This window comes from Kitasatospora sp. NPDC094015 (genome assembly GCF_040304075.1).
Taxonomy (GTDB): Bacteria; Actinomycetota; Actinomycetes; order Streptomycetales; family Streptomycetaceae; genus Kitasatospora.
Genome location: NZ_JBEOUL010000004.1, coordinates 326,087 through 381,443 on the forward strand (window position 1 = coordinate 326,087; position 55,357 = coordinate 381,443).

Annotated in this window: 56 protein-coding genes, 4 tRNA genes, 1 pseudogene and 1 riboswitch (1 of these 62 only partly in view); of the genes and pseudogenes, 29 read left to right on the plus strand and 32 right to left on the minus strand. The window is 75.0% G+C overall.

The genetic code is table 11. The features are described 5' to 3' along the window. Nucleotides 1-328: pseudogene (locus ABT014_RS07685) on the plus strand (DEAD/DEAH box helicase); the annotation flags it as partial. Nucleotides 329-485: 157 nt separating this feature from the next. Further along, nucleotides 486-1,313, plus strand: coding sequence for a TIGR02452 family protein (locus ABT014_RS07690; RefSeq protein ID WP_350637731.1), 828 nt, complete (start codon nt 486-488; stop codon nt 1,311-1,313). 31 nt (nt 1,314-1,344) lie between these two features. On the opposite strand, the gene ABT014_RS07695 is transcribed toward ABT014_RS07690, so the two are convergent. Continuing rightward, nucleotides 1,345-1,641 (minus strand): hypothetical protein, encoded by a 297-nt coding sequence (locus ABT014_RS07695; protein ID WP_350637732.1) that lies wholly within the window; start codon nt 1,639-1,641, stop codon nt 1,345-1,347. A 126-nt stretch (nt 1,642-1,767) separates the two neighbouring features. On the opposite strand from ABT014_RS07695, the gene ABT014_RS07700 reads away from it, so the two are divergent. Beyond that, nucleotides 1,768-2,883: a low temperature requirement protein A gene (locus ABT014_RS07700; RefSeq protein WP_350637733.1), complete on the plus strand. Its 1,116-nt coding sequence runs from the start codon at nt 1,768-1,770 to the stop codon at nt 2,881-2,883. Here ABT014_RS07700 and ABT014_RS07705 read toward each other — a convergent pair. The 3 genes from ABT014_RS07705 to ABT014_RS07715 all read right to left on the minus strand — a co-directional run bounded on the left by ABT014_RS07705 (nt 2,880) and on the right by ABT014_RS07715 (nt 5,482). Further along, a complete protein-coding gene (locus ABT014_RS07705) occupies nt 2,880-3,812 on the minus strand; it encodes an SRA domain-containing endonuclease (protein WP_350637734.1) in 933 nt (310 codons plus the stop codon). The genes ABT014_RS07700 and ABT014_RS07705 overlap by 4 nt on opposite strands. A gap of 98 nt (nt 3,813-3,910) precedes the next feature. Next, complete coding sequence (locus tag ABT014_RS07710; RefSeq protein ID WP_350637735.1) at nt 3,911-4,615, minus strand: tyrosine-protein phosphatase; 705 nt, start codon at nt 4,613-4,615, stop codon at nt 3,911-3,913. 120 nt (nt 4,616-4,735) lie between these two features. Further along, entirely contained in the window at nt 4,736-5,482 is a 747-nt protein-coding gene (locus ABT014_RS07715) for an SDR family oxidoreductase (protein WP_350637736.1), read from the minus strand. 90 nt (nt 5,483-5,572) lie between these two features. On the opposite strand from ABT014_RS07715, the gene ABT014_RS07720 reads away from it, so the two are divergent. Beyond that, complete coding sequence (locus ABT014_RS07720) at nt 5,573-6,163, plus strand: transglutaminase-like domain-containing protein (RefSeq protein WP_350637737.1); 591 nt, start codon at nt 5,573-5,575, stop codon at nt 6,161-6,163. A 43-nt stretch (nt 6,164-6,206) separates the two neighbouring features. Here ABT014_RS07720 and ABT014_RS07725 read toward each other — a convergent pair whose 3' ends face one another. Beyond that, entirely contained in the window at nt 6,207-7,430 is a 1,224-nt protein-coding gene (locus ABT014_RS07725) for a DNA glycosylase AlkZ-like family protein (protein ID WP_350637738.1), read from the minus strand. A gap of 141 nt (nt 7,431-7,571) precedes the next feature. Between ABT014_RS07725 and ABT014_RS07730 the strand changes: the two genes are divergently transcribed. Together ABT014_RS07730 and ABT014_RS07735 are read left to right on the plus strand one after the other, a co-directional pair. Next, the gene (locus ABT014_RS07730; protein WP_350637739.1) at nt 7,572-8,264 is read left to right on the plus strand and encodes a nucleotidyltransferase domain-containing protein; all 693 of its coding nucleotides are present in this window, start codon (nt 7,572-7,574) and stop codon (nt 8,262-8,264) included. 89 nt (nt 8,265-8,353) lie between these two features. Further along, a tRNA-Lys gene (locus ABT014_RS07735) sits at nt 8,354-8,426 on the plus strand. 312 nt (nt 8,427-8,738) lie between these two features. Here the strand turns inward: ABT014_RS07735 and ABT014_RS07740 are convergent. Both ABT014_RS07740 and ABT014_RS07745 read right to left on the minus strand, forming a co-directional pair. Then, nucleotides 8,739-8,924, minus strand: a complete 186-nt coding sequence (locus ABT014_RS07740) for a hypothetical protein (RefSeq protein ID WP_350637740.1) — start codon at nt 8,922-8,924, stop codon at nt 8,739-8,741. Further along, nucleotides 8,921-9,103, minus strand: coding sequence for a hypothetical protein (locus ABT014_RS07745; RefSeq protein ID WP_350637741.1), 183 nt, complete (start codon nt 9,101-9,103; stop codon nt 8,921-8,923). The genes ABT014_RS07740 and ABT014_RS07745 overlap by 4 nt, the downstream gene beginning before the upstream one ends. Nucleotides 9,104-9,190: 87 nt before the next feature. Between ABT014_RS07745 and ABT014_RS07750 the strand changes: the two genes are divergently transcribed. The 13 genes from ABT014_RS07750 (at nt 9,191) to ABT014_RS07810 (ending at nt 21,399) form a co-directional block, all read left to right on the plus strand. Beyond that, nucleotides 9,191-10,039 carry a helix-turn-helix domain-containing protein gene (locus tag ABT014_RS07750; RefSeq protein WP_350637742.1) on the plus strand — a complete coding sequence of 283 codons (849 nt, stop codon included), beginning with the start codon at nt 9,191-9,193 and terminating at the stop codon, nt 10,037-10,039. Nucleotides 10,040-10,049: 10 nt separating this feature from the next. Further along, nucleotides 10,050-10,610 carry a class IV adenylate cyclase gene (gene cyaB / locus ABT014_RS07755; RefSeq protein ID WP_350637743.1) on the plus strand — a complete coding sequence of 187 codons (561 nt, stop codon included), beginning with the start codon at nt 10,050-10,052 and terminating at the stop codon, nt 10,608-10,610. A gap of 213 nt (nt 10,611-10,823) precedes the next feature. Then, nucleotides 10,824-11,441: a DUF433 domain-containing protein gene (locus tag ABT014_RS07760; RefSeq protein WP_350637744.1), complete on the plus strand. Its 618-nt coding sequence runs from the start codon at nt 10,824-10,826 to the stop codon at nt 11,439-11,441. After that, on the plus strand, nt 11,438-11,857 hold the full coding sequence (locus tag ABT014_RS07765; protein WP_350637745.1) for a PIN-like domain-containing protein: 420 nt from the start codon (nt 11,438-11,440) through the stop codon (nt 11,855-11,857). The genes ABT014_RS07760 and ABT014_RS07765 overlap by 4 nt, the downstream gene beginning before the upstream one ends. Nucleotides 11,858-12,277: 420 nt before the next feature. Further along, complete coding sequence (locus tag ABT014_RS07770) at nt 12,278-12,601, plus strand: hypothetical protein (protein WP_350637746.1); 324 nt, start codon at nt 12,278-12,280, stop codon at nt 12,599-12,601. Nucleotides 12,602-12,730: 129 nt separating this feature from the next. Next, nucleotides 12,731-12,795, plus strand: a tRNA-Ser gene (locus ABT014_RS07775). Between the two features lie 272 nt (nt 12,796-13,067). Continuing rightward, nucleotides 13,068-13,850: a VOC family protein gene (locus tag ABT014_RS07780; protein WP_350637747.1), complete on the plus strand. Its 783-nt coding sequence runs from the start codon at nt 13,068-13,070 to the stop codon at nt 13,848-13,850. Nucleotides 13,851-13,941: 91 nt separating this feature from the next. After that, the gene (locus ABT014_RS07785) at nt 13,942-14,691 is read left to right on the plus strand and encodes an HAD family hydrolase (RefSeq protein ID WP_350637748.1); all 750 of its coding nucleotides are present in this window, start codon (nt 13,942-13,944) and stop codon (nt 14,689-14,691) included. Further along, nucleotides 14,688-17,093 carry a glycoside hydrolase family 65 protein gene (locus ABT014_RS07790; protein ID WP_350637749.1) on the plus strand — a complete coding sequence of 802 codons (2,406 nt, stop codon included), beginning with the start codon at nt 14,688-14,690 and terminating at the stop codon, nt 17,091-17,093. Before ABT014_RS07785 ends, ABT014_RS07790 begins: the two co-directional genes overlap by 4 nt. A 276-nt stretch (nt 17,094-17,369) precedes the next feature. Then, entirely contained in the window at nt 17,370-18,617 is a 1,248-nt protein-coding gene (locus tag ABT014_RS07795) for a S53 family peptidase (protein WP_350637750.1), read from the plus strand. A 164-nt stretch (nt 18,618-18,781) separates the two neighbouring features. Then, nucleotides 18,782-20,515 carry a pyruvate dehydrogenase gene (locus tag ABT014_RS07800; protein ID WP_350637751.1) on the plus strand — a complete coding sequence of 578 codons (1,734 nt, stop codon included), beginning with the start codon at nt 18,782-18,784 and terminating at the stop codon, nt 20,513-20,515. A gap of 112 nt (nt 20,516-20,627) precedes the next feature. Beyond that, entirely contained in the window at nt 20,628-21,218 is a 591-nt protein-coding gene (locus ABT014_RS07805; RefSeq protein WP_350637752.1) for a helix-turn-helix domain-containing protein, read from the plus strand. A 31-nt stretch (nt 21,219-21,249) separates the two neighbouring features. Next, on the plus strand, nt 21,250-21,399 hold the full coding sequence (locus ABT014_RS07810) for a DUF6126 family protein (RefSeq protein WP_350637753.1): 150 nt from the start codon (nt 21,250-21,252) through the stop codon (nt 21,397-21,399). Nucleotides 21,400-21,464: 65 nt separating this feature from the next. Here ABT014_RS07810 and ABT014_RS07815 read toward each other — a convergent pair whose 3' ends face one another. Together ABT014_RS07815 and pdxR are read right to left on the minus strand one after the other, a co-directional pair. Next, complete coding sequence (locus tag ABT014_RS07815) at nt 21,465-22,082, minus strand: NADPH-dependent F420 reductase (protein ID WP_350637806.1); 618 nt, start codon at nt 22,080-22,082, stop codon at nt 21,465-21,467. 121 nt (nt 22,083-22,203) lie between these two features. Further along, complete coding sequence (gene pdxR, locus ABT014_RS07820; RefSeq protein WP_350637754.1) at nt 22,204-23,625, minus strand: MocR-like pyridoxine biosynthesis transcription factor PdxR; 1,422 nt, start codon at nt 23,623-23,625, stop codon at nt 22,204-22,206. A 49-nt stretch (nt 23,626-23,674) separates the two neighbouring features. Here pdxR and ABT014_RS07825 point away from each other — a divergent pair, with 49 nt between their 5' ends. Beyond that, a complete protein-coding gene (locus ABT014_RS07825) occupies nt 23,675-24,184 on the plus strand; it encodes a carboxymuconolactone decarboxylase family protein (protein ID WP_350637755.1) in 510 nt (169 codons plus the stop codon). Between the two features lie 136 nt (nt 24,185-24,320). Beyond that, a complete protein-coding gene (locus tag ABT014_RS07830) occupies nt 24,321-25,148 on the plus strand; it encodes an isocitrate lyase/PEP mutase family protein (protein ID WP_350637756.1) in 828 nt (275 codons plus the stop codon). 41 nt (nt 25,149-25,189) lie between these two features. Here the strand turns inward: ABT014_RS07830 and ABT014_RS07835 are convergent, their stop codons facing one another. From ABT014_RS07835 to ABT014_RS07890, 12 genes are all read right to left on the minus strand, one after another. Further along, nucleotides 25,190-25,420: a hypothetical protein gene (locus ABT014_RS07835; RefSeq protein WP_350637757.1), complete on the minus strand. Its 231-nt coding sequence runs from the start codon at nt 25,418-25,420 to the stop codon at nt 25,190-25,192. A gap of 54 nt (nt 25,421-25,474) precedes the next feature. Continuing rightward, complete coding sequence (locus tag ABT014_RS07840; protein WP_350637758.1) at nt 25,475-26,587, minus strand: cytochrome P450 family protein; 1,113 nt, start codon at nt 26,585-26,587, stop codon at nt 25,475-25,477. After that, complete coding sequence (locus tag ABT014_RS07845; protein ID WP_350637759.1) at nt 26,551-27,975, minus strand: cytochrome P450; 1,425 nt, start codon at nt 27,973-27,975, stop codon at nt 26,551-26,553. The genes ABT014_RS07840 and ABT014_RS07845 overlap by 37 nt, the downstream gene beginning before the upstream one ends. Next, the gene (locus ABT014_RS07850; RefSeq protein WP_350637760.1) at nt 27,972-28,595 is read right to left on the minus strand and encodes a GTP-binding protein; all 624 of its coding nucleotides are present in this window, start codon (nt 28,593-28,595) and stop codon (nt 27,972-27,974) included. Before ABT014_RS07850 ends, ABT014_RS07845 begins: the two co-directional genes overlap by 4 nt. After that, on the minus strand, nt 28,573-28,929 hold the full coding sequence (locus tag ABT014_RS07855; RefSeq protein ID WP_350637761.1) for a DUF742 domain-containing protein: 357 nt from the start codon (nt 28,927-28,929) through the stop codon (nt 28,573-28,575). Before ABT014_RS07855 ends, ABT014_RS07850 begins: the two co-directional genes overlap by 23 nt. Further along, a complete protein-coding gene (locus tag ABT014_RS07860; RefSeq protein ID WP_350637762.1) occupies nt 28,926-29,339 on the minus strand; it encodes a roadblock/LC7 domain-containing protein in 414 nt (137 codons plus the stop codon). Before ABT014_RS07860 ends, ABT014_RS07855 begins: the two co-directional genes overlap by 4 nt. Beyond that, entirely contained in the window at nt 29,323-30,822 is a 1,500-nt protein-coding gene (locus ABT014_RS07865; RefSeq protein ID WP_350637807.1) for an ATP-binding protein, read from the minus strand. Before ABT014_RS07865 ends, ABT014_RS07860 begins: the two co-directional genes overlap by 17 nt. 193 nt (nt 30,823-31,015) lie before the next feature. Further along, nucleotides 31,016-33,277, minus strand: a complete 2,262-nt coding sequence (locus ABT014_RS07870) for a SpoIIE family protein phosphatase (protein ID WP_350637763.1) — start codon at nt 33,275-33,277, stop codon at nt 31,016-31,018. 148 nt (nt 33,278-33,425) lie between these two features. Further along, nucleotides 33,426-33,629, minus strand: coding sequence for a hypothetical protein (locus ABT014_RS07875; RefSeq protein ID WP_350637764.1), 204 nt, complete (start codon nt 33,627-33,629; stop codon nt 33,426-33,428). A gap of 338 nt (nt 33,630-33,967) precedes the next feature. Continuing rightward, nucleotides 33,968-34,186 carry a hypothetical protein gene (locus tag ABT014_RS07880; protein ID WP_350637765.1) on the minus strand — a complete coding sequence of 73 codons (219 nt, stop codon included), beginning with the start codon at nt 34,184-34,186 and terminating at the stop codon, nt 33,968-33,970. Between the two features lie 44 nt (nt 34,187-34,230). Further along, a complete protein-coding gene (locus tag ABT014_RS07885) occupies nt 34,231-34,806 on the minus strand; it encodes a TetR/AcrR family transcriptional regulator (protein ID WP_350637766.1) in 576 nt (191 codons plus the stop codon). Then, the gene (locus ABT014_RS07890; protein ID WP_350637767.1) at nt 34,806-35,639 is read right to left on the minus strand and encodes an alpha/beta fold hydrolase; all 834 of its coding nucleotides are present in this window, start codon (nt 35,637-35,639) and stop codon (nt 34,806-34,808) included. The genes ABT014_RS07885 and ABT014_RS07890 overlap by 1 nt, the downstream gene beginning before the upstream one ends. 165 nt (nt 35,640-35,804) lie before the next feature. On the opposite strand from ABT014_RS07890, the gene ABT014_RS07895 reads away from it, so the two are divergent. Next, entirely contained in the window at nt 35,805-36,017 is a 213-nt protein-coding gene (locus tag ABT014_RS07895; RefSeq protein WP_350637768.1) for a tautomerase family protein, read from the plus strand. Between the two features lie 29 nt (nt 36,018-36,046). Here the strand turns inward: ABT014_RS07895 and ABT014_RS07900 are convergent, their stop codons facing one another. Continuing rightward, entirely contained in the window at nt 36,047-36,337 is a 291-nt protein-coding gene (locus ABT014_RS07900; protein WP_350637769.1) for a YiaA/YiaB family inner membrane protein, read from the minus strand. A 234-nt stretch (nt 36,338-36,571) separates the two neighbouring features. Continuing rightward, nucleotides 36,572-36,716, plus strand: a riboswitch (cyclic di-AMP (ydaO/yuaA leader). Between the two features lie 12 nt (nt 36,717-36,728). Between ABT014_RS07900 and ABT014_RS07905 the strand changes: the two genes are divergently transcribed. Then, on the plus strand, nt 36,729-37,577 hold the full coding sequence (locus tag ABT014_RS07905; protein WP_350637770.1) for a M23 family metallopeptidase: 849 nt from the start codon (nt 36,729-36,731) through the stop codon (nt 37,575-37,577). Between the two features lie 3 nt (nt 37,578-37,580). On the opposite strand, the gene ABT014_RS07910 is transcribed toward ABT014_RS07905, so the two are convergent. Further along, nucleotides 37,581-38,540 carry a hypothetical protein gene (locus tag ABT014_RS07910; RefSeq protein WP_350637771.1) on the minus strand — a complete coding sequence of 320 codons (960 nt, stop codon included), beginning with the start codon at nt 38,538-38,540 and terminating at the stop codon, nt 37,581-37,583. A gap of 135 nt (nt 38,541-38,675) precedes the next feature. Here ABT014_RS07910 and ABT014_RS07915 point away from each other — a divergent pair, with 135 nt between their 5' ends. After that, nucleotides 38,676-39,395, plus strand: a complete 720-nt coding sequence (locus ABT014_RS07915; RefSeq protein WP_350637772.1) for a sensor domain-containing protein — start codon at nt 38,676-38,678, stop codon at nt 39,393-39,395. A gap of 139 nt (nt 39,396-39,534) precedes the next feature. Next, complete coding sequence (locus ABT014_RS07920) at nt 39,535-40,317, plus strand: hypothetical protein (protein ID WP_350637773.1); 783 nt, start codon at nt 39,535-39,537, stop codon at nt 40,315-40,317. Here ABT014_RS07920 and ABT014_RS07925 read toward each other — a convergent pair. The 7 genes from ABT014_RS07925 to ABT014_RS07955 form a co-directional block, all read right to left on the minus strand. Further along, the gene (locus tag ABT014_RS07925; RefSeq protein ID WP_350637774.1) at nt 40,247-41,281 is read right to left on the minus strand and encodes a hypothetical protein; all 1,035 of its coding nucleotides are present in this window, start codon (nt 41,279-41,281) and stop codon (nt 40,247-40,249) included. The two genes, ABT014_RS07920 and ABT014_RS07925, sit on opposite strands and share 71 nt — an antisense overlap. Before the next feature lie 416 nt (nt 41,282-41,697). Beyond that, nucleotides 41,698-41,771 (minus strand) — tRNA-Met (locus tag ABT014_RS07930). Between the two features lie 151 nt (nt 41,772-41,922). After that, nucleotides 41,923-41,996: transfer RNA gene (locus ABT014_RS07935), tRNA-Met, on the minus strand. 26 nt (nt 41,997-42,022) lie between these two features. Next, nucleotides 42,023-43,309, minus strand: coding sequence for a PrsW family intramembrane metalloprotease (locus tag ABT014_RS07940; RefSeq protein ID WP_350637775.1), 1,287 nt, complete (start codon nt 43,307-43,309; stop codon nt 42,023-42,025). 121 nt (nt 43,310-43,430) lie between these two features. Then, nucleotides 43,431-44,321: a tRNA (guanosine(46)-N7)-methyltransferase TrmB gene (gene trmB, locus ABT014_RS07945; RefSeq protein WP_350637776.1), complete on the minus strand. Its 891-nt coding sequence runs from the start codon at nt 44,319-44,321 to the stop codon at nt 43,431-43,433. 90 nt (nt 44,322-44,411) lie between these two features. Continuing rightward, the gene (gene lhgD, locus ABT014_RS07950; RefSeq protein ID WP_350637777.1) at nt 44,412-45,647 is read right to left on the minus strand and encodes an L-2-hydroxyglutarate dehydrogenase; all 1,236 of its coding nucleotides are present in this window, start codon (nt 45,645-45,647) and stop codon (nt 44,412-44,414) included. Between the two features lie 137 nt (nt 45,648-45,784). Further along, the gene (locus ABT014_RS07955) at nt 45,785-47,206 is read right to left on the minus strand and encodes an NsdA family TPR-like regulatory protein (protein WP_350637778.1); all 1,422 of its coding nucleotides are present in this window, start codon (nt 47,204-47,206) and stop codon (nt 45,785-45,787) included. A 707-nt stretch (nt 47,207-47,913) separates the two neighbouring features. Between ABT014_RS07955 and ABT014_RS07960 the strand changes: the two genes are divergently transcribed. The 3 genes from ABT014_RS07960 to ABT014_RS07970 all read left to right on the plus strand — a co-directional run bounded on the left by ABT014_RS07960 (nt 47,914) and on the right by ABT014_RS07970 (nt 51,514). Continuing rightward, nucleotides 47,914-50,046 carry an asparagine synthase-related protein gene (locus ABT014_RS07960; protein ID WP_350637779.1) on the plus strand — a complete coding sequence of 711 codons (2,133 nt, stop codon included), beginning with the start codon at nt 47,914-47,916 and terminating at the stop codon, nt 50,044-50,046. Between the two features lie 131 nt (nt 50,047-50,177). Beyond that, complete coding sequence (locus ABT014_RS07965) at nt 50,178-50,672, plus strand: universal stress protein (RefSeq protein WP_350637780.1); 495 nt, start codon at nt 50,178-50,180, stop codon at nt 50,670-50,672. Nucleotides 50,673-50,812: 140 nt separating this feature from the next. Continuing rightward, nucleotides 50,813-51,514, plus strand: coding sequence for a DsbA family oxidoreductase (locus tag ABT014_RS07970; RefSeq protein WP_350637781.1), 702 nt, complete (start codon nt 50,813-50,815; stop codon nt 51,512-51,514). Nucleotides 51,515-51,594: 80 nt separating this feature from the next. Here the strand turns inward: ABT014_RS07970 and ABT014_RS07975 are convergent, their stop codons facing one another. Next, nucleotides 51,595-53,664 (minus strand): sigma-70 family RNA polymerase sigma factor, encoded by a 2,070-nt coding sequence (locus tag ABT014_RS07975; protein WP_350637782.1) that lies wholly within the window; start codon nt 53,662-53,664, stop codon nt 51,595-51,597. A gap of 242 nt (nt 53,665-53,906) precedes the next feature. Next, nucleotides 53,907-54,785 (minus strand): TetR/AcrR family transcriptional regulator, encoded by an 879-nt coding sequence (locus ABT014_RS07980; RefSeq protein WP_350637783.1) that lies wholly within the window; start codon nt 54,783-54,785, stop codon nt 53,907-53,909. A gap of 383 nt (nt 54,786-55,168) precedes the next feature. Here ABT014_RS07980 and ABT014_RS07985 point away from each other — a divergent pair, with 383 nt between their 5' ends. Continuing rightward, nucleotides 55,169-55,357, plus strand: the 5' end (the start) of a protein-coding gene (locus tag ABT014_RS07985) for an NAD(P)/FAD-dependent oxidoreductase (RefSeq protein ID WP_502894892.1). Its footprint extends 1,143 nt past the window's final position; 189 of the gene's 1,332 nt are visible here — the first part of the coding sequence; the start codon lies at nt 55,169-55,171; the stop codon falls past the right edge of the window.

The window sequence follows — 55,357 nt, forward strand, 5'->3', positions numbered from 1 at the left end:
CGAGCGTTCGGGTGGCTTCAACCGCGACCGTGACAACCGTTCGGGTGGCACGGGCGGCGGCTTCAACCGTGACCGTGACGACCGCGGCACCCGCTCCTACGGCGACCGTCCGGCCCGTTCCTTCTCGGACCGCCCGTCCTTCGGCGACCGTGACCGCAGCGCCGGCAGCAGCCGTCCGTTCGCCCGCCGCGACGACCACCGTGCCGGTGGCCGCCCGCAGGGCTTCAACCGGGACGACCGTTCGGGTGGCCGCTCCTTCGGTGGCGACCGCGACAACCGTTCGGGTGGCTTCAACGGTGGCGACCGCAAGCCCCGTTGGAAGAGCTGACCGCTGACGGCGCACCGACGCCGTAGCGACTGAAGGCCTGGGGCCGAACCACTCCGGTGGTTCGGCCCCAGGCCTTTCTGCATCGCGGGCCCTTGATGTTCTCGCAATGAGAACAACTCGGTGGCGGCGCCGGATCCCCTCGCGTACGGTCACCGGTATGAGCAGCAGAATGCATCAGGTGGCCGTCGAGAACGAGGAGATCGCCGCCCGGGGTGCCTACCGCACGCCCGCCGGACACCCGGCCGAGATCGGCGAGTGGCTGGCGCGGGCCTGCGCCGGGACGGTCTCCTACGGCCCGGACGAGCTGCCGCCCGGCGGCGGGCGCGGCCCCCTCGCCGGCCCGGTGGAGGTCACCTCCGAAGGCAGCATGCAGGCGGCCCGGCGGCTCACCGAGGCGGGCGGCCGCCACGTCGCGGTGCTCAACTTCGCCTCCGCCCGCAACCCCGGCGGCGGCTACCTGCGCGGCGCCAAGGCGCAGGAGGAGGACCTCTGCCGCTCCGCCCTGCTCTACCGCTGCCTGCTGGAGGCGCCCGACTACTACGAGGCGCACCGCGCCTCCACCGATCTTCGCTACAGCCACCGGGTGATCTGGTCGCCGCAGGTGCCGGTGGTCCGGGACGCGAGCGGGCAGCTGCTCGCGCAGCCGTACCAGGTGTCCTTCCTGACCTCGCCGGCGCCCAACGCCGGTCAGCTGGCGCTGCGTTCGCCGCAGCAGCCGGTGGACGTCCGCGGCGTGCTGGCCGAGCGGGCCGCCCGGGTGCTGGCGGTCGCGGCCCGGCACGGCGTCCGCGAGCTGGTGCTCGGGGCGTGGGGCTGCGGCGTCTTCCGCAACGATCCGGCGGACGTGGCGGAGGCCTTCGAGACCGCGCTGGCCGAGCACGGGGCGCCCTTCGACCGGGTGGTGTTCGCGGTCTGGGACCGGACCCCGGTGTCCGCGAACCGGGCCGCGTTCGAGCAGCGCTTCGCGGCCGGCCGGGCGCTCTGAGCGCGGCGCCGGGCGGCCTGTTGGCTCGGGGTCAGTCCCCGGTGGTGACGGCCGACGCGGCGGCGACCACACCGGTCACCGCGAACACGGCCGGCCAGGCGCCGATCCGCTTCGCCAGCGGGTGCGAGCCGCCGAACGCCGCCAGGTACAGGCCGGTCAGCGCGGCCGCCGTCGGCGTGCCGGCCGCCCGCTGCCAGCGCACCGCCGCCGTGGCGCCGGCCGCCGCCAGCACCGCGCCGCCGAGCTCGCGCCGGCCGGTCCAGCGGGCCGCGCCGTAGCCGCCGACCAGGCCGGCCGCGGCCACCGCCGCGGTGGGGATCCTCGCCATCGTGCACTCCTCCTCGGGTCCCGGGTACTCGTCCGACCGTAACCCACGGCGCGGCGGCCCCCGGAGGCTCCCGGGCGTGCGGAAAAGCCGTCACCCGCGGGGCCCGGCTGCGCCATACTCGCCGCTGTGATCGCCGACACCGAGCAGCAGGCCGAGGCCGACCTCCGGGTGAGCCCGCTGGAGCTGTTCTTCGACCTCGTCTTCGTCTTCACCGTCACCCAGCTCACGGCCAGCCTCGCCGAGCACCTCACGGCCGGCGGCCTGGCGCGGGTCCTGGTGATGCTGGCGGTGATCTGGTGGATGTACGACGCGTTCATCTGGCTCGCCAACGCGATGCCGCCGACCACCCACCCGCGGCGCGGGCTGCTGCTGGTCGCGATGGCGGGCTTCCTGGTCGTCGCGCTGAGCGTCCCGCACGCCTTCGAGGGCAGCGGGACGGCGTTCGGACTGGCGTACCTGCTGGTCATCGCGGTGCACACGGGCATGTTCGCGGGCGCCGGGGTCCCGGCCCGGTCGGTGGCGCGGATGGGGGCGCTCAACCTGCTCAACGCCGCGCTGGTCGTCACCGGCGGCTACCTCGAAGGGACGACCCAACTGCTGCTGTGGGCGGCCTCGGTGGGGCTGCAGTTCGTGACCCCGTACCTGGTGGACCTGCCGCAGTTCCAGCTGCGGTCCGCGCACTTCGTCGAGCGGCACGGGCTGGTGGTGATCGTCGCGTTCGGCGAGTCGGTGATCGCCATCGGGGTGGGGGCCGGGCACGCGGCTCTGTCGGTGCCGGTGGTGGGGGCGGCGCTGCTCGCGCTCGCGGTGTGCGTCGGGCTCTGGTGGGCGTACTTCGGCCGCGACGACGACGAACGGGCGGGCCACTACCTGGCCGGCCTCCCGGGCGCCCGCCGCAACCAACTGGCCATCCGGGTCTACAACATCGGCCACTACCTGCTGCTGCTCGGCATCCTGCTGCTGGCCACCGGCGCCAAGTCCGCCGTCGCCGACCCCGGCTCCCCGCTCGACCCCGCCCCGGCCACCGCCCTCGCCGCCGGAACCTGCCTCTTCCTGCTCGCCGATACCGCGATCCGCCGCACCCTCACCCTGACCCCCAACACCCCCCGCCTGCTCGCCGCCGCCCTCCTCCCCACCACCATCCCCCTGGGCACCCACCACTCGGCCCTCACCCAGACCGCGGCAACGGCCGCCCTCCTCGCAGCCACCTTCACCTACGAGGAACGCCGCGCCCCGCGCTAGCCGCCGGCGGCAGCGCTGTCCGGAGCGTCCGTGCTCCGGTAGCCGTCCTCGTGCCGCCAGATGACCGTGACCTCGGCACTGGCGCAGAGGTGGAGCAGATCAGGGCGCGGTTGCTGGGGCACCAGCAGGGCCATCGACGGTGTGGGGTCGATGAACCGGCGGTAGTCCAACAGCTGGCCGATGGCCATCCGGACGGCCTCGCGGGTGATGGTGGCCTTGGCCTCGACCAGTTGGCTGTCGGTGCTGTTGAAGAGGTCGGTGTAGTGGGAGTGGCGCTCGCCGGGCGGAGTGATCTTCTTCCGGGTCACCCGCTTGCCGGCTTGTTCGAGGAACGCGCGGTAGTGCTGGACGAGCGGTGCCTCCCGGCGGACCACCTCCTGCTCGCGCTCGGGGTGGAGCACCGTGGTCCGCTCGGTGAGGTGGGCCTCGACCGTCACGTCCTCGACCCGCGGTTCGTGGGACGGGGTGTGGTCGATGAGCGGGAAGGTGGCCCTGAACTCGCCGATCGGGGCCAGCCGGAAGAAGATGACGCTCCGCAGCGGGCCGGCATTGGCGCTGGGGGATTCGGCCAAGTAGTACGGCTCGTCCTCAGCCAACCTGAATTCGCCGAAGTACTCGCGCGGCTCCCCCTTGTTGCCGAGGAACAGGTGCAGCGTCCTGCGCTGGGCCTGGTGGTTCAGGATCGCCGCGTTCCGGAGGTTGGTCAGCGACTGGTCGCCGGTGGTTCCCTCGCCGCAGTAGTGGTAGTGCCCGTCCGTCCCCCAGCCGTCCGGGTAGCCGTGCTCCGCCGCCGCAGCTGGCTTGCTGAACAGCATGATCACGGATCCGTCGGACCCGTAGGAGATGCCGGTCTGACGGTTGCCTCCGTAGGCGTCGTGGAGATCTCTGCGCCAGTAGGACGTGCCGATGACCAGGGGGAGTTCGGGCATGGAGGCTCCAAAACGGGCTACGGGCCAGGGTTTTCCGGATCATCGCACGAAAACCTGTCCGTGTCCGGAGCTTTCGTCCCCGCCCCTGGCGTGCCGCGTCAGGCGGTGAGCAGGTGGCGGACGGTGGTGAGGTCGGATTCGGTGGCGCCGTGGGTGAGGAGGTAGGCGGTGATCGAACCGTGGAGTTCGCGGATGCGGTCGAGGGCGGTGTGCAGGCGGTCGGCCTCGGCGGGGTGGGAGACGTGCTGCTCGCCGAACTCGTCGGTGTACGGGACGGGGCCGCGGTCGAGGCCGAGGCCGGGGTTGGAGCGGAGGTAGTCGGCGGTGATGTCGGCGTCCGGCAGGCCGGCCAGGTGCTGGATCACGGCGATGGTGAGGCCGGTGCGGTCCTTGCCGACGGCGCAGTGGACCAGGATCGGCCCGCCGCCCGAGGCGAGCCGGCGGACGGTGGCCGCGACCGCGCCGCCGCCGACCTCGGCCATCAGCCGGTAGGTGGCGAACTGGTCGCTGGGCCACGGGTGTTCGCGGTCGAAGCGCTCCGGCAGCAGCGGCTGGTGCAGGTACGTGTGGTCCAGGCCGTGGTGCTGGTCGGGGGCGGCGGCGAGTTCGGCGTGGGTGCGCAGGTCGATGACGGTGCGGATGCCCAGCGGCTTGAGCCGGCGGGCGCCTTCGGGGGTGAGGGCGGCGAGGGTGGCGGAGCGGTAGAGCAGGCCGGGGCGGAGCACGCCGCAGGCGGCGTCGCGGAAGTTCCGTACGTCGGGGATGTCCAGGAAGGCGGCGGCGTCGAACTCACGGGCGGTCATGGCGGTCACGGTAGCGCGGGCGGCGGGCGCCCCACAGGGCCCGCCGCAGGTCGTTGCCCAGCTGTGCCCGGCCCGGCCCGCCCTGCCCCGGCCCGCCCTGCCCCGGCCCGGCCCCCCGCGTCAGCGCCCGCCCGCGAGGTCGAGGAAGGTCCCGGTCGCGTACGAGGCCGCCGGTGACAGCAGGAAGAGGATGCCCTCGGCGATCTCCTCGGGCCGCCCGCCCCGTCCCATCGGCAGCTGCGGCCCCACCCGGTCGACCCGTCCCGGCTCGCCGCCCAGGGCGTGGATCCCGGTGTGGATCAGACCCGGCCGCACCGCGTTGACCCGGATCCCCTCGCCGGCGACCTCCAGGGCCAGGCCCCGCGTCATGCTGTCCAGCGCCCCCTTGGACGCGGCGTAGTCGACGTACTCGTTGGGCGAGCCGAGCCGGGAGGCGGCGGAGGAGACGTTGACGATCGCCCCGCCCCGGCCGCCGTGCCGGGTGGACATCCGGCGGACGGCCGCGCCCGCGCACAGGAACGGCCCGGTGATGTTGGCGGCCCAGATCCGGGCCAGCCGGTCCTCGTCCAGTTCCTCCAGCCGGGCCTGCCGCTCCAGCGTGCCGGCGTTGTTCACCAGGGCGGTGAGCGTGCCCAGGCGCTCGTCCACGGTGCGGAACAGCCGCTCCACCTCGGCGCCGCGGCTGACGTCGGCGCGGACCGCGATCGCCGTGCCGCCCCCGTCCCGGATGTCCGCGACCACCGCGGCCGCGGCGGCCTCGTCACTGCGGTAGTTGACGCACACCCGGTAGCCGCGCCGCGCCGCGAGCCGGGCGGTGGCGGCGCCGATGCCCCGGCCGCCGCCGGTGATCAGGACGGTCTCGGCCATGGTCGTCCCCCTCCACGGGCCCGGCCCGCCGGCCGGCCCGCATGCCGGAATCCTCGGCGGACGGCCCGCGGCCGGGCCGATGATGCCGCCATGAGCACCGTACCGATCCTCCTGCGGCCCGCCTCACCGGACCTGGCCGACTACCTGGCGGCCGACGACGTGATCGACCACCACCACCCGCAGGTCCGCGCCCTGGCGCTGCGCCTGCGCGGTGACAGCGTGGAGAGCGGCGCCCGGGCCGCGTTCGAGTACGTCCGGGACGAGGTGGCGCACTCCGCCGACGCCGGCCGGTGGAGCGGCGCCCACCGGGCCTCCGACGTGCTGGCGGCGGGCGACGCGATCTGCCACGGCAAGGCCCACCTGCTGGCCGCCGTGCTGCGGGCGCAGGGCGTCCCGACCGGGCTGTGCTACCAGCGGCTGGAGGTGCTGCACGGGCTGGTGGCCGTGCACTGGCCCGGCGGGGGGTGGGTGCGGCTGGACCCGCGCGGCAACCGGCCCGGGGTGGACGCCCGGTTCGCCACCGATCCGGCGCGGGAGCGGCTGGCCTGGCCGGTCGACCCGGCCAAGGGCGAGTACGACCACACCACGGTCCACCCGGCGACCCCGCCCGTCCTGCTCGCGGCGCTCGCCACCGCCCGCCCGGGCCGCACCGGCTACGGTCACCTGCCGCTCGACCTGTGAACCACGGGGCCGGCGGCCCGCACCGCTCCCCGGCAGCCGTGCCTCACCGCTCCCCGGTGGCCGCCCGCATCGCGGCGATCTTCGGCGCTCGGCTCTTCGGCGAGTCCAGGCTGAAGCCGCGGGCATCGCCCAGCTCGTCCCGGACGAACGCCTCGGTACGCCCGAGCGCCTCCCGCAGCGCGGCGTCCGGCGGGACGAACAGCTGGTGCACGATCTCCCGCCGCTCGGTGTCGTACTCCCAGAAGCCGACGATCCGGCCGCGGTCGACCACCACGTGGGTCTGCGGATCGGCCTCGCCGCCGAACACCCGGCTGCCCCTGGCCGCGGGGACCGGCCGCCCGGCGTCGCCGGGATCGATCAGCCGGGGCAGGTCGCGGTGCAGCAGGTGGATCCCGTCGATGCCCGCCAGCAGCGCGTACCGGGGCTCGGCCGGAGCGGTGAACTCCTCGAACTCACCGGCCAGTTCGACCGGCAGCAGCAGATCGGTGCCGGGCAGCCCGGTCAGCTCCAGCGGGGCGAGCGCGGCCTTGGCGGTGGCCGCGGTGAACCCGGAGAACCAGCGGAAGTGCCGGACGGAGGCCGGCGCGGCCCAGGAGAAGTAGCGCTGCGCCAGCTCGGCGGCCGAACCCTTGACCGGCTGGTCCCAGCCGACGTAGCCGTAACGCTGCTGGTCCAGGCGGCCGTTGACCGGCACCCGGCGGATCTGCCCGCGGGCCTGGAGCAGGCCCAGGGCGAGCGGCAGCGTGGTGGAGGTGCCGCGCTTCCGGCCGGCCTCGCCGAGGCCGCGCACGGCGCCGCCGACCGCCTCCCGGATCGCCGGCGGGTCCAGCGGCCGGTCCGGGGCGAGCGCGTCGGTGATGGCCAGGCAGAGCTTCTCCACCTCGTCCCGGGTGACGCCGAGGTGCTTGGTCGCCGAGGCGATGTCGGCCTCGGGCACGCCCGCGCCGGCCGCCAGCCCGAGCGCGAAGTCGGCGGCGGGCAGCACGTAGGTGCAGCCGCGGGCGGAGGGCAGCTCGTGCACCTCCTGGGCGGCCACGGCCGCGTCCACCGCGCCGCGACCGAGCCCGGCCCGGGCGAACAGGCCGAGGTACGGGGCGGCGCCGCCCACCGACCGCGCCCAGCCGGTCGCGGCCAGCACCTCGCCGGCGGACGCGCCCTCGTGCCCGCCGTCCAGCCACTGCCGGTGCGCCCACCAGGCCCGGAGCTTGGCCGCCAGGGCCGGGTCGGCTGCCGGGCCGGTGGCGCCCGGGGTCCCACTGTTTGCCATGCGCCCAGTATCGGCGGGCGGCCCGGCGAGGGCACGTACCCGCGGGTGGACAATTCGTTCGACCTCGTCCGGCGCGGCGGGCAGACTACCCGGTGTCCGCGGCCTGTCGCGGACGGTCCGCGACCGCCGGGGAGGCGACCCGTGCACGTCCTGCTGCAAGGCATCGTCGGCTCCACCGCGTACGGGCTGGCGCACGCCGGCTCCGACCTCGACCGGCTCGGGCTGTTCGCCGCGCCCACCGGGGACCTGCACGGCCTGCACCGCCCCGCCGAGTCGCACGTCACCACCGCCCCCGACCGCACCCTGCACGAGGCCGCCAAGTGGTGCCGCCTCGCCCTCGGCGGCAACCCGACGGCCTCCGAACTGGTGTGGCTGCCCGAGGAGTTGTACGAGGTGCGGACCGCCCTCGGCGAGGAGCTGATCGGCCTGCGGCGCTCCTTCCTCAGCGAAGGGGCCGTGCGGCGCTCCTATCTCGGTTACGCCGGGCAGCAGTTCAGGAAACTCGCCAACCGGGACCGCACCGACACCGCGGGCCTGGCCCGGGCCGCCAAGCACGCCCGGCACCTGGTGCGGCTGGTGGAGCAGGGGCTCGCCCTGCACGAGACGGGCGAGGTGGTGATCCGGCTCGCCGATCCCGAGCGGGTGCGCGAGCTGGGCGAGCGGTTCGCGGCCGAGCCGGAGCAGGCCGCCGACCTGCTCGCCGAGGCGGAGCGCCGCTTCGACCGGCCCGGCTCGCTTCCCGCGGAGCCCGACGAGGCACCGGTCGAGGCCTGGTTGCGCCGGGTCCGCGCGGCCCACTACGCCCCCGCCGGGGTACCCACCCGAACCGGTTGACGCGGCCGGGGAATCCATTGGCCAACCCGGCGCGATCACCGGGTAGGATCGGCGCGCGGTGCCGCACCCCCGGGTGCGCGCCCACCGACGGGCCGCTAGCTCAATTGGCAGAGCTGCGGACTTTTAATCCGTAGGTTCAGGGTTCGAGCCCCTGGCGGCCCACCGATAGCCAATCGGCCCCCATCCGGCAGGAAGCCTGCTGGTGGGGGTCGATTCGTCTCTGGCGGGCAGCCCGGATGACCTCCTGCTTACTCCTTGCTCGCTTGAATAATCTGGATCATGGTCGCCGGGCAATCCGCCCGGGCCCGAGAGGGCAGGATCGGCTGTCCGACGGATCTCCCCCCGCGAGCAGTCGGCCCCGGACACCGCTGGTGCTCGCGGATCGCAACCGAGTGGCTGTTCAGCACGGCTGCGAAGACCCCCCGGCCGAAGCCGCCACAGGCGCTGCAGTACCCGGAGTCCTCCGCTTGTGACTCAGACACGGCCGATCCGCCGATTCTCCCAGGCGAGGGTGAACGAGTCCCACGACAGGCGCCTGCCGAGGAGGTCGAGCGCTGGCCGGCCGTCCGGCTCCAGCACGTACCAGCGCAGGCTGGCCGGGTCCCACCGAACCCCGAACGCGACAACCGTCGCGGATTTCCTGGGCATCGCTCGGTTCATCGGCCCAGCTCCAGGTGAGTGGTGCAGACGACCGTGTCACGGACCAGATGGCCGACACGCTCCAGAGCTCCGGGATGCAGCGGCACCTGGGTGCTGCCGCAGACGGAACACTGTGGCGCGATGTCCGACAGCGGGATCAGATGGGGTGCGGCGGCGGGTTCGTGCTCGATCATCTCCATGCAGTCAGGTTCGGCTTACTGACGGTCAGGATCGATACCCAGGCGGTAATCTCACGGTGAGATGCTTTCGTGGGAGGGGCCGCGCAGGTGAGCACCGCACTGATGCCGATTGTCCTGCCGGACCTCACGTGGCAGAACGGCGAGGTCCGCCGATACCTCAAGGCACGGGACATGGGCGCGCTCCTGCGGGCTGTCCAGCACCACAGCGGAGCCAGCCAGGCCAGAATCGGCGTCGCCGTCGGCATGACCCAGGGCCGCGTGAACGAGCTGATCAACGGCCGCCGCGAGGTGTCCCGCCTCGACGTCTTCGAGCGGATCGCCGAGGGCCTCGACATGCCGGACGACGCTCGGCGCCTGCTCGGCCTTGCACCTCGCCGTGAGAACAGGACCGGCGGCGCGGCCTTCGACCTCGCGGCGTTCCCTGAGATCGTCCGCGTGTACTCCGACCAGGCCGGCGCTGCCGCCGAGATCCAGCGCGGCACCCGCTCCGCCCATCAGATCGACGTCCTCGCCGTCCGCGGGCTCGGCCTCCTCGCACTGTCCGACTCCCTGCTGCGCCCGCACCTCGACCGCGACGGGGACGTGGCGCCCCGCCTGCGTGTCCTGATGCTCGACCCCGACTCACCGGCCCTGGCTCGCCGGGCCGCCGAGATCGGCGAGTCCACCGAGTCCCTGGCCGGTGGTGTGCGGCTCGCCGAGGCTTGCCTGCGGGAGCTCGCGGAGGTCGGCGAGGTCGAGGTGTACCGGTACCGCACGCTGCCCGTATGGCGGGTCATCAGGCTCGATACGACGCTGTACGTCAGCGTGTTCGACGCGGGATGGGAAGGGCACCAGTCGGCCACGTACAAGATTCTGGCGACCCCGATCGGCCCCTTGTACCGGGCGCACCGCAGGCAGTTTGATGCCATGGTCGAGGACGGTCAGCGCGTCATCTGAGGAGGAGAACATGGCGATCGAGGCCGAGCTCAAGGCGGTCGTGCGGGATCCCGAGGCGGTGATGTCCGGCTTGGAGGAGCGGCACGGGCCGGGGCGGCCGGAGGTGTACCGCGACACCTACTACGACACCCCGGACGGGGCGCTCGACAACGGGGACCGGGAGCTGCGAATCCGCACAGTGCACTCGGCTGACGACACCCGCACGGTCCTCACCTACAAGGGTGCGCGGGTCGACGAGGCATCCGGGTCGAAGCCCGAAGCCGAGACCAAGGTCGAGGACGCCGACGCGGCGCACGACATCGTCCGCGGGCTCGGCTACATGCCTGTCATCGCCTTCGAGAAGCGGTGCCGCAACTACGCCTTCCAGTACGACGGCCGCGAGATGCTGGCCACCCTGGTCCGGGTGCCGGAGATCGACGGGACCTTCCTTGAGGTGGAGACGATCGCGAAGTCGGGCGACGACCTCGGGCCGGCCCTCGCCACCGTCCGGGCCGTCCTCGCTGGCCTCGGCATCGGCGAGGACGACCTCACCACGGAGCTGTACACGGACGCGGTCGCCGCAGCCCGCTGAGCCCGGGCACGGCGAAGCTCCCCGCTCTCCCAGAGGAGAGCGGGGAGTCTCGTTTCGGTGACTTTGGGTGCACGCCGTGCGGATGACATTGGCATCCCGGTACCGTGCGACCAGCGGAGGCGGTGTCCGAGGCGAGGATGGCGATGTGCCAATCTGGGGACAAGACAGTAGAGCACGGCAACTGCCAGGGGCTTGCGAAGGGAGGTGTTGACCATGAGTTTCCCTGTTGAGCTAACTGCCGCGCTCAGCGGCGCATCCGTCTCCCAGCTCTACAACTGGCGCCGGACGGACCTTCTCCGCCCAGAGCTGCAGGACAATCCGGTGCTCTACTCATTTCGCGACGTCGTCGCGCTGCGCCTCTTCGTAAAGCTGCGCAGCGAGGTGCCGCTTCAGCGAATCCGCAAGGCAATGACCCAGCTCCGAGAATGGGATCTCACGGAGCACCCCTCCACCTATACGCTCCTGACTGACAAGGATTCGATCTTCCTTGACGAGGGTAACGACCGTGCCGTTGACCTCGTTCGTAGGCCCGGTCAGCGTATGTTGCTGACTCTTGAAGACGCCTTCGCGCCCTTTACTAATCTTCAGGGCCGCGATGTGGTCGACTTCCGCCGGCCACGGCCGCAGCTGGAGGTCAGAGAGCTTCGCCTTGGCGGCTGGCCAACAGTGGCAGAGACTCGAGTCGCCTACGACACCGTGGCCAAGCTCATCGCTGGCGGTGTCGCGGCTGAGGATGTGGCGCGTTTCTACCCAGGAGTGACTGCGAAGGCGGCTCTCGACGCGGCCGACTTCCATCAGGAAGTGGTGCAGATCAGGGGGCGCGCTGCGTGAGGTTTTTCCTCGACGAAAATGAGAGTCCCGCAGTCCTCCAACCGCTCCGTGCGGTCTACTTCCAGCACGACTTTCGCTCAGCCGACGAGGAGTCCCTACGGGGCACTTTGGATGTAGAGCTCATCCATGAGGTAGCCCGACGCGGCTTCCATGCCATCCTCACTCAGGATCGAAACCAGCTCTCCAATCGTGACGAACGGCAGGCCTACATAGACACCGGCATACATTGGATCGGTCACGCCGAGCCCGACGCCGGTGGCCTGTTGCTGATCGCCACTACGGCCGCCGCCTACCTGGCAGCTATGCCGCACATCATCGATGAGATTGAGCGAGCCAGCGACGCCCACTCGTTTCACGTGAGGAACGTTCCTTTGCTTGCCGGGCAGCGAATGAAGGTCAACCGCCTCAAGACATGACGAACCTCCCCTGCCCGGCTCGAAGGCCGAACGGGGGGCGTCACTTGCCAGGGACTGAGGTCGAGACCAGGTGGAGGCTCGGGCGGTGGGCCGGGGTGTGCGGGCCGAGCTCTCGGGCTCAGTGGCACATGGCGAGGTAGGCGTCGAGCAGCAGCCGGTACGTGGCTTTCTCGACCTGGATAAGCGCGAGTTGACCGTCGCCGAGGAGATCGTGCGGGACGGCTGGGAGCCGTACGAGTCGGAGCCGATGATCGACGGCAGCGCCGCGACGATCGCCCTGTACTCGGCCACGGTGCAGGTGATGCGCGAGTACCGGGCGCGGCAGCTCGCCGCGCGGGACCGGCAGTTGGCCGCGGGCCGAGTTCCTGGCGTCCAGCGGGCCCCGTCGAGAAGGCGCCGTTGTGGGCGGACAGGGGCAAGGTGTTCGTGCAGCAGGATGGCACGTGGCTGCACCCGATGATCCGGCCCGCCGCCGATCAACCCGCGGGATCTGCGACACCCCAGGCCGCCACGGTGATCCACACGGGCGGCGGCGACCTCCATGTCATCAAGGAGACGCTGCGGCACTCCATGATCAAGCTGGCCGTGGACACATACTCCTCGCTGCTGCCCGAGGTGGACTGTGAGGTGGCGGAGCGTGCGGCGAGGATGATTCCCCGGTCTCGGCGCAGGCCGGACGAGGACAGGATCATCGACGGTGCGAGGGGCTTGGGACAGGTGGGAGCGATGTCCGAAATCCGCTGATGATCAAGGATTCTGCTCGCTCGAACGCTGCATAGCAAGGCATCACGAATACGCTCCGTAGGAAGCGGGCCATCAGGCCACCAGGGCTCTGGCTAGTGCCGGAAGGCATCAGGTGGCACAGAGCGTCACGGGATGGCCCAAGTGATCGCGGACTTTTAATCCGTAGGTTCAGGGTTCGAACCCCTGGCGGCCCACCGACGACGGGACCGGCCCCCGCCGTGCGAGTGCATCGCACGGCGGGGGCCGGTCCTGGTTGTGGCCCGCGGCGGCGCCCGCAGCCGTGCCGCGCCACCGGCGCACGTCAACCCGCCCCGGACGCCCGACCGTTGCCGGCCGGCTCGGGCGGGTGGTCGGGACCTCGCCCGGCGCCGTACGGCGGCTGCCACCGGCCCGGCCCCGTTCGGGTGGCGGGATCGGCCCCCGGCGGCGAGGGTGGGCGGCGGGGGACCACCACCTGGGAGGCGCTATGCCCGAAGTCACCGCCCCGTACCAGCCCGGCACCCCGTGCTGGGTCGACCTGATGGCCAAGGACCAGCAGGCGGCGCTCGACTTCTACCGTGACCTGTTCGGCTGGCAGGGCGAGGTCGGACCGGCCGAGTTCGGCGGCTACGCGATCTGCACGCTGAACGGCAAGCCGGTGGCCGGCATCGGTCCGGCGATGGCCCCCGAGGGCATGCCGGAGCCGCCGGTCGCCTGGACCACCTACCTGGCCTCGAACGACGCGGACGCCACCCTGGCGGCCGTCACCGCCGCCGGCGGCACCCCGCTGGTCCCGGTGATGGACGTCGGCACGGTCGGCCGGATGCTGGTGGTGGCGGACCCGACGGGCGCCGTGTTCGGCGTCTGGCAGCCGGTCGACTTCGCCGGCGCCCAGGTGGTGAACGAGCCCGGCGCCCTGGTCTGGAACGAGCTGAACACCGCCGACCCGGAGGCCGCCAAGGCCTTCTACCCGGCCGCCTTCGGCGTGCAGCTGCCGCTGATGGAGGGGGCCACCCACTACTGGGCGCTGGAGGTGGACGGCAAGGCCGTCGGCGGCGTCCAGAAGCTCGGCGGCAGCCTGCCGCCCGGCACCCCCTCGCACTGGCTGACCTACTTCGCCGTCGACGACACCGACAGCACGGTGGACGCGCTGATCCGGGCCGGCGGCACGGTGATGATGCCGCCCACCGACTCCCCCTGGGGCCGCAACGCGATCGTCCAGGACCCGCAGGGCGCGGTCTTCGCGGTTATCCGGGTCCCGGCCGGGTAGTCGGGCCGGGGATCGGGGCCGCCCGTTCGCGACGCGCCAGCCGCGACGCCAATGGGCGGCCGCTCCGTGCGTGCGAGCGAGGATGACAGACATGCTGGGACTCCCCGACCACATCCGGGCCTACCTCTTCGACCTGGACGGCGTGCTGACCAGGACCGCCGAGGTCCACGCGGCCGCCTGGAAGGACATGTTCGACACCTTCCTGCGGGCCGAGGCCGACCGCTCCGGCACCGCCTTCGTGCCGTTCGACCCGGTGGTCGACTACGACCGCTACGTCGACGGCCGGCCGCGCCTGGACGGCACCCGGGGCTTCCTGGAGTCCCGGGGGATCCGGCTGCCCGAGGGCACCGAGCAGGACCGGCCGGGCGAGCGCAGCATCCAGGGCCTGAGCCGGGCCAAGAACGACACCGTGCTGCGCATGATCAAGGAGCAGGGCGTGCGGGCCTACCCCGGCTCGGTCGACTACCTGCACCGACTGCGGGACGCCGGCCTGCCCCGCGCGGTGGTCTCCTCCAGCGCCAACTGCCGGGACGTGCTGCGCGCGGCCGGGATCGAGGACCTGTTCGAGGTGGTGGTGGACGGCGTGGTCGCCACCGAGCGGCACCTGGCCGGCAAACCGGCCCCGGACACCTACCTGGCCGCCGCCCGGGAGCTGGGCGTGCCGCCCGAGCACGCCGCCGTGTTCGAGGACGCGCTCGCCGGGGTCGCCTCCGGCCGGGCCGGCGGGTTCGGCGCCGTGGTCGGCCTGGACCGAACCGGCCAGGCCGGGGAGCTGCGCGAGCACGGCGCCTCGCTGGTGGTGGCCGACCTGGCCGAGCTGATCGAGGAGGATCCCGCGTGAGTGGGACGGACACCTTCACCGTCGACCCCTGGGGCGTCGCCGAACACGGCCTCGACCTGGACGCCCAGGCCCGCGCCGAATCGGTGTTCGCGCTCTCCAACGGGCACATCGGCCTGCGCGGCAACCTCGACGAGGGCGAACCGCACGGCCTGCCGGGGACGTACCTGAACGGCGTGTTCGAGCTGCGCCCGCTGCCGTACGCGGAGAGCGGCTACGGCTACCCGGAGTCCGGCCAGAGCGTCATCAACGTCACCAACGGCAAGGTCATCCGGCTGCTGGTGGACGACGAGCCGTTCGACCTGCGCTACGGCGAACTCCGCGGCCACCAGCGGAGCCTGGACTTCCGGGACGGGCTGCTGCGGCGCCAGGCGGAGTGGACCTCGCCGGCCGGGCGGACGGTCAAGGTGACCTCGGTGCGGCTGGTCTCGCTGACCCAGCGGGCGGTCGCCGCGGTCGACTACACGATCGAGGCGGTGGACGGCCCGGTCCGGATCGTGGTCCAGTCCGAGCTGGTTGCCAACGAGCAACTCCCGGGCGGGGAACGGGATCCGCGCGCCGCCGCGGTGCTGGAGCAGCCGCTCACCGCGGAGCTCCACCACGCCGCCGCCACCAAAGCCGTCCTGGTGCACCGGACCAGGTACAGCGGCCTGCGGGTGGCGGCCGGCATCGACCACACCATCGAGGGCCCCGACCAGGTGGACACCACCGCCGAGTCCACCGACGACCAGGGCCGGATCAGCGTCACCACCGTGCTGGAGTCCGGCGAGCGGCTGCGGCTGGTGAAGTTCATCGCGTACGGCTGGTCGGCGACCCGCTCGCTGCCCGCCGTCCGGGACCAGGTGGAGGCCGCGCTGACGGCGGCCCGGCACACCGGCTGGGACGGGCTGGTGGCCGAGCAGCGCCGCTACCTGGAGCGGTTCTGGGCCAGCAACGACATCGAGATCGAGGGCGACGTCGAGCTCCAGCAGGCGGCCAGGTTCGCCCTGTTCCACGTCCTGCAGGCGGGCGCCCGCAGCGAGGAACGGGCCATCCCCGCCAAGGGGTTGACCGGGCCCGGGTACGACGGGCACAGCTTCTGGGACACCGAGATGTTCGTCCTGCCGGTGCTCACCTACTGCCTGCCGGGGGCGGTCGGCCAGGCGCTGCGCTGGCGGCACACCACGCTGCCGATGGCCCGCGAGCGGGCGGCCCAACTGGGCCTGGCGGGCGCGGTCTTCCCGTGGCGGACCATCCGCGGCGAGGAGTGCTCCGGCTACTGGCCGGCCGGCACCGCGGCCTTCCACATCGGCGCCGACATCGCGGCCGCCGTGGTCCGCTACGTCCGGGCCACCGGGGACGTCGAGTTCGAGCGCACGCACGGGCTGGAACTGCTGGTGGAGACCGCACGGATGTGGCGCTCGCTCGGCCACCACGACGCGGTGGGCCGGTTCCGGCTCGAAGGGGTCACCGGCCCGGACGAGTACAGCGCGGTGGCCGACAACAACGTCTTCACCAACCTGATGGCGCAGTCCAACCTGCGGCACGCCGCCGAGGCGGCCAACCGGCACCCGCAGGAGGCCGCCGAACTGGGCGTGGACACCGAGGAGGCCGCGGCCTGGCGGGACGCCGCCGCCGCCATGTTCATCCCGTACGACGAGAAGCTCGGCGTGCACCCGCAGGCCGACGGCTTCACCGACCACCAGGTCTGGGACTTCGAGGGCACCCCGCGGGAGAAGTACCCGCTGCTGCTGCACTACCCGTACTTCGACCTGTACCGCAAGCAGGTGGTCAAGCAGGCCGACCTGGTGCTGGCCATGCAGGTCCGCGGCGACGCCTTCACGCACGAGCAGAAGGTCCGCAACTTCGCCTACTACGAGCGGCTGACCGTCCGGGACTCCTCGCTCTCCGCCTGCACCCAGGCGGTGATCGCCGCCGAGGTGGGCCAGCTCGACCTGGCCTACGACTACACCGCCGAAGCCGCCCTGATGGACCTGCGCGACCTCGGCGGCAACACCCGGGACGGCCTGCACATGGCCTCGCTGGCGGGCGCCTGCATCGCCCTGGTGGCGGGCTTCGGCGGCCTGCGCGACCACTCCGAGCACCTGTCGTTCCGGCCCCGGCTGCCCGCCGGGCTGCAACGCCTCGCGTTCTCGCTGCGGATCAGGGAGAGCCTGCTGCGGGTGGACATCACCCACGCCACCACCGTCTACACCGTGCGCGAGGGCGGCCCGCTGACCCTGCTGCACGACGGCGAGCCGGTCCGCCTCGGCCCCAAGGGCGAGGCCACCCGGCGCACCGCCGTGATCGAGGCCCCCGAACGCTGCTCCCAGCCGCCCGGCCGGGAGCCGGCCCGGCGCGCCGCGCACGCCGGCGTCCAGGGCGTCGTGCACGGCGGCGGGGTGGAACACCTGCCCGCCGAGTGACCGCGCACCCGTAGCTCCCCAACTCCCTGACCCGCGAGCCCTTTACCGTCGCCAACCGGCGGTAAAGGGCTCGTCCAATTTTCTGACGGACCGTTGTTCGACGTGAGCATGTCCGTCTAGCGTCGGCGTCAGTTCCCCTGTCCTGCCCGGTGGGAAGCGGCGGCCCCGAACCGTCCCGCTGCCTCTCGCCCGCCCCGCCGTGCCCCCGCACCACCGTGCGGGCGCCCGGCCGGCTCCGCACGGCCCCCGGTCGACCCAGCCACAGGAGGCACTCCGTTGCGTACCCCCACGTCCCGCGCCCGCCGGTCCGTCCTGGCCGCCACCGGCACCGCGGCGCTCGCGCTGTCCGCGTTCGCCGCGGCCGCGCCCGCCGGCGCGGCGTCCACCCCCACCACCTACTCCCAGGGCGGCACGTCCTGGGTCCGCTCCTGCGCCACGCTGGCCAAGGGCGACACCATGGCCTGCCACGCGCTCAAGGTCACCAGCACCGCGGAGCCGGTGCGGGCGCTCGGCGTCTCCGCGGGCCTGCTGCCGTCCGGCCTCGGCCCGAGCGACCTGCTCGGCGCGTACAAGCTACCCGCGAACGGCGGCGCCGGCATGACGATCGCGATCGTCGACGCCTACGACGACCCGTCCGCCGAGGCGGACATGGGTGTCTACCGCGCCCAGTACGGCCTGCCGGCCTGCACCACCGCGAACGGCTGCTTCAAGAAGGTGGACCAGAACGGCGGCACCAGCTACCCGGCCAAGAACACCGGGTGGGCCGGTGAGATCTCGCTCGACGTCGACATGGTGTCGGCGATCGCCCCCAAGGCGAAGATCGTCCTGGTGGAGGCCAAGAGCGCCTCCATGGCCAACCTCGGCACCAGCGTCAACACGGCCGTCTCGCTGGGCGCCAGGTTCGTCTCCAACAGCTACGGCGGCGGCGAGTCCTCCGCCGACACCTCGTACGACACCTCCTACTTCAACCACCCGGGCGTGGCCATCACGGTCTCCTCCGGCGACTCCGCCTACGGCGCTGAGTACCCCGCCGCCTCGCGCTACGTCACCGCGGTCGGCGGCACCGCCCTCAAGCGGGACTCCAGCAGCCGCGGCTGGAGCGAGTCGGTCTGGCTCACCAACTCCACCGAGGGCACCGGGTCCGGCTGCTCGGCCTACGACGCCAAGCCCAGCTGGCAGAAGGACACCGGCTGCAAGAAGCGGACCATAGCCGACGTGTCCGCGGTCGCCGACCCGGCCACCGGCGTCGCGGTCTACCAGACCTACGGCGGCAGCGGCTGGGCGGTCTACGGCGGCACCAGTGCCTCGTCGCCGATCATCGCGAGCGTGTACGCGCTCGGCGGCGCCCCGTCCGCGGGCAGCAGCCCGGCCTCCTTCCCGTACGCGCACACCGGCTCGCTGTTCGACGTGACCACCGGCTCGAACGGCAGCTGCTCGCCGGCCTACCTGTGCAAGGCGGCCGCGGGCTACGACGGCCCGACCGGCCTCGGCACCCCGAACGGGACGGCGGCCTTCCACGGCTGATGTCCGCAGGCTGGGCCCGCCCGCCGGGTGCGAGCTGCGGGCGGGCCCTTCGCCGTCCGGCGCGGCCTGATGTGAGGCTTTTGTCCGGTTCGCCGTGCTAGGCATGGTCCTGCAAGGGATCCGGCCGCCGGGCCGCGACGAGCCGAGCCGAGACGAGGTGCCCCGTGGGCAGTGTGGCCGAGCAGATGGTGGAGGTGCTCCGGCAGGCCGGCGTGGAACGGGTCTACGGGGTGGTGGGCGACAGCCTCAACCCGGTGGTGGACGCGATCCGGCGGGCCGAGGGGATCTCCTGGGTGCACGTGCGCAACGAGGAGGCCGGAGCCTTCGCCGCCTCGGCCGAAGCCGCGCTGACCGGCCGGCTCGCGGTCTGCGCCGGCTCCTGCGGGCCCGGCAACACCCACCTGATCCAGGGCCTCTACGACGCCCAGCGCAGCGGGGTGCCGGTGCTGGCGCTCGCCTCCCACATCCCGTCCGGGCAGATCGGCACCGGCTTCTTCCAGGAGACCCACCCGGAGCGGGTGTTCACCGACTGCAGCACCTTCTGCGAGCTGGTCTCCACCCCGGCGCAGCTGCCCCGGCTGCTGCGGGTCGCGGTCCAGCACGCGCTCGGCGCCCCCGGGGTCGCGGTGCTGGTCTTCCCCGGCGACATCGCGGCGCTGCCCGCCGCCGGGCCCACCGGCCGCAGCACCTTCCTCGACGAGCAGGCCGTCGCCGCCCCGCCGTGGTCCCAGGTCCGGGCGCTCGCCGAGGCGCTCAACCGGGCGTCCACCGTGGCCGTGTTCGCCGGTGCGGGCACCCGGGGCGCGCACGAGGAGGTGATGCGGCTGGCCGCCACCGTGCAGGCCCCGGTGGGGCACTCGCTGCGCGGCAAGGAGTGGATCCAGTACGACAACCCGTACGACGTGGGGATGAGCGGCCTGCTCGGCTACGGGGCCTGCCACGAGGCGCTGCACGAGGCCGACCTGGTGCTGCTGCTGGGCACCGACTTCCCGTACGACTCCTTCCTGCCGCAGGCCAGGACGGTGCAGGTGGACCACGACGCGACCCGGCTCGGCCGGCGGACCCCGCTGGAGCTGGCGGTGCACGGGGACGTGGCGGCCACCCTGCGGGCGGTGCTGCCGCTGCTGGAGCAGAAGACCGACCGCTCCTTCCTGGACGCGATGCTGGAGCGGCACGTCAAGGCGCTGGAGAAGGTGGTCGGCGCGTACACCCGGGACATCGAGCACCACCGGCCGATCCACCCCGAGTACGTGGCCGCGGTGCTGGACGAACTGGCCGCCGACGACGCGGTGTTCACCGTGGACACCGGGATGAACAACGTCTGGGCCGCCCGCTACCTCACCCCGAACGGGCGCCGCCGGGTGATCGGCTCCTTCCTGCACGGCTCGATGGCGAACGCGCTGCCGCACGCGATCGGCGCCCAGCTCGCCTTCCCCGGACGGCAGGTGGTCTCGCTCTCCGGCGACGGCGGGATCGGCATGCTGCTCGGCGAGCTGCTGACGGTGGCCAAGCACCGGCTGCCGGTCAAGACGGTGGTCCTCAACAACGGCGCGCTCGGCATGATCAAGCTGGAGATGCTGGTCAGCGGCTACCCGGAGACCGAGACCGACAACGGGGACGTGGACTACGCGGCGATCGCCCGCGCCTGCGGCATCCCGGCCAAGCGGGTCACCGACCCGGCCGCCGTCGCGGACGCCCTGCGGGAGGCGCTGGAACGGCCCGGACCGGCGCTGCTGGACGTGGTGACCGACCCCAACGCGCTCTCCATCCCCCCGCACATCACCGCCGCCCAGCTCAAGGGGTTCGCGCTCGCGGCCGGACGGACCGTGCTGTCCGGCGGGGTCGGGCGGATGGTGGACCTGGCGCGCAGCAACCTGCGGAACATCCCCCGTCCGTAGGCCCCTGCCCCGGATCCCCGAGCTGCCGAGCCGCCGAACCCCCGACGGGAGGCGGTTTGCCTGAGAGGCAAGTTTCTTGCCTCTGGGGCACTGCCGGGTGTGCACTGGACGCATGACAGAAGACCCGGAGGTCGCGGGCCTCGGTGCCCGACTGCGCGAGCACCGGATGGCCGGCCGGCTCACCCTGGAGGCGGCCGCCGCCCGGGTGGGCCTGTCCCCAGCTTACGTGTCGCGGCTGGAGAGCGGACAGCGCCAGCCCTCGCTGCCGGTCCTGCTCGGACTGGCCCGTGCCTACGGGACCACCGTCGCCGGACTGCTCGGCGAGCAGCCCGGCGACCCGGAGCCGGTGATCCGCGGCGCCGCCATCGAGCCCGGCCGGGCCGGCGGCTGGGGCTACCGGCGGGCCGGCGCCCCGGGGCGGGCGATGCAGGCGCTGCACGTCCAGGTCCCGCCGAGCCTGCAGGACGCCGTGGTGCGGGTGCACCCCGGCGAGGAGTGGCTGTACGTCACCCGGGGCCGGCTGCGGCTGACCCTGGGCGAGAGCGTCCACCTGCTGGCGGAGGGCGACAGTGCCCACTTCGACTCGCTCACCCCGCACTGCATCGCGGCCGACTCCCCGGACGGCGTCGAGCTGCTCTTCCTGCACACCCTGCTCCAGGCGCCGGCCGGCGAACTGTGCCTCGGCGACCAGCCCCGGATCTGACTCCACCCGAATCCCTCGGAGAGGTAAGGCCATGTCCAAGCTCAGCAGCGAGCTCACCACCGACGCCGGCCGGCGCACCGACCGCCGGGTCTGGATCCGCGCCACCATCTACATGGCGGCCACGCACGCCTTCGCGGGCTTCGTGATCCTGCTCTTCGAGATCGGCAACCGCAACCGCTGATCGCGGCAACCGCAACCGCAACCGCTGACCGCGGCTCCCGGGGCGTCCTCGGCGGCCGGGCCGGGTCAGTCCTGGTCGGTGAGCAGCCGGAAGCCGGAGTGCCGCCCGTGGCCCTGGGCCACCGCCAGCCGGAACCAGATCCACAGCGCCCGGTCCACCAGTTCGTACTGGTCCGGGCCGAGGTAGACCGGCCGCAGGCCGACCGCCGAGATCAGCTCCTCGACGGCGGCCCGGTCCTGCTCGGCGGTCGAGAACAGGTGGTCCGAGACCGTCCCGCCGATCACCGGCGCGGCGAACACCTCGACGCCCTGGCTGCTGAATGCCCGGGCGTACCGGGCGCCGGGTGCCCGCTCGGCCACCTGGGCGGCGCTGTGCTGGACCGGCTCGGTCAGCCGGTTGGCCGCGTCGACGAACAACCGGCCGTCCAGCGCCGGGCCGTGCTCGGCGAGGAACTCGTCGACGGCGGTGCCCGGTTGGGCGAACACCACGGTGTCGGCGCCGGCCAGCGCCTCGGCCACCGTGACCACCTTGACCGGGGCGCCGGTGACGGCCGACGGATCCCGCGAGCCGAGCACGGTCTCCAGGTCCGCGGCGGCGAACGCGCGGGCCAGGGTGGAGCCGATCTTGCCGGTGCCGATGACGGCGACTGTCATGGTGGTCCCCTTCGTCCCGGGCCGGCCCACCCGGCCCGTGATCCGTTCCAAGGCCGGTGCCTCGGCGGGGATTCCCGTGCCGGACGAGCCTGTCAGGTCGGCGCCCGCCCGCCGCTCACCGTCCCGCCGCTCACCCGGCCCGCGCCGCCGCTCACAGCCCCACCAGCGTGCACAGCGCGTCCAGCGCCGCCGGGAACGCTCGGTCGGACGGCGTCCCGTACCCGACCACCAGGGCGGAGGGGGCGTCCGGTGCCGGGCCCGCGGCGGGTGAGCGGCACCAGGACTTGACGCTCAGCGACAGGCCCAACCACTGGGCCTGTCGCAGCAGTTCGGGCTCGCTCAGGGAGCCCGGCGGCAGCTCCAGGACGGCGTTCAGGCCCGCCGACAGGCCGGTCACCCGGACCTCGGGCGCCCGCTCGGCCAGCACCTCGATCAGGCGGTCCCGGCGGCGCCGGTACTGCAGCCGGCTGCGCCGGATGTGCCGGTCGTAGTCGCCCGAGGTGATCAACTCTGCCAGGGCGAGCTGCTCCAGGGCGCCCGACTGCCCGTCCGCCAGCCGCTTCTGCCGCATCACCGGCTCGACCAGGGCGGCGGGCAGCGCCAGCCAGCCGAGCCGCAGCCCCGGCGCCAGGCTCTTGGCCGCCGTCCCCGCGTACACCACCCGCTCCGGGTCGAGTGCCTGCATCGCGCCCAGCGGCTGGCGGTCGTAGCGGAACTCGCCGTCGTAGTCGTCCTCGATCAGCACCCCGCCGGTGGCCCGGGCCCAGGCCACCGCCGTCGCCCGCCGGGAGGCCCGCAGCGCGACCCCGGTCGGGAACTGGTGGGCCGGGGTGAGCACGGCCGCGCCCGCCGCCGAGCCGAGCAGCGCCTCCGTCCGGGCGCCGCCCTCGTCCAGCGGCAGCGGCACGGTGGCCAGGCCGACCGCGTCGACCACCGCGCGCTGCGGCGGCAGCCCGTACTCCTCGACCGCCAGGGTCCGCACGCCCTGCTCGTGCAGGGCCCGGCAGACCAGGCCGAGGCCCTGGGTGTACCCGGAGCAGACCAGCAGCCGTTCCGGGTCGGTGCGCACGCCGCGGACCCGGGCCAGGTAGTCCGACAGGGCCCGGCGCAGCTCGATCCGGCCGCGCGGGTCACCGAGCCCGAACGCCTCGTGCGGCGCGGTGGCCAGCGCCCGCCGGGTCGCGGCCAGCCAGGCGGAGCGCGGGAAGCGCGACAGGTCGGGGCTGCCCGGCATCAGGTTGTGCCGCACCGCCGGTTCGGGCCGGACGCCGGGCGGCGGCGCGGACGGCTGCGGGGCGCCGCGCTCGGCCACCACCGTGCCGGACCCCTGCCGCGAGGTCAGCCAGCCCTCCGCGCTGAGCTGGGTGTACGCCTCCGCCACGGTGTTGCGGGCGATCCCCAGGTCGGCCGCCAGCGCCCGGGAGGAGAGCAGCCGGGTGCCGGGGGCCAGCCGGCCGTCCCGGACGGCCGAGCGCAGCGCGTCCTCCAGGGCGGCCCGCAGGCCGAGCCCCCGGGACCGCCCGGCGGTCAGGTCGAGGTGCAGGTCGCCACCGAAAGTGGCCCAGGATTCCATGGGCCAAATGAACCACAGCACCGGGCCATCCGACACCTAGGGTGGAGCCATGACGACGAACCAGAACGCCACCGCCACCGCCGCCACCAGCGCCGATGCCCATGTCCCGGCCCCCGTCCAGCGCATCTCGCTGCCCGAGCAGGCCGCCGAGTTCTACCGCGCGATGATCAAGCTGGACCGGGCCGCCGCCCAGGGCGTCGACCCGATCGTCGCGGAGCTGGTGAAGACCCGGGCCTCGCAGATCAACGGCTGCGCGTTCTGCCTGGACATGCACACCACGGACGCCCGCAAGATCGGCGAGCAGGAGCACCGGCTGTACTCGCTCTCCGCGTGGCGCGAGGCCCCGTGGTTCACCGCCCGCGAGCGGGCCGCACTGGCCCTCACCGAGGCCGTCACCCTGGTCACCGAGGGGCACGTGCCGGACGCGGTCTACGACGAGGCCGCCAAGCAGTTCGACCAGCCGGAGCTGGCCCAGCTGATCGCGCTGATCATCGCCATCAACTCCTGGAACCGGATCGCCATCGCCACCCGGCTGAGCCCGGCCCCGCGCCAGGCCTGAGCCCGCGCCCGGCCCCGCGCCGGACCACCCCGTCCCACCCCGCCCGGCTGGGCCCCGGTACGACCCGGGGCCCCGCCGGACGTCCAGGTCCGATTCCCGCCGGACGGCGATCCCCGCGAGCGACAGGCTGTCACCCATGACCACGCAGCACCGCAAGGCCGAACTCCTGCACTCCCTGCACCGCCCCGGCACACCGCTGGTGCTGGCCAACGTCTGGGACGCCGCCGGCGCCCGCCTGGTGGCCGGCGCCGGCGCACCGGCGATCGCCACCGCCAGCGCCAGCGTCTCCTGGACCCTCGGGGTGCCCGACGGGCACCGGCTCGACCGGGCCCGCGCCCTGGCCCAGACCGCCCTGATCGCGGGCGCCGTCGACCTCCCGGTCACCGCCGACCTGGAGCACGGCTTCGCCGACACCGCGGACGGCGTCGCCGAGACCGTCACCGAACTGCTCGCCACCGGCGCCGTCGGCGTCAACCTGGAGGACAGCTGGTCCGGCCCCGGCCCGCTGCGGCCGGCGGACGACGCGGCCGAGCGGATCGCCGCCGCCCGCCGGGCCGCCGACACCGCCGGCGTGCGGCTCTTCCTCAACGCCCGCACCGACGTGTTCCTGCTCGGCGTCGGCGACCCGGAGGGCCGGCTCGACGCGGCGCTCGACCGGGCCCGGGCCTTCGTCGCGGCGGGCGCCGACGGCATCTTCGTGCCCGGCGTCACCGACCCGGAGACCGTCGCCACCCTCGCCCGGGAGCTGCCCGTCCCGCTGAACGTGATGGCCGGCCCCGGCGCGCCCACCGTCGCCGAGTTCGGCGCCCTCGGCGTCGCCCGGATCAGCCTCGGCCCCGGCCTCGCCAAGGTCGCGTACGCGGCGGTCCGGCGGGCCGCCCGCGAGGTGTACACGGACGGCGGCTACCAGGCCCTGGCGGACGGCCTCGGCTTCGACGAGATGAACGCCCTGTTCGAGGACTGAGCCGGGCCGGCCGGAGGCGTCGGTTCACCGACACCGCCGGTTCAGTTCACCGACACCGCAGGCCGGTCCAGCACCCGCCCGAGGGTCCCGCAGACGCCGGTGGTGCGCTCGGCGGCCGGCCCCACCACCGGGTACTGCGCGAGCTCCTGGTGGCACACCTCGCCCGCCGTCGCCCCCTGCGCGTAGTCGCGGACCTGCTCCGCCTGCGCGGGGGCGGCGGCCGCGGCGAGCGCGGCGAGGGACAGGGCGGCAAGGACCGGGATCTCTCTCATGCCCTCCCCAACGAGCCCCGCCCCGGATGGTTGCTCCCCGCCGCCCCCGGTGCCTCAGCCGGTCCGCACGTGCAGCGTCCGCACGCTGTTGCTGACGAACGAGGCGATCGGCTCCGGCGCCGGCCCGTCCTGCGCGAGGGCCAGCCCCGGGAAGCGGGTGAACAGCCCGCGCAGCGCCGTCTCCGCCTCCATCCGGGCCAGCCCCGCCCCGAGGCAGAAGTGCGGACCGTGGCCCAGCGACAGGTGCTTGACCGGCTGCCGGGTCAGGTCGAAGCGGTCCGCGTCCGGGTAGTGGCCCTCGTCCCGGCCGGCCGCCGCGTACGAGGCCAGCAGCGCCTCCCCGCGGCGGATCACCACCGACCCCACCTCGATGTCCTCCACCGCGTACCGCAGCGGGAACTGCCCCACCGGGGAGTCGTAGCGCAGCGTCTCCTCGACCACCGCCGACCACGGCACCGCGCCCGAGCGCACCAGCGCCAGCTGCTCCGGCTCGGCCAGCAGGGCGCGCACCGCGTTGGTGATCAGGTTGAGCGTGGTCTCGTGCCCGGCCACCAGCATCAGCAGCAGCGTGCCGACCAGCTCCTGCTCGGTCAGCCGGTCGTCCGCCTCGCGGGCCGCGATCAGGTCGGTGGTCAGGTCGTCGCCCGGCTCGGCCCGCTTGGCGGCCACCACCGAGGCCAGCAGCGCGAACAGCCCCTGCTGGGCCGCGATCGCCGCCTCGGGCGTCGCCGAGCTGCTGACCAGCGTGTCCGACAGCTCGTGCAACTGGTGCTGCTGCTCCACCGCGAGGCCGAGCAGCTCGCCGATCACCTGCATCGGCAGCGGGTACGCGAAGTGCTCGCGCAGGTCGAACGCGCCCTCCAGGGCGGCCACCGCGTCCAGCAGCCGGTTGCTGCGGGCCTCGATCGCCGGCGCCAGCTCGGCGATCCGGCGCGGGGTGAAGGCCTGGGTGACCAGCGAGCGCAGCCGCCGGTGGTCCGCGCCGTCCACGGTGATCATGCCGGGCACGGTGACGAAGTTCAGCAGCGGCCAGCCCTCGGGCAGCCGCCCCTCCCGGAAGGTGTTCCACAGCTGCGGGTTCTTGCCCACCCGGGGATCGGCCAGCAGCTCCTGCAACGTGTCGTGGTGGGTTACCGCCCAGACCACCACCCCGCCAGGGAGTTCCACCAGGACCGCAGGGCCTGCCGCCCGGAGTCGGCTGTTCTCCCCGTGCTGGTCCCCTCCGAAGGCGTCGAGTCGGACCGGGGCGAGGGTGTCGGAGGTGTCCATGACGGCCTTTCGGGAGCGGGGCTACGGGGCGGGGTGAAGGCGCTGTACAGCACCGGCAGCGAGACCAGCGCCCGCGACCACGGGGACTGCCGCCAGGTCAACTCGTGTGCGGGCACAGCCAGTTGAAGATCGGGCAGTCGGTGCAGCAGCGTCTCCAGCGCGGTCTCGACGATCAGCCGGGCCGGCTGCTGCGCCGGGCAGACGTGCCGGCCCGCACCCCAGGCCAGGTGCGCCCGGTTGCCCGCGATGCCGTCCCCGGCGTGCACCGCCGGATCGGCGTTGGCACCCGCCAGCCCGAGCACCAGCATGTCCCCGGCGCTGATGTACTGGCCGCCGAGCACGGTGTCACCGGTGGCCCAGCGGCCCGGGAAGTTCTGCGTCGGCGGATCCCGCCACAGCACCTCCTCCAGCGCGTCCGCCACGGTCAGCCGCCCGCCGGTCAGGGTCGAGCGGAACCGGCGGTCGGTGAGCAGCAGGCGCAGCGTGTTGCCGGTCCAGTTGATCGTGGTCTCGTTCCCCGCGACCAGGATCACCACCAGGTGGTGCAGCGCCTCCTCGTCGGTCAGCTGCGCCTTGTGGGCCAGCAGCCAGGAGGTGAGGTCCGCGCCCGGCTCGGCCCGGCTGCGCCGGACCAGGTCGGTCAGGATCGACTGGAACTCGGCGTTGGCCCGGATCGACTTCTCGCTGCTGTCCACGAAGTGGCTGATCAGCTCGATCAGGTGCGGCCCCGTCTCGGCCGGCAGGCCGAGCAGTTGGGTGAAGACCAGGAGCGGCAGCCGGCGCGCGTACTGGGCGATCAGGTCGGCGGTGCCGTCCGGGCCCCAGCTGTCGATCAGCGCGTTGGCCGCCGCCTCGGTGGTCTCGCGCAGCTGCCGCTGGTCGATCCGGCCCAGGGTCTGCGCCACCGCGCCGCGCAGCCGCTGGTGCTCGGCACCGTCCAGGCTGAGCAGGGTGGGCCGCCAGGAGGTCATCGGCAGCAGCCGGGAGTCGGGCTTGAGCCGGCCCTCGGCCGGCACCCGCCAGCGGCGCGAGTCCTTGGAGAACAGGGCCTCGTTGCGGGTCAGTTCGAGCAGCTCGGCGTAGCCCAGCACCAGCCAGGCCTCCACCCCCGGCTCCAGCTCGATCGGCGCCACCGGGCCGTGCTGCTCGCGCAGCCGTGCGTACAGGCCGTGCGGGTCGTCCGCGACCGAGGGCCCGTACAGCTGCGCGGCCGGGCCGGCGGCGGCGCCCCGGTGCATCGGACAGCCGGGCGGCGGGACGGCGGCCTCGGGCTGGGGTGTCGTCATCGCTGGAGCTCCAGGGCGGCGGTGGAGAGCAGGTGGTCCACGAAGTCGATCAGCACGTCGTAGGCGGCCTGCCGGTCCCGGGCGTCGCAGCGCAGGATCGGGACCTCGGGCAGCAGGTCGAGCGCCGCCCGCAGGTCGTCCTCGGGGTGCTCGGGGGTGTCGGGGAAGACGTTGACGGCCACCGCGAACGGGATCCGCTGCTCCTCCAACTGCCCGAGCACGTCGAAGCTCTCGTCCAGGCGCCGGGTGTCGACCAGGGCGATCGCCCCGAGCGCCCCGCGCGAGAGGTCCTCCCACAGCGGCCAGAACCGCTGCTGCCCGGGCGTCCCGAACAGGTAGAGCGCGAGCTGCGGGTTGAGCGTGATCCGGCCGAAGTCCATCGCCACCGTCGTGGTGGTCTTGTCCGGGCGGCCGGTCAGGTCGTCGATCTCGGCCCCGGCGGAGGTCATCACCTCCTCGGTGCGCAGCGGCGCGATCTCGCTCAGCGCCCCGACCAGGGTGGTCTTGCCGACCCCGAACGGTCCGGTGACCAGGATCTTCACCGCGCCCTGCACGGTGGCCGGCAGGTAGGACGGAGCGGCGGGCGGGACCGCGGTGTCAGCGGAGCTGGCGGAGGCCAACGAGTACCTCCTCGAGGAGTGTGGTGGGCAGGCGGTCGGCCTGCGGCGCGGGCGGGCGGACCCGGACGGCGCCCAGGTCCCACAGGTCGTCGACGAGCACCCGCACCACGCTCACCGGCAGGGCGAGGTGGGCGGCGATCTCGGCCACCGACAGCAGGTCGCGGCAGAGGGCGAGGATCCGCTGGTGCTCCCGGTTGAGCCGGTCGCCGGCCAGCAGGTCCGGGTCGAGCGCGGCCGCCGGCACGGCGCTGACCAGGCTCTCGATCGCGAGCGCCGGCCGGCCCGGCCGGCTGCGGCCGCCGGTGATCACGTACGGCCGGACCGGCCCGCTCACCGGGCGTCCCCGGCCGCCTGCTCGAACCGGGGCGGACTGGTCAGGTGGGTGCCGATCCGCTCCACCAGCACCTGCATCTGGTACGCGACCAGCCCGGCGTCCACCGCCTCGCCGGTCACCACCGCCAGGTGGGCGCCGGCCCCGGCGGCCACCACGAACAGGTAGCCGCCGCCGTACTCGACCACGATCTGCCGGGTGCTGCTGCCGCGGCCGCCGAAGCCCTGGGCCACCCCGCGGGCCAGCGACTGCAGCCCGGAGCAGGCGGCGGCCAGCCGTTCGGCGTCGTCCCGGCCGATCTGCTCGCTGCGGCCGATCTCCAGGCCGTCGTTGGACACCACGACGGCGTGCCGGACATCGGGCACGGCCACGATGTCCGAGAGCAGCCAGCCGAGATCAGGGTTGGTGGTCATCGAAGTCTCCGGAGCGCTGGGGGAGTTGGGGGAGCTGAGGGGAGTCGGGGGTGGCCCCGGCCGGTTCGGCCGGTTCGGCGGGCAGGGCGTCCGGCCGGGGGGCGTCGGCGGTCCGGGCCTCGCGGGCGGCGGTGCGGCCGCTCGCGGTGCCGGCCTGGAACATCGCCATGAAGGCCTGGGCCCCGTCCGGGCAGCGGGCCGCCACCGGGGCGGTGGCCTGCTCGCCGGCGGTGGCCGGCGCCTGCTCCTCGGCCGATGCCTCGGCCGATGCGGCGGTCGATGCCTCGGCCGGGCGGGTGCCCCGGCGGTTGGCCCGCCGGGGGAGTTCGCCGGCCGGCGGCGGGGTGGCGGCGGTGCGCGCGGCGCCGGTGGGGCCGGCGGTGCTGGCGGTGTTGGTGGGGCTGGTGCTGTTCGCAGTACTCGCAGTACTCGTGGTGCTCATGGTGCTAGCGGTGCTCGTGGTGCCTTTGGTACGGGCCGGCTGCGCGGCCCCCGGGCGGCCCGCCGCGCCGGTGGCCCGGGGCTGCGGCGGGACCCGCGAGGCCGGCCCCGGCGGCAGGGCCGGCGCGCTGGTGGCCGACGGCGGCAGCACGGTCGGCAGCGGCTCGGTCAGCAGCGCGTTGGGCAGCAGCACCACCACCCGCACGCCGCCGTACGGCGAGGGCGCCGAGCTGAGCGTGACCCGGAAGCCGTACTGCTCGGCCAGCCGGCCGACCGCCGCCAGCCCCAACTGCGGTACCTCGCCCAGTCGGGAGACCTCCAGCGAGCCGCCGCCGGCGAGCGCGGCGGCGGCCTTCTCCACCGCCTGCTCGGGCATGCCGACACCGCAGTCGTCGATCTCCACCACGGCGCCGTTGTGCACCGACATCAGCGTGACGAACACCTGGGTGGAGGGCGGCGAGTAGCGGGTCGCGTTGTCCAGCAGCTCGGCCACCGCGTGGATCAGCGCCTCGGCGGCCGCGCCGACCACGGCGGTCTCCAGCCGGCTGCGGACCACCACCCGCTGGAACGGCAGGATCCGGGACTGGGCCCCGCGCACCACGTCCTCCAGTGCGACCGGCTCGGGCCAGTGCCGGCCGGCCCGGGCGCCGCAGAGCACCGCCAGCGTCTGGGCCAGGCGGGCCTGTTGGGCCGCCGCGTGGTCGGCCTTGAGCAGCCCGTCGAGCAGCGCGGGGTCGTCGTGCGTGCGCTCCATCTCGTCCAGGCCGGCCTGCTGGTCGTGCGCCATCACCAGGATTCGCCGGGCCACGCTCAGGAAGGCCCGTCTGGTCGCGGAGTTGAGGTCCTGCTCCTGCTGGACGGCGGCGTTCTCCGCGCTCCGCCGGGTCAACTCGTCGGTCAGGGCGGCGCGCAGGCGGTCGAGCTCCTGCTCCTGCTCGGCCAGCCGACCGCGCAGGGTGACGGAGACGGCCCGGTTCCTCGCGGCTGCCACCCATGCGAGAACGGCGAGGACGCCGGCTGCTGCTCCGCACCACTGAGTCATCGTCACGCGGCGAATTCTAGGGCGATGATCCGATGTTCGTGTGAACCGATCAATCGTCAATTGAACTGATTCAGTCAAACTTTCACAGCTTCTACGATTTCCGAACATGCTGTCGTGGGCGCATCGATGCTGGTCGCCGCGCAGCCGTCATCCGCCCGTCACTCCCCCGTCGCCCGACCGTGGACAGCCGGAACTACTCCTGCGCGCCGCCCGGTCCGCGGTGCAGCAGGAGCAGGGCGACGTCGTCCGGCCGGGAGTTGCGCTCCGTCACGGTCAGGGTGAGCAGTTCGGCGAGCCGCTCCAGGTCCGGGGAGGCCTCGCCGGAGCCCGCGTCGCCGGCCCGCCGGGCCCACAGCTCCAGGCTGCCCAGCATCCGCCGCAGCGAGTCGTCGTAGTCCTCGTCGCGGTCCTCGACCAGCCCGTCGGTGTAGATCAGCAGCGTCTCGCCCGCCGCGAGGTCGTGCCCGGCCGACTCGTACGCCCAGTGCGGGTCGACGCCGAGCGGCGGCCCGCCGGGCAGCTCCAGTTCGGCCGCCCGGCCGCCGGTGATCCGGACCGGCTGCGGATGGCCGGCCCGGGCACCGTGCAGCGCGCCGGTGGCCGGGTCCAGGGTCAGGTACAGGCAGGTAGCGAACAGTTCGGTGTCCAGCTCGGCCAGTAGCCGGCTGGTCCGCGCCAGCGTGGCGGCCGGCCCGTGCCCGTCGGTGGCGTACGCGCGCAGGCCGCTGCGCAGCTGCCCCATCACCGCGCTGGCCTCGGCGTTGTGGCCCTGGACGTCGCCGATCACCAGGCCGAGCCGGCCGTGCGGCAGCCGCAGCAGGTCGTACCAGTCACCGCCGATCTGCATGCCCTCGGTGCCGGGGAGGTAGCGGGCGGCGGAGCGGAGCCCGGCCACCCGCGGCAGGGTGCGCGGCAGCATCGCGCGCTGCAGCTCGGTGGCGCGGTGGTGGTGGATGTCGTAGAGCCGGGCCCGCTCCAGCGACTGGGCGAGGATGCCGGCGAACGCCGAGTACATCGTGCGGTCCTCGCGGCCGAACGCCCGGTCGGTGTCGAAGGTGATCAGGCAGGAGCCGACCTGCCGTCCGGAGGCGACCAGCGGCAGCACCGCCCAGGCGGAGGGGTCGGGCCCGCGCCCGCCGGGCCGGGGCTGCTGCGGCTCGCTGAACAGCGGGGTGGCCCGCGCCGGCGCCTGCTCCGTGACGCCGGCCGACAGGTCGGTCAACCGGTTCAGCTCGCCGCGGTACGGGCCGCCGAAGACGGTGGGGGACACCGGCAGCAGCCGGCCCTCGTCGACCACGTCCAGCACCACGCCGGTGGCGCCGAGCGCGGGCCCGGCGACCTCGGTCAGCGCGGTGGTCACGTCCCGGACGGTGATCGCCCGGGAGAGCGCCCGGGTGAGCTGGAGCAGCAGGGTGGTCCGGGCCTCGGCCCCGGAACGCCCGGCTTCGGAGCGGTCGGCTGCCGAGAGCCCGGCTTCCGGGGGCGCGGCTCCGGAGGGCGTGGGGCCGGTCGGCTCCGGCCGGTCCCGGTCGGTCAGCAGGCCGGCGATCCGCGCCGGGCGCCCGTGCCCGTCGAGCATCACCTCCCCCGACTCCTCCACCCGCACGGTGCTCCCGTCGGCGCGCACCACCCGGTAGCCGAGCCGGTACGGGCCGCCCGCCGCCAGCGCGTCGGCGATGCCGGCCTGGAGGTCGGGGAGGTCCTCGGGGTGGACGACCAGGCTCAGGTCGGGGGCCGGCAGGGTCCCGCGGTCGGTCGGCGGGGCCAGCCCGAGCACCTGGTAGGCCCGGCGGTCCCAGGCGGTCTCCCCGGTGACCAGGTCGCGTTCGAAGGCGCCCGCCCCGGCCGCCCGGACGGCCAGCGACAGCAGCGGAACCTCGCCCCGGTACGGCTCGGTCCGGATGCCCTCGGGCGCCGGCCCGGCGGCCTGGACGTGGTCGATCAGGTGGGACAGCCGGTGGGCGCAGGCCTCGGCGATGGTCTCCAGCGCCTCGATCTCGCGCTGGGGGACGGTGCCGCGGTGGGCCAGCGCCAGCGCCAGCACGCCGAGCGGGGCGTCGTCCATCACCAGCGGCAGCACGGCCAGGGCGACCCGTCCGGCTCCGCTGCCGGCGCCGCTCCCGGCCGGCTCGGTGCCTGCGGGGCCGGGGTGGGGCCGCTCGGGGTCGAGCAGCACGGTCGCGCGGCGGCGCAGGGCCCGTGCGGCCGGCAGGTCACCGGCCGGGTCGACCAGGCCGTACCGCTCGTGCGCCCAGTCGGGCAGGCCGTGCGAGGCGGCCAGGCGGAGCATCCCGTCGGAGTCCAGCAGGTAGAGCGCCGAGCCCTCCCCGGTGATCCAGGTCGGCCCCTCGGCGAGCACGGTGGCGAGCAGTTCGGCGGCGCCGGTGCAGCGCAGCAGCAGCCGGACGCAGCGCAGTTCGGTGCGGGTGGCGGGGCGCGACGGGGTGACGTCCATCGGACTACCCGGCCCTTCCGCTCGTCGTACCGCCCTTGCCTGGTGTGAACATCTTATGGACGTCCTGCGGACCCGGCTGGTTGCGCGGACGGCCGCGCGGGCCGGTCGACCGGCTGCACCGGCAGGCGGGGGCGGGCGGGGCGGGCGGCTACTGCCCGTCGGACTCGCCGTACGGCTGCTGCGGGCGGGCCGGGACGGGGCGCAGCGCGCGCAGGCCCCGGGCGACCGCGAACGCGCGGCCGAGGTGGCCGCGGACGGTGTCCTGCGGGTGTCCGGGTCCCGGGCGGCGGGCGCCGCGCTGGGCGGGGACGAGCCCGGTGGCGGTCCGGTCGCTCGGCACGGTCTGGGTCATCTGTCCACGTCCTCCGTGATGCCGGTGCCGCGCCGTCGTCGGACGGGCGCGGACCGGCCGGTTCCCCCCGAGCCGCAGGAGACGTTCGGGTACCAGCCAGTGTCACCCGGGGACTGTGACGGAACGGTCTCGAAACTCACCCGAACCTATACCGGCGACCGGTCGTCCGAGGTCAAGGGCCGGTCAACTCCGGTCAGGCGTAGGCGGAGGAGGGCAGCCGGGGCGGGGAGGGGCCCGGGGCCGGGCAGCACGAGGGCCACCCGGTGGCCCGGGTGGCCCGTGCGGAGGGCGGCCCCGATGGAGCGGGCCCTCGTGGAGTGCGGGTGCGGTGCGGCGGATCAGGCGGGGAGCTGCCCCGGCAGGGCGTTCAGGCCGTCCAGGTCGGGGCTGCCGCCGGAGACCGTGCCGAGCAGGTCGACCGGGACGTCGGGGGCGGTGACGGCGTCGGGCGTCAGGCCGCGGTCGCCCGCGGGGGCCGCGTGGGCGCTCGGAGCGGTCAAGGAGGCCACCACACCGACGGCGAGGGAGGCGACGGCGAGCATGCTGCGCTTCTTCATACCCTGTCCAACGCCGGCCGGGACCGGCAGGACACGGGTGGACGTCAGCTCGGCGCCGGCCAGGTGCGCAGCCCTTCGGTCAGCACCCCGGTCAGCCGCTGCCGGGTGACCGTCAGGTCCTCCGCGAGCCGGAAGCCCCCGCCGGTGGTCAGCGAGGCGAAGCCGTGCGCCACCGCCCGGACGGTCCGGGTCGCGTGCACCGCCTCCGACCCGGTCAGCCCGTAGCCGCGCAGCACCGCCATGATCACCTCGACCAGCCGCCCGCCGGCCGCCGCCAGCTCCGCATCGGCCGGGCTGGGGGACTGCGGCAGCGCCGCGTACCGCTCCGGGTGCTGCAAGGCGTACTCCAGGTACGCCGACAGCAGCGCCGCCACCGCCTCGTCCGTGCTGAGGCCGAGCACCGCGGCGGTGAGCCGGTCGGCCAGCTCCTCGGTGACCCGCAGGGCGATCAGACGCCGCAGTTCGGCCAGACCGCCGGGGACGTGCTTGTAGAGCGAGGGGGTGGCGACCTTGGCGCGGGCTGCCACGGCGGCGAGGGTGAGCGCCTCGCCGCCCTGCTCGTCGAGCAGGGCCACGGCGTGGTCCACGACCGCCGCGGGGGTGAGTCCGACGCGCGGCATCAGGCGACCTCGTCCAGGAAGGGGAGCAGGGCATCGGCGGTGGCCTGCGGGAACTCCGCCATCGGGTAGTGGCCGGCGCCGTCGATCATCACCCTACGGGCCTTCAGCGCGGCGGCCTGCCGGTCGGCGACCAGCTCGGGCTTCGGGAAGTCGGGGTCCTTGGCGCCCATCAGCACCAGCGCCGGGCAGCGGACGGCGGCCGTCCAGCCGACCGGGGCCGAGTCGCCCCCGACGTACCCGCGCACGGCCTCCCGGCGGCCCGGCTCGCGCAGCATCGCGACCAGACCGGCCCGGTACGCGTCGAAGTCGGCGGGGCGGGCGGTCGGGAAGTAGAGCTTCTGCGCCGCGCCCCAGAGCGCGGGGAAGTGCAGCACGGCGCTGCCGAGCGTCCTGACCAGGGCGCGCTGGAAGGCGTTCGGCGGCAGGTTCTCGACGAAGGCGTCGATCAGCACGATCCCGGCCACCCGCTCCGGGCGGTCGCCGGCCACCTTGACCACGGTGGCGCCGGTGTAGGAGTTGCCCACCAGGACGGCGCGCTCGATGCCCAGGTGGTCGAGGAGGGCGAGCACGTCGCCGGCGATCGCGGCCGGGGAGTGGTCGGTGAAGCCGGTGGAGGACTCGCCGAGGCCGCGCAGGTCCATGGTGATCACCCGGTGGCCGGCGGCGGTGAGCAGCGGGCGCAGGTGGCGGTAGGAGGCGCGCTTGTCGAGCATGCCGGGCAGCAGGACGACGGGGTGGCCGGTGGCGGCGGTGGTGGCGCCGTCGGCCGAGTCGTCGAAGGCGATCCGGCCGCCGGCCACGGGGACGTACCGGGTGCTGATGGTGCTGTTCATCGCTGCCTCCTGGGCTCCTCGACGGGTGGCCGGCCGGTCCGGCGAGCCCCTGTAGCCATTAAGCTACGGCTAATAGCCTTAGCCGTCAAGGGGGCGCGCCGGGCCTGGGGTAGCGTGCGAGCGGATCGCAAGTCCCGAGAGCCCGTTCGAGCGGCAGGAGCCGTCGTGCCCTTCATCAACGTCAAGCAGCTGGCCGGCCGCAGCGAGGAGCAGACCGCGGAGATCGTCCGCGCGCTCACCGAGGCCTACGCGGGCGTCACCGGCGTGGACCCGGAGAAGATCTGGGTCGCGGTCGAGGAGATCCCGGCCACGCACTGGTCCATCGCCGGCGAGACCTTCGCCGAGAAGAAGGCGAAGGCCGCCGCCGACGCGCAGTAGGCGTCCGCGCCCCGGCCGGCGGGCGGGGGTCAGGCTCCCTCCACCCGGAACGGGTCGTGCTCGGCGAGCAGCTTGTCCAGCCGGGCCTGGTCCACCCGGCTGGTCAGCTCGTCCGCCTCCTGCCGGTCCCGGATCACCTTGGCCAGCGTGAAGGCCGAGGTGATCTCGTAGAGCAGGCCGACCGCGAGGAATCCCCGCATCCAGGAATTGACCGGGAGGTAGGCGATCCCGATCGCGAGGGCCGAGGTGGCGAGGGCGAAGGAGAGGACGGCCTGCGCGTAGTAGGCGGCCGTGGTTCTGGTCTGCATCTTTGCGCTCATGCCGGAAGGGTCTCCAACTCCCCTGCCGGGCACATGAGTACGGATACTCATCCGGCCGGACACCGTCCGTCACCACCGGGCCCGCCGATCCGCGCGGGCGGTCCCTGGTGTCCCGGTGGGCTGCCAAAGTCTCGGCCGAGGCGCTTGGAATCATGGGGCTCATAGGATTAACTTTCGATAACGCAGCGCGGTACGCAACGCCGTACCCAGACGGCACCGCGCGCCATCGCTCAATCCGCGGGCACGCCTTCACCGGCGGGCCCGGGGAGCCGGGGAACCACGTTCCTTGGGGTGAATCGGCCGGGCCCGAAACCCGGCCGTAGGAGACCTTCCTGCTCCGAACCCGTCAGCTAACCCGGTCGGCGAGAAGGAAGGAAAGGAGCACGCCGCAGTGGCGTCGACGCACCCGCTCCAGGCCCCGGCCGCCGGCACCCAGCTGCTCGACCACCCGGTCGACCAGCACCTCCCGGTGGACCACGGCGGCGAGGCCTCCCGGCACCGGATGCCCCGTCAGGCCCGCAGCGGAGCCCCGCTGCTCGGCGTCACCGCGATGACCGCCGCCCTCGGCGCCACCGGCTTCGCCTCCGCCGCCCAGGCCCACGCCGCCCCGGCCCCGGCCGTCTTCGCTGCCGACGCGGCCGCCGACCGGACGGACGGCTCCGCCACCGCGGCCGACCCGGGCCTGGCCCTCGCCGCCCGGATCCAGCAGCAGGCCGACGGCCAGGGCACCTCCGTCGAGGAGAGCGCCCGGCTCGCCGCCGCCCAGGAGGCCGAGGCCAAGCGCGCCGCCCAGCAGGCCGCGCCGGCTCCCGTCGCGCCGGCCCCCGCCGTCCAGGGCGGCACCGCGCCCACCCTGCCGGTCACCGGCTACACGCTCGGCGCGGCGCACCCCGGGCAGACCGGCTCGCTCTGGTCCCACCTGCACACCGGCCTCGACTTCACCGCCCCGGCCGGCACCCCGGTCGGCGCCGTGGCCGCCGGCACCGTGAGCTCGGCCGGCTGGTCGGGCGCCTACGGGTACCGGGTCATCCAGACGCTGCCGGACGGCACCGAGCTCTGGTACTGCCACCTCGCCGGGATCGCCACGACCGGCGGCGCGGTCGCCCCCGGCACCCTGCTCGGCGCGGTCGGCGCCACCGGCAACGTCACCTCCCCGCACCTGCACCTGGAGGTCCGCCCCGGCGGCGGCGCCCCGGTCGACCCGCTCGGCTGGCTCCGGGCGCACGGTCTCCAGCCCTAGAGTTCAGGACGCCGCCCCGGGGCCGAACGGCTCCGGGCCGTCGTGCCCGTCGAACGCGTCCGGCCCGTCCGGCCCGTCGTACTCCCCCTGCTCGTCCGCGTCCCGCGCGGCCAGGTACGCCTCGATCTCCTCGGTGCCCGGCTCCGGTGCCAGGTCCGGGTACTCCTCGACCAGCAGGGCCGGCAGCCCGGGTACCGTCCAGTGCCCGTACAGCTCCAGCGCCTCGACCACGACCGCCGCCTCGAACCCCTCGAAATCGCCGGCCAGCTCGGTCGGCATCGGGCGGCCGAGCGCCGTCAGTTCGGCCAGGTTCCGGTAGCTGCGCTGCATCAGGCCCTGCTCCAGCAGCAGCCGCGCGCCGTCCGTGGCCATCCCGATCATCAGCAGCCGGGTCGGCCCCCAGCCGCCGTCCCGGTCCTCCGGCTCCAGCCCCGGCACCGCCGCGTACGCCGCCAGCCGGTCCGGTTCCGGCAGCTCGCGGAAGGCGTCCAGCCAGGCCCGCACCGCGTCCAGGTCCGCGGTGTCCACGCCGTCCGCCCGCAGCAGCAGCGCGTACAGCCGGGGCCAGGTCACCAGGTCGGAGCGCCGGAGCAGCCCGCAGAGCACCTCGCCCTGCCACTCGGCCTCCTCCCGCAGCCGCGCGTACCGCTTCGCGTTCAGCCGCCGCGCGCCCCGCTGGTGCTCGATCAGCGCCAGCACCGCCGCCCCGTACCCGGCCGGGTCCCCGGCGGGCTGCACGTACAGGTACAGCCGCTCGTACAGCAGTTGCTCCAGCAGCGCCGAGGTCAGCTCGGGGAAGCCGTCGTGCATCCGGGCGCCGCTCAGCTCCAGCAGGGCCAGCACCGTCCGCAGCGCGTCCTCGGGCACCGGGGCGCCGTCGCCGCCGTCCACGGCCGCGAGCAGGTCGGCGGCCCGGGTGGGCGGGATGAGCGGCAGGTCTTCGTCGTTCACGGGCACGTTCACGGACAAACCGTAGCCGGTGGCCGCCGGCCCGGCCGCCCCGGTGCGAACGCCCGTGCGGGGGTGGGGAGAACCCCACCCCGGATCCGGCAGCGGACCGGATACCCCGCCGAACCGGACTGCGGCAGATTGGAGGACGTGAGCACGGACGACTTCAAGGGGTACGAGATGACTGCCGGCACCACCCCGTACGGCTACCGCGACACGCACCGTCCGGCGTTCTGGAAGGCGCCGTTCAGCGCCACCACCTACCGCGAGGTGGGCTTCGTGCTCACCGGACTCCCGATCGCGCTGGTCGGCTTCGTCCTCGTCGTCACGCTCTTCTCGGTCGGCCTCGCCCTCGCGGTCACCGCCGTCGGCCTGCCGGTGCTGGCCCTGCTGCTGGTCGGCGCGCGCGGGCTGGGCGCCCTGGACCGCGAGCGCACCCGCACCCTGCTGGCCACCGAGGTCACCGCCCCCGCGCCGGTGCGGCCCACCCGCCAGGGCTTCTGGGGCGCGGTCACCGCCCGGCTGGCCGACCCGGCCGGCTGGCGGGCCGCCCTCTACCAGGTGCTGATGTTCCCCTGGGCGGTCGCCAGCTTCGTGATCACCGTGGTGTTCCTGGTGGTCGGCTGGGTGGTCGCGCTCTACCCGCTCTACCACTGGGTCTTCAAGCGCTACCTGGACTGGCCGGGCTACCGGCTCTTCGAGTACACCGGCAGCAAGGGCGACTACCACACGTACTACATCACCTCGCCGCTCCAGATCGCCGGGGTCTCGCTGATCGGCATCGTCCTGGTGCTGCTCACCCCGAAGATCGTCCACGGGCTGGCCGCCGTGCACCGGCTGGCCGTGCGCGGCCTGCTCGGCGCCCGCTGACCCCGCTCGGCGCGGGCTGATCCCGCCGGGCCGGGCCCGGAGCCCTGCCCGGCGCCGTTCGGCGGCCCCCGGCGGGCGGCCAGGCCCGGCCCGTGATCGGCTGGAACGGCCCGCTCGCCCGAGCCAGGAGCCCGCCGCCATGTCCGTACTGGTCACCTCCCGCCCGCTGGACGAGTACTGCGGACTGTTCGGCCTCACCCGCGCCGAACTGGGCGCCGTCCCCGGCCCGGTGCTGGACTGCCCGGGCGGCGCCGCCGGCCTGGTCGCCGAGGCCCGCACGCTCGGCTGCCGGGCGATCGCGGCCGACCCCGGCTACGCCGTACCGCCGCGGGAACTGGCCGCCCGGGCCCGCGCCGGACGGGAGGTGATGGCCGCCGCGATCGCGGCCGACCCGGCGCGCCACCTGCCCCGGCACCTCCGGGCGGAGCGCTACCTGCGCAGCTGGGACCGGGCCCGCCGGCTGTTCGCCGCCGACGCGGCCGCCCACCCGGAGCGCTACGTGGCCGCCGCCCTCCCGCAACTCCCCTTCGCGGACGGTACTTTCGCGCTCACGCTGAGCAGCTACCTGCTGTTCGCCTACCCCGACCTGTTCGAGCCGCGGCAGCAGCTGGCCGCACTGCTCGAACTGGTCCGGGTCACCGACCCGGCCGGCGAGGTGCGGATCCACCCGCTGCACGACGGCACCGGCACCCGCTACCCGTGGCTGGACGAGCTGCGCGCCGAGCTCGGCCGGCGCCAGGTCGCCAGCGAGGTGCGGCGCTACGGGCGTCCGACCGGTCACCGGGTGCTGGTGCTGCGGGCGGCGGACCACCGCCGCCGGGCCGCCCGGACCGGCGCCGGCGCCCCCGGGCTCAGCGCGGGCCGGGAACCGAGGGATCCGGCCCGGACGGGCCCGCGGCGGGGGGATCGGCCGGCGCGGTGACCGGCGCTGCGGTGACGGGCGGCGTGGTGACCGGCGCTGCGGTGACCGGCAGCGCGGTGACGGCCGGAGCGGCCGGCAGCCGCTTCAGCAGGTCCTCCGCCACCGAGCGGCGCCGCGAGTACGGCGGCACGGTGCGGGAGTTGTTCATCTTGTAGCGCACGGCCTCGCCCAGCGCGGCGCGCTGCTCCGCGGTCAGGTCGGGCAGGTCGATCGCGGCCCGGGCCGCCAGCAGCGCCTGGAGCAGTTCGAAGGCCGACAGGTGGCGGTCGATCGCGGTCACGATCAGGTCCAGGTTGCGGGCGTCCGGGGCGCCCTGCAGCAGGGCCAGCGCCTGCACCCGCAACCCCTCCGCCCCGGTCTCGAACAGTGCCCGGACCTGCTCCGGGCCGAAACCGAGGCCGGGAGCGGCGATCACGGTCTGGTTCACCGAGTCGGCCAGGGTCTGCCGGTCGGCGTCGGAGAGCGCCCGGGCCAGCAGCAGCCGGGTGAGCAGCCAGCCGGACAGGAAGCCCACCACGGTGAAGTACACCCCGAGCGCCGCCGCGAATCCCGCCGACCCGGGGCCGCCGCCGACCACCGGGGCGAGCGCCCGGCCCAGCTCCCGCAGCCGTTCGGGGAGGGTGCCGATCTGGGTCAGCCCGGCGCCGAGCAGGATCTTGGTCAGCCAGTCGGAGACCTGCTCCAGGTTGGTGTTGGGCGCGTAACTGGCGGTCGAGGTGGCCGATGGGTCCGCCGGGTGCGCGGCCGCGCCGCTGGTCAGCAGCTTGGGCACGCCGAACAGGAACCCCAGCAGCCCGCCGGTCACCGCGAAGGTGGCCGCCACCATCAGCCCGCCGCCGAGGGTCGCCGCCCGGTGCGCGGAGGCCGCGGCGAACAGCACCAGGCCCAGCACCCCGGCGCCCAGCACCCCGCCCAGTCCGAACTTCACCGCCGGCACCGGCTCGCCACCGCGTTCCAGCTCCACCGAGTCCACCCCTCACGGCCCGTCAGGTCGCTGCGACTGTAGCGGATCGCCGTTCCGGCCGGACCGCGGCCGCGGACCGGGGCCGGGCATGCAGACGGCCCGTGGGCGCTCTCCTCGTCGCCGGGCCCCGAAGGGTCCGGCGGCCGAGGCACCGGGGATGTATCCGGTGAGCCCACGGGCCGGGTGACTGCTTGGGTCTACGCCTGCCGCCGGAGGCCGTACGGCCTCGTCCTGCGACTGGCAGGGGCGGCTCTAGCGAGCAGCCACCTCACGCATCCTGGGGGTACTCAACTCAGGATCACCTCCTTTCAGTGTGCCGCCACTGTAGGCACGCACCCGCGAGGAGGGCAACGGATTTAAGCGGGGAACGGCGAAGGCCCGGCGGACTGGGTCTGCCGGGCCTTCGTGCTACTCAGTAGCGGGGACAGGATTTGAACCTGCGACCTCTGGGTTATGAGCCCAGCGAGCTACCGAGCTGCTCCACCCCGCGTCGGTGAACCTGACAGTACGGGAGTGCGGCCCGGAAGGGAAATCCGTTCCGCCACCCGCCGTGGCCACCCGCCGTCGCCACCGGAGGAAGCGGCGGTCGGGAACGGCGAAGGCCCGGCAGACTGGGTCTGCCGGGCCTTCGTGCTACTGAGTAGCGGGGACAGGATTTGAACCTGCGACCTCTGGGTTATGAGCCCAGCGAGCTACCGAGCTGCTCCACCCCGCGTCGGTGAACCCCACCCTACGGGACCCTCAAGCGGAAGGGAAATCGGTTTCCGGGCCGGGGGCGGCCACCGGCCGGACGGGCTGCCGGGAGGCCCTGGTCCTGGCCCAGACGGCGAAGCACACCAGCGCCGCGAAGCAGGGCACCATCACCAGCGCGTACACCAGCAGGAAGCCGTCCGTGCCGAGCCCGGCCGCCGCGTTCCAGCTGCCGTGCAGGGTGATCGCCAGCAGCAGGCCGCCGGGCGCCGCCAGCCGGGCGGGCCAGCGGCGGGCGGTGGTCAGCGCGACCGCGATGCCCAGCCCGGTGAGGGCGGTGAACAGCGGGTGGGCGAACGGGGAGAGCAGTCCGCGCAGCACGAAGGTGTGCACGGTGCTGTCGAAGTCGCGCAGGCTCGGGGTCCCGCCGAGGCCGATCGAGTCCAGCCGGGCCTGCTGGTCGTCGGTGAACGCGCGGCCGAGGTAGAGCGCGTTCTCGGTGAAGGCGAACCCGCAGGCGGTGATCGAGCCGAGGACGGTGCCCGCGGCCAGCGTGCGCGGGCTGGAGCGGGCCCGCCGTCCGGGCGGGGCCGGACGGAAGTACGGCAGCGGCCGCAGCCTGGCCCTGGCCCGGCGCGGCCCGGCGCCGGGCCGCGCCGTCCCGTCCGGCCGGATCGCGGAGAACGGCCGGGCCAGCAGCGCGCAGGTCCGCTCGGTGCGGCAGCGCAGCCGCCGGTGGAACGGCAGCAGGAGCAGCAGCAGTGCCGCCGCCTTGGCGCTCTCCTCGATCAGCGGGGTGGCGAACTCGGCGACCAGGGTCTCCCCGCGCACCGGGCCCTGGTGGGCGATCAGGAAGTCGCTGGCCCAGCCGTTGGCCATGATCGCCACGGTGGTGGCCGCGCAGGCGCCCCAGCCCAGGCAGAACAGGACGTGCCGCAGCGGCACCCGGGCGGTCCGGTTCAGCCAGGCCAGCGAGCCCAGCACGAACGGGAGCGGCAGTATCGCCAGCGCGAGGCCGACCAGCAGCCCGGTGGTGCCGGTCTGCCGCTGCACCAGGCGCAGGATCAGCACCCCGCAGGCGGCCAGCGCGCAGGCGGCCAGGGCCGAGTGGACCGCCGGGCGGCGCAGCGAGGTGAGCCGGCGCAGCACCCGTACGGCCTGCGGCAGCAGGGCGGGCAGCGGGGGGCGGGGCAGCGTGACGGGGGCCCGCCGCAGCCGCGGCCCCGGGATGTGCCGGGTGCCGGTGGGCGGCGCGGGCGGCTCGGCGGTGGCGGTGGCGGTCGCGGCGGCGCCGGGGGAGGCCGTGGCGGACGCGCTGCCGCCGGGCGGGCAGCTCACGCCGAAAGCGTAGGGGACCGGGTCCGGTCAGCGGGAGAGTGCGGGACTATCCGTGTCGATCCGCTCACCTGTGGTAACGGAGGGTCGGCGCCGCCCCGGGCGGGTGCGGCGCCGGCTCCGGTCAGCGCCGGCGGAACAGCAGGTCGTGCACCACGTGGCCCTTGGCCAGGCCGGTCCGCTCGAACTTGGTCATCGGCCGCCAGTCGGGCCGGGGCGCGTAGCCGGGCACGCTGCCGGCCGGGTGGTCGGCGGGCTCCAGCCAGCCGGTGCCGTCGCCCTCGGGGTGCAGGTTGACCAGCTCGGACGAGGCGGACAGCACCTGCAGCATCTGCTCGGCGTACTCCTCCCAGTCGGTCGCGCAGTGCACCAGCGCGCCCGGGGCGAGCCGCGGCAGCACCAGCTCCAGGAAGGACTCCTGGATCAGCCGGCGCTTGTGGTGCTTGGGCTTGGGCCACGGGTCGGGGAAGTACACCCGCAGGCCGGCCAGCGAGGCGTCGGGGAGCATGTCGCGCAGCAGGATCACCGCGTCCCCGGCGGCCAGCCGGACGTTCTCGGAGCTGTCGCGCTCCAGGAACTGGAGCAGGTTGCCGTGGCCGGGGGTGTGCACGTCGGCGGCCAGGATGCCGGTGGTCCGGTCGGCGGCGGCCATCGTGGCGGTGGTGTCGCCCATGCCGAAGCCGATCTCCAGGGTGACCGGACGGCCGTCGAAGAGCGCCGCGAGGTCCAGCGGCGTGCCGTCGATCGCCAGGCCGTACTGCTCCCAGCCCCGGTCCAGCGCACCGGCCTGGGCCTTGGTCATCCGGCCGCGGCGCGGCTGGAAGCTGCGGATGCGGTGCTCGCGGTGCTGCTCCTCGGTGGCCTTGTGCGGGTACATCGGCGCCGGGAACCCCGCCGGGGCGGCGGAGAGCCGGGCCGAGGGGCGCAGCTCGTCCCCGGCGGGCGCGGCCTCAGAGGGAACGGCCTCGGCGGGAGCGGTCTCGGTCAGCTGGGGAGTGGAGGCAGTGGCAGTCACAATCGGCCAAGTCTACGGGGGCGCGTGGGTGCCCGGACCGGCGCGTGACGGATTCCTCACCTCGGCCGGGGCCGGGTCGGCGGGTGCCGGTCAGCCGCCGGCGTCGAGCGCGGCGAGGGCCCGGCGGGCGACCTCCCGGCCGATCGCCAGGGAGGCGGTGGCGGCAGGGGAGGGGGCGTTGAGCACGTGCACGGTGCGGCGGGCCGGGCCGGGGGCGTCCGGGTCGAAACCGGCGAACGCGAAGTCGTCCAGCAGCGAGCCGTCCCGGGCCACGGCCTGGGCCCGCACCCCGGCGGTGGCCGGGACCAGGTCGGCGGCGGTGACGGCCGGCAGCAGGCGCTGGACGGCGGTGGTGAAGGCCCGCTTGGACAGCGAGCGGTGCAGCTCGCCGACCTCGTACCGCCAGTGCCGGCGGGCGATCTGCCAGGTGCCGGGGAAGGCGGCCGTCCCGGCCAGGTCGCGCAGGTTCAGGGTGCGCCAGTCGTAGCCCTCGCGGGCGAGCGCGGGGACGGCGTTCGGGCCGACGTGCACGTCGCCGTGGACGCCGCGGGTCAGGTGCACGCCGAGGAACGGGAAGGCCGGGTCCGGCACCGGGTAGACCAGGCCGCGCACCAGCGGGCGGCGGGCCTCGGTGAGTTCGTAGTACTCGCCCCGGAACGGGACGATCCGCACCCCCGGGTCGTCGCCGGCCAGCCGGGCCACCCGGTCGCTGTGCAGGCCGGCGCAGTTCACCAGCACCCCGCAGCGCAGCTCGCCGGCGGAGGTCTGGACCGTGACGCCGTCGGAGCGGCGGGCGATCGCGCGCAGTTCGGTGCCGGTGCGCAGCTCGGCGCCCTTCTCCTCGGCCAGCCGGGCGTAGGTGCGGGCGACCGCCGGGAAGTCGCAGATGCCGGTGGTGGCGATGTGCAGGCCGGCGATGCCGGTCACCTCGGGCTCGTGCTCCCGGATGCCGTCCGGGCCGAGCTCGGTGACCGGGATGCCGTTCTCCCGGCCGCGCTCGGCGAGGGCGGCCAGCCGGGGGAGTTCGTCGGCGCCGGTGGCCACGATCAGCTTGCCGGTGACCTCGTGCGCGATGCCGTGCTCGCGGCAGAACTCGACCATCTCGGCGGCGCCGCCGGTGGCGTAGCGGGCCTTGAGCGAGCCGGGCCGGTAGTAGACGCCGCTGTGGATCACGCCGCTGTTGCGGCCGGTCTGGTGCGCGGCGAAGCCGGGCTCCTTCTCCACCAGCGCGACCGCCAGCCCGGGCCGGGCCCGGGTCAGCGCGTAGGCCGTCGACAGTCCGACGATGCCGCCGCCGACCACCAGCACATCGACCTCGTACCCCACCGCAGCCCCTTCCGCCGGCTCCCCGGGCGATGCTTTCACGCCCGGCGGCCGGGGGTGGGGGTTTCGGCCGCCTCGGCCCGGCCTCGGTCCTGCGGACGGGACGGCCGGACGGGACGGCCGGGGGGACGGCCGCCCGGTCAGCCCGAGGCGGTCAGCACCAGCCGGGCCCGCTCGGCCAGTTCCCGCACCCGCCGCTCGTCCTGGTAGGGCTCCAGCAGGCGCAGCATCTCCACCACGTACTCGCGGCTGCGATGCGAGGAGATCCGCCCGGCCACCTCCACCGCCCGCTCGCCGGCCGCCACCGCCGCGTCCAGGTCGCCGGCCTCGGCCTCGGCCATCGCCGAGACGAACAGCCGCAGCCCGTGCGAGCGCACGTACCCCTCGGTCGGCCGGGCCAGCGCCTCGCGGGTGAAGTGCCGCACCTTGGCGGGCACCCCGAGGTCGCGGAAGCACTCGGCGGCGTCGGCCGCCAGCCGGTCGTAGGCGTAGAAGTCGATCCAGGTCGGGTCCGGGTCCCCCGGCCGGGCCCGGTCGAGCGCCGTCTCGGCCGCCGCCAGCGCCGCCGAACAGGCCCGCGCCGAACCGGCCCTGGCCTGCGCCCTGGCCTCCACCAGGTGGAAGAAGCTCATCGTCCGCGCCGTCGCCAGCCCGCGGTTGCGCTCCAGCGCCGCCTGCGCCAGGTCGATCGCCTCGTCCGGGAAGTTGCGGTACGCCGCCTGCAGGCTCATCGAGGCCAGCACGTACCCGCCGAGCGGCACGTCGCCCGCCGCCCGGGCCAGCCGCAGCGCCTGGATGTAGTACCGCTGCGCCGCCTCGTGCTGGCCGGTGTCGAACGCCATCCAGCCCGCCAGCCTGGTCAGTTCGGCCGTCGCGCCGAACAGCGCCCGGCCCACCGCGTCGCTGTACGAGGCGAGCAGCAGCGGCGCCGCCTCGACCCGCAGGCACTCCGGCACCATCGACGAACGCCAGTCCCCGCCACCGTACTTGGAGTCCCAGCGGCGGGCCTCCTGGGCCGCCTCGCGGAGCTTGGCCGCGTCCGAGTGCCCGACCCGGTACCCCGACAGGTCGGGCACCGGCGTCTCGCGGGCCACCGAACCGTCGGCCGGCGTGATCAGCCAGCGGGAGACCGGCGTCGCGTACGCCGCGACCGAGAACGTGCCCGCCAGGCTGTCGCTCCACCGCCCGCCGCCCGGCCCGCGCCGCAGGTCCAGGTCCACCCGCCACAGCTCGGTCGCCGAGCGCACCGCCTCCGGCACCTCGCGCGGGAACTCCAGGCCCAGCTCCGGCGTCGGGTGCGAGTCGGCCAGGCCGATCTCCTCCAGCGGCACCGGGCGGCCGAGCTTGTTCCCCAGCGCGGTCGCGATCAGGTGCGGCACCGGACGCTGGGGCACCATGCCCTTGGTGACCCAGCGGGCCACCGAGGTCTTGTCGTAGCGGAGCGTCAGGCCGCGCTGCGCGCCCAGGTCGTTGACCCGGCGGGCCAGGCCGGCGTTGCTGATCTGGGCGAGCGACAGGAGCGCGCCGAGCCGTTCGTTCGGCCCTCGTGAGCTGACGGTCATGGTGGCGGTGGCACCCCCGGGCGACGTCGTGCGCGGATGGCGGACGCGGCAGGGGGGCGGCCCGTCGTGAGGATGTCCGCTCCCGTACTGCTGCACCTAGCGTAGTCGTCCGGGTTCCGAGGGTTAAGAGGCTGCATTCCGGATGGCGGGATCGCGCGCCCGCGCGGCCGGTGGGTGCCCGGCGCGGGGCCCGGCCGGTGCGCCCGTGCGGCGCCCCCGCCGGCCCCCGGAAGGCCGTGCTCCGGTCCCGTGCCGACGTGCGCCACCTGTGCTCCCTGGCTCGCAGGGGCAGGTCGGCGATTCGCTGGACGCCGTGGAACGGCCCGTCGCCGAGGACCCGGCGGGCCGGGGGAAACCGCTGCCTACGTCCCCGCGGGCGGCGGTGGGTCCGGGAGGGCATGCGGATGCCCTCCCGGCCTGTGCGGCGCCTTTCGGCCATCCGGCGATGTCCATGCCACGGACGTGCCGCCGGCCCGACCGCGCCGCCCCGGGGGCGGTGCGGGCCACGGAGGGGGAGGCCCGGACCGCCCCGCGTGGCAGCCCGGCGACGCCGCCGGCCACGGCCCCCCGGTGCGGTTCCCGCGGCAGTTCTCCCGATTCGCCCCCGCAACACGGGTCACCTCAGGCCCGTCCGGTGGCACGATGTCTCCTGACGGCGTGCCAGTCCGGACCCATCAGCGCGCCGATACCCGTCAGGCGGAGGCGCGATGCGGTGGCTCACCGGCTGGAGCGGTGCCCCCGGCAGCGCGGACCCGGCCCTCGCGGCCGTCCGCCCGCTGGCCGGCACCACCCTGTGGGGCGGCCCCAACCCGCTCTGGGCCGTGGGCGATTGGCGCCCCGACGAGATCCGGCTGGCCACCCTGCGCCCCGGCGGCCCCGCCACCGTCGCCACCGGCGCCCGCCCGGTCGACCCGGCCGACCGGGACACCCCCGCCACCCTGCGGCTGGCCGTGGTCGGCCACTGCGGCGCCTCCGACGCCGAACTCGCCGCCGGCCTGGCCGCCGCCCGCGGCGGCGCCGTCCGCCACCTCACCCACTGGCCCGGCAGCTACACCGTCGTACTGCGCACCGGCGTGCGCAGCACCGTCCTGATCCCCGACCTCGCCGGCGTCCAGCAGGTCTTCCACACCCCCTGGTGCGGCGGCACCGCCTACGCCACCGCGGCCCTGCCGCTGGCCGACCTGGTCGCCGCACCGCTCGACCCCGACCACCTCGCCGCCGTGCTGGCCGTCCCGGAGGCCGCCGAGGTGCTGGGCACCGGCACCCCGTACGCCGGCGTCCACCGGGTCCCGCCCGGCCACACCCTCGGGATCCGCAGCGGCCGCCCGTACACCGCCGGGTACGAGCCCGAGACCCCGCCCGGCCGGTGGAACCGCGAGGAGGCGCCGGCCGTCCGCGAACTCACCCGGGCCCTGCTGGAGGCGGTCCGCAGCCGGGTCAGGACCGCCGCCCCCGCCGGGGAGCCCGCCGCGCAGGAGCGCACCCGGCTCGGCGTCGACCTCTCCTACGGCACCGCCTCCGCCACCGTCGCGCTGCTCGCCGCCGCGGTGCCGATCGGGCCCGCCGCCCGCTCCACCGCCCCGAACCCGCCGGTGCCCGCCCCCAGGTCCGGCGCCGTGAAGGGCTCCTGGGCGCGCGGCCCGGTCCCGCCGGAGCCGTCCGCCGCCGAGGCGCTCACCGCCGTCACGCACGGCGAGAGCCGCCGGCCCGCGCTCGCCGTCGAGGTGCCCCGGCTGCGCCACGTGGTGCTGCCGCCGGCCCTCCCGTACGCGGCGCTGGCCGACCCGCCCGCCGATCCGCCGGCCGGCCCGCTCACCGACGAGCCCGGCGCCGCCCTGCTCACCGCGGACACCCTCGGCGTCCGCTTCCGGGCCGGCGGCACCGACCACCTCACCGGGTACGGCGCCCGGCACGTCCTGGACGGCCACCCGGCCCGGCTGGCCGACCTGATCCGGCTCGGCCGCTCCCGCGAACTGCTCGGCCCGGTCGCCGCCCTGGCCGGCGCCGACCGGGCCGCCGCCGGCGCGCTCACCGGAGCCGTCCGCACCCCCGTCACGGTGCTGCGCGCCGCCCACCGGCTGGCCCGGGCCGGGTACGCCGAGGCGCTGGACGACCTCGCCGTCACCCTGACGCTGCGCCGGGCGGCCGAACCCGGGCCGACCGCCGGGGCCGGCTCGGCCGCCGCCCTCGCCTGGGCGGTCCCGGGCCCGGCCGCGCGCTGGCTCTCCGACCAGGCGCTCGCCGGGGTCGCGCAGCGGCTGCGGACCGCGGCCCGCGGCGGCCAGCCCACCGAACTGCCGGGCGCCCGGCGGGCCCGGCTGGCGCTGCACCGGCACGCCGCCGCGTACCGCACCCTGGTGCAGGCCGCCGAGCAGCACGGCCAGCGCCTGCACGCGCCGTTCCTGGACAACCAGGTGGTGCGCGCGGCCCGGCTGCTGCCCGAGGAGGTCCGGCTCCAGCCGGGCGCCCGCCCGGCCCTGCTGCACGCCGTGCTGACCGGCGCCGGCCGCACCGACCTGCCCGCCGACTGGGGCCGCGGCCCGCGCCCCGACCGGTCCGGTCCGGCCCGCACCGGCCTGCGGCTGGCCGCCGACGCGCTGACCGAGCTGTTCGAGCGCCCGCTGCTCGCGGAGGCCGGCCTGATCGAGGCCGGGGCGGTCCGCGGCTCGCTGGCCCTGGCCGCCGACGGGACGGCCGAGCTGGCCCCGGGCACCATGGCGGGCCTGGCCGACCTGATCGCCACCGAGCTGTGGCTGCGCCGGGTCGCGGCCCGCCGACACGGCTCCTGCTGGACCGGTCTGCCGCCGGCCGAGCGGCGCGCGCTGGCCCGCCCGGCCTGACCCGCCGGCCCGTCCTTGCGGCCCGCCCGTTCGCTCCAGGGCGCCCGCCCGCCGCTCCCGGGCGCGTCCGGCCGGGCGGCACGCCGCGGATCGGTGATCATGGGCTGGTGGTCCGACCCCCGGAGGCCGCTGTGCGAGAACCCTTCCCCGTGCTCGGTGAGCCGCCCGCCACCGGGCGCCCCGGCATCCTGGCCGCCTGCGACGGTTCGGACGGCTCGCTCTGGGCGCTGGACCGGGCGATGACCGAGGCCGAACTGCACCGGCTGCCGCTGTACGTGCTCGCGGTCGTCAACCCCTCGCCCGCCGGCTACCCCCCGGGGATGGCCGAGCTGGTGCACGAGAGCGTCGAGCGCCTCACCGAGAGCATGGCGGACGGGCTGCGCCGGGCGGTCGCCACCGTCCAGGCCGCCCGCGAGCGCCCGTACGGCGGCGAGCTGGCCCTGCACGTGGTGCTGGGCAACGTGGTGGAGGTGCTGCTGGCCTGCACCGTCGGCCAGCACACCCTGGTGCTCGGCACCCGCGGCAACGGCGGCTTCGCCCGGCTGCTGCTGGGCTCGGTCAGCACGGCGGCGGTGCACCACGCGGCCTGCCCGGTGCTCGTGGTCCCGGCGCCGCCGGCCGACTGACCGGGCCCCGGGTCAGGCCGGGCGGACGGGGTGAGGGCGGACGGGGCGGGAGGCGGTTCGTGGGCGTCCGGGAATGCCCGGCGGATGGTTGAGCGTTCACCTTCCGGACAAGCCACCCCGTGAACGGAGCCCCACCCCCGATGAAGGTCGAGATCTACAGCGACATCGCCTGCCCCTGGTGCTACCTCGGCAAGCGCCGGTTCGAGCAGGCCCTGGACCGCTTCGCGGGCAAGGCCGACGTCGAGGTGGTCTTCCGCCCGTACCAGCTGGTCCCGGACGCCCCCGCGAGCGCGAGCCCGCACCGCGCCTGGCTGGCCGAGCGCTACGGCCCGCAGTCGGTCGCGATGGACGACCGGGTCACCCGGCTGGGCGAGGCGGAGGGGGTCGTCTTCGACTTCGACACCGCGCTGCACGTCAACACCTTCCTCGGCCACCGGCTGCTGCACCTCGCCGAGACCGAGTACGGGTCGGCCGTCCAGTCCACCCTCAAGGAGCTGCTGCTCAAGGCCCACTTCGCCGACGGCGTCGACGTCGGCGACCGGGACCGCCTGGTCGAGCTGGCGGTGACGGCCGGCCTGGACCGCGACCGGGCGGCGGCCTACCTGGCCGGCGACGAGGGGACGGCCGAGGTCCGCGCCCAGCTGGCCGAGGCGCGCGAGCTCGGGATCAGCGCCGTGCCGACCTTCGTGTTCGAGGGCCGGTGGGCGGTCCAGGGCGGCCAGGAGGCCGACGCCTTCCTGCAGGTCCTGGAGCAGGTGGCCGCCGAGACGTCCGGGCCCTCGGCCGCGCCGTCGGCGACCGCCGGCGGCGCGGACTGCGCGGACGGCGCCTGCGCGGTCTGACCCCGCTCCCCTCCCGGACCGGACCCGAGCCGGTACCGACCTGAGCCCGACCTGAGCCGGGCCGCCCCGAGCGGCCCGGCTCAGGTGCAGGTGAACCGGGCCTCGGCCCAGTCCGCCACGTTGATCAGCGACCACCGGCCGCCGGACGGGGCGACCAGCAGCCGGACGCTGCGCTGCCCGTCCAGCGCCGCCCGGACCCGCACCGGCCGGTCCCACGGGCCAATCTGCCCGGACCGCCAGAGCGTCCGCCCGTCACCGCCCTCCACGCTGAACACCACCGGACCGCCACCCGCCCCGAGGTCGTCCAGCCCCGCCACCGCCTCGAAGGCCGAGCAGCTGCGGTTCAGGTCGACCGTCACCTGCGCCGGCACCGGGACGGACAGCGCGTGCGGGTAGGCGGAGCCGCGCATCCACACCGACGGGCGCTGCACCACCGCACCGCCCGGCCGGATCACCGGCCCGGCCGGCTGGTCCCGGTGCCCGCCGCCGATCGGCAGCTGGTCCAGCCAGAACCGGGTCGGCACCGGCGGCGGGGTCGGCGAGGGCACCGGCGGCGTCGGCACGGTCGGGCTCGGCAGCGGCGGTGGCGGCTCGACCACCGGCGGGGCCGGGACGGTCGGGGAGGGCGGCGCCGGGGACGCGGGCGGTGCGGAGGGGCTCGGCACCAGCACCGGCGCCGCCTTCGGCGTCGGGGAGGGCGAGGGGACCGGGGACCGGGACGGCGTGGCCGGGAGCTCCGGTGCCGGCTCCGGCTCGGGCACGGCCGGGGCGGACGGTGCCGGGGTCACCGGCGCGACCGGCGGAGGCTGCGCCGGCGAGGAGGCGGCCGCCGCCGTCACCGGAGGCTTCGGGGCGGGTCCGCCCGCCAGCGCGTAGGCCGCGACCGCCACGGCGGCCACCGCGACTCCGGCCGCGATGCCGGCCTTCGCGGCCACGCCCAGCCCCTCGCCGACGACCGCACCGGCCGCCGACCCGGAGGACCCGGCCGCACCCGCGCCCGCCGCACCCGCCGCACTCGAGGCACCGGCTGCACCGGCACCGGCCGCACCCGAGGCCGCCGCGGACCCCGAAACGCTCGCCGCGGCCGCCCCGCCGATCGCCGCGCCGCCCAACGCCGCGCCCGCACCGGCCGCGGCCGCCGCGACCCCGAAGGACCCGGCCCCGATCCAGAGCAGCGCACCCCCGGGCAGCGCCGCCCGCAGGCTGGTGTTGATGTCGGTGAGCTCCAGGTACGCCGCGGTGCAGCGGTCGCAGCCCTGGACGTGCCGGCCCACCTCGCCGGAGGCCCGCTTGCGCAGCGAGCCGCGGGCGTAGGCACCCAGCCGGTTGGCGTACACCGTGCAGCCCGACTCCTGGCTGCCCGACACGTGCGCCTGGAGGAAGGCCGCGGCCAGCCGGTCCCGGGCCCGGTGCGCCTGGACGGCGGTGGCGTTGGCGGTCTTGCCCAGCAGTACGGCGACGGTCTTCGGCGACTCCCGCTCGACCTCGGTGTGCCAGAGCACCACCCGGTCGTCCTCGGGCAGTTCGACGAAGGCCTGCATCACCATCCGCTGGTCGGCCAGCGCCATCGCCCAGGCGTCCGCACCCGGATCGGCCAGGTCGAACTCCACCGCCGCGGCCGAGGTCAGGGCGAAGTCGCCGAAGTCGTCGACCAGTTGCTCGCGCCGCTCGGAGCGGGCCCAGGCCGCCGCCACGTTGCGCACCGCCGTGAGCAGGTAGGCGCGGACCGCGAACTCCGGCCCCTTGCCCGCCCGCAGCGCCTGCAGGGTCCGGGCGAAGACCTCCCCCGCCAGGTCCTCCGCCGTGAAGCTGTCACGGCAGCAGGTCCGGGCGTAACGCCGCACCGAGGCGGCGTGCCGCCGGTAGATCTCCTCGTACGCGAGGTCGTCGCCGGCCCGCACCCGGGCGGTCAACTCCGCGTCCGAGGGCGGCCGTTCACCGTCCACCGGGTCGGCGGGCGCCGGCACCACCGGCCGGCCGGGTGCGACCGGGGCGACGAACGCCTCCGGGGTCACCCCGCCCTGGCCGGCCGCGGCCTGACCGGGCACCCGGCCGGCCAGCGACTCCCGGGCGGGCGCGCCGGCCTGGTCCGGGACCTGTCCGGCGAAGCCCGGCCCGGAGCCGGGATCGTTCTGCTCGTCAGTGCTCAACGCGGCCCCCGTGTGCCGAACCCGGGCGGCAGCAACCGGGCCTGTGCTGTGCGGACATGGCCCGTGCGGCCACCGCCCGCGCGCGGCGCAGCCCGCCGAGCGGAACGGCACGCAACGGGACAATGGCTCCAACCACGGGCAAAGAATGGCATAGCGCAGCGGCCGGCGGTAACCGGGCCGGCCGCCGCCCACTCTTCCGGGCACCCGATCGACGGTGTGTTCGGCGCCCGGCCGGCGGTGCGTCAGCGCGCCCGCAGGCCCTGGAGCAGGATCCGCAACAGCCGGTCCGCCGGCGCGTCGTCCGGGTCACCGGCCGAGGTCCGGACCGGGACGGCGTGCGCCGGAACGGCTGCGGTCAGCACCAGCACCACGTCCGAGACCGTCACCCCCGGGCGCAGCTCACCCGCCGCGCCCGCCCGGGCCACCAGCGCGGCCAGCAGGTGGAGCAGCAGCCGCGGATCCGCGTCCGCGTCGACGTCCGCGCCGGCCGCGCCGCCCGCCTCCAGCGCCCCGGCCTCCGCCCGGTGCCGGCCGAGCGCACCGCCGAGGTCACCACCGTGCTCCCCGGCCGGCCGCAGCTCCGCCCGGCCGTCGAACGCCTCCACCGACCGGCGTTGCTCCGGCACCCGGCCGATGTCCTCCGCGTACCGGAACGACTCCGGCGGCAGCAGCCGTCCGGCGCCGGACTCGACCGCCCGGGCCAGAAAGCCCGAGAGCGCCTCCCACGGCTGCGCGTCCCCGTACAGCGACTCCCTGGCCTGCGCGGTCAGCCAGCCGACCTCCTCGGCGGCGATCCGCTGGACCAGCACCTCCTTGCTCGGGAAGCGCCGGTAGACGGTGCCCACCCCGACACCGGCCCGCCGCGCGACCTCCTCCATCGGGGCGTCGTAGCCCAGCTCCCCGAACACCTGGCGGGCGGCCCTCAGCACGCTCTCCAGGTTGCGCCGGGCATCCACCCGAAGCCGGGAGGCGGCGGCCGAGCGGCCGGCCTGGGCCTCGTACCCCGCGGCGGACCCGGACTCGCCGAGACGCTCGGCCCCGCCCGGCCCGCGCTGCTCGGGCACCACCCCGTGCCCCACCTGGGGGCGCGTCGGCCCCGTCACCTGATCCTGATCAGTCATCTCAACCCTCCCCCGCAGGCGCCCTCCCAGGCGCCTGTGCGGACCTCGCACCCCCCGGTGCTCGCACCGGTGCCGCGTCGTCCGCCCGATGTCTGCGCACTACCCTTCCCCGGATCGGCCCGCCGCAGTCCAGGGGTGGTGCCGAGGTGGTCCGGGGTCGACCGAACCAATCGTTGGCCCAGCGCACAATCCGACCATAGTTCAAGGAAGTTCGCGGCAGAAGTGGCCGAAAGTCGGCCACAGTCGCAAACCTGGAGCCATTGCGGCACATCAGTCCCACCCGATCCGGTCGGCACTGTGGACAAGAGGGCCTTCGGCAGGGCGTCATATGGGGGACGTGAACCGGATCACATGGCCGGAGGTGCCCCATCAGGATCCTGATCATCGGTGGCGGGTGCGCCGGCCTGACCGTCGCGCTCCGGCTCCAGCAATCCCTCCGGACCCGGCTGCGCTCCGGCCAGGACGAGATCACGGTGGTCGAACCGCAGCCGTACCTCACCTACCACCCGCTGCTCGCCGAGGTCGCCGCCGGCACCATCGACCCCCGGCACGTCGTGGTGCCGCTGCGCCGC

Coding starts and splice junctions, on each gene's coding strand:
- ABT014_RS07690 (WP_350637731.1), top strand. CDS start 486: ATGAGCAGCAGAATGCATCAGGTGGCCGTCGAGAACGAGGAGATCGCC.
- ABT014_RS07695 (WP_350637732.1), bottom strand. CDS start 1,641: ATGGCGAGGATCCCCACCGCGGCGGTGGCCGCGGCCGGCCTGGTCGGC.
- ABT014_RS07705 (WP_350637734.1), bottom strand. CDS start 3,812: ATGCCCGAACTCCCCCTGGTCATCGGCACGTCCTACTGGCGCAGAGAT.
- ABT014_RS07710 (WP_350637735.1), bottom strand. CDS start 4,615: ATGACCGCCCGTGAGTTCGACGCCGCCGCCTTCCTGGACATCCCCGAC.
- ABT014_RS07715 (WP_350637736.1), bottom strand. CDS start 5,482: ATGGCCGAGACCGTCCTGATCACCGGCGGCGGCCGGGGCATCGGCGCC.
- ABT014_RS07720 (WP_350637737.1), top strand. CDS start 5,573: ATGAGCACCGTACCGATCCTCCTGCGGCCCGCCTCACCGGACCTGGCC.
- ABT014_RS07725 (WP_350637738.1), bottom strand. CDS start 7,430: ATGGCAAACAGTGGGACCCCGGGCGCCACCGGCCCGGCAGCCGACCCG.
- ABT014_RS07740 (WP_350637740.1), bottom strand. CDS start 8,924: ATGAACCGAGCGATGCCCAGGAAATCCGCGACGGTTGTCGCGTTCGGG.
- ABT014_RS07745 (WP_350637741.1), bottom strand. CDS start 9,103: ATGGAGATGATCGAGCACGAACCCGCCGCCGCACCCCATCTGATCCCG.
- cyaB (WP_350637743.1), top strand. CDS start 10,050: ATGGCGATCGAGGCCGAGCTCAAGGCGGTCGTGCGGGATCCCGAGGCG.
- ABT014_RS07760 (WP_350637744.1), top strand. CDS start 10,824: ATGAGTTTCCCTGTTGAGCTAACTGCCGCGCTCAGCGGCGCATCCGTC.
- ABT014_RS07780 (WP_350637747.1), top strand. CDS start 13,068: ATGCCCGAAGTCACCGCCCCGTACCAGCCCGGCACCCCGTGCTGGGTC.
- ABT014_RS07785 (WP_350637748.1), top strand. CDS start 13,942: ATGCTGGGACTCCCCGACCACATCCGGGCCTACCTCTTCGACCTGGAC.
- ABT014_RS07805 (WP_350637752.1), top strand. CDS start 20,628: ATGACAGAAGACCCGGAGGTCGCGGGCCTCGGTGCCCGACTGCGCGAG.
- ABT014_RS07810 (WP_350637753.1), top strand. CDS start 21,250: ATGTCCAAGCTCAGCAGCGAGCTCACCACCGACGCCGGCCGGCGCACC.
- pdxR (WP_350637754.1), bottom strand. CDS start 23,625: ATGGAATCCTGGGCCACTTTCGGTGGCGACCTGCACCTCGACCTGACC.
- ABT014_RS07825 (WP_350637755.1), top strand. CDS start 23,675: ATGACGACGAACCAGAACGCCACCGCCACCGCCGCCACCAGCGCCGAT.
- ABT014_RS07830 (WP_350637756.1), top strand. CDS start 24,321: ATGACCACGCAGCACCGCAAGGCCGAACTCCTGCACTCCCTGCACCGC.
- ABT014_RS07835 (WP_350637757.1), bottom strand. CDS start 25,420: ATGAGAGAGATCCCGGTCCTTGCCGCCCTGTCCCTCGCCGCGCTCGCC.
- ABT014_RS07845 (WP_350637759.1), bottom strand. CDS start 27,975: ATGACGACACCCCAGCCCGAGGCCGCCGTCCCGCCGCCCGGCTGTCCG.
- ABT014_RS07860 (WP_350637762.1), bottom strand. CDS start 29,339: ATGACCACCAACCCTGATCTCGGCTGGCTGCTCTCGGACATCGTGGCC.
- ABT014_RS07865 (WP_350637807.1), bottom strand. CDS start 30,822: ATGACTCAGTGGTGCGGAGCAGCAGCCGGCGTCCTCGCCGTTCTCGCA.
- ABT014_RS07870 (WP_350637763.1), bottom strand. CDS start 33,277: ATGGACGTCACCCCGTCGCGCCCCGCCACCCGCACCGAACTGCGCTGC.
- ABT014_RS07875 (WP_350637764.1), bottom strand. CDS start 33,629: ATGACCCAGACCGTGCCGAGCGACCGGACCGCCACCGGGCTCGTCCCC.
- ABT014_RS07880 (WP_350637765.1), bottom strand. CDS start 34,186: ATGAAGAAGCGCAGCATGCTCGCCGTCGCCTCCCTCGCCGTCGGTGTG.
- ABT014_RS07885 (WP_350637766.1), bottom strand. CDS start 34,806: ATGCCGCGCGTCGGACTCACCCCCGCGGCGGTCGTGGACCACGCCGTG.
- ABT014_RS07890 (WP_350637767.1), bottom strand. CDS start 35,639: ATGAACAGCACCATCAGCACCCGGTACGTCCCCGTGGCCGGCGGCCGG.
- ABT014_RS07900 (WP_350637769.1), bottom strand. CDS start 36,337: ATGAGCGCAAAGATGCAGACCAGAACCACGGCCGCCTACTACGCGCAG.
- ABT014_RS07920 (WP_350637773.1), top strand. CDS start 39,535: ATGTCCGTACTGGTCACCTCCCGCCCGCTGGACGAGTACTGCGGACTG.
- ABT014_RS07955 (WP_350637778.1), bottom strand. CDS start 47,206: ATGACCGTCAGCTCACGAGGGCCGAACGAACGGCTCGGCGCGCTCCTG.
- ABT014_RS07960 (WP_350637779.1), top strand. CDS start 47,914: ATGCGGTGGCTCACCGGCTGGAGCGGTGCCCCCGGCAGCGCGGACCCG.
- ABT014_RS07970 (WP_350637781.1), top strand. CDS start 50,813: ATGAAGGTCGAGATCTACAGCGACATCGCCTGCCCCTGGTGCTACCTC.
- ABT014_RS07980 (WP_350637783.1), bottom strand. CDS start 54,785: ATGACTGATCAGGATCAGGTGACGGGGCCGACGCGCCCCCAGGTGGGG.